Annotated in this window: 59 protein-coding genes, 4 pseudogenes and 4 riboswitches (2 of these 67 running past the window's edge); of the genes and pseudogenes, 52 read left to right on the top strand and 11 right to left on the bottom strand. The window is 39.8% G+C overall.

Annotated elements, in window-relative coordinates; translation table 11 throughout:
• The 6 genes from MUO14_RS04910 to hpaB form a co-directional block, all read left to right on the top strand.
• Window positions 1-62: the final stretch of an IucA/IucC family protein gene (locus MUO14_RS04910; protein ID WP_244753962.1), read on the top strand. 1,738 nt of this gene lie to the left of the window's left edge; only the last 62 of its 1,800 coding nucleotides appear in the window; its start codon lies off the left edge, out of view; it ends in the stop codon at window positions 60-62.
• Window positions 63-139: 77 nt separating this feature from the next.
• Window positions 140-1,072, top strand: coding sequence for an aldo/keto reductase (locus MUO14_RS04905; RefSeq protein WP_244753961.1), 933 nt, complete (start codon window positions 140-142; stop codon window positions 1,070-1,072).
• A 307-nt stretch (window positions 1,073-1,379) separates the two neighbouring features.
• Complete coding sequence (locus MUO14_RS04900) at window positions 1,380-1,610, top strand: hypothetical protein (RefSeq protein WP_244753959.1); 231 nt, start codon at window positions 1,380-1,382, stop codon at window positions 1,608-1,610.
• A gap of 1,228 nt (window positions 1,611-2,838) precedes the next feature.
• Window positions 2,839-2,967, top strand: a complete 129-nt coding sequence (locus MUO14_RS24250) for a hypothetical protein (RefSeq protein ID WP_255822161.1) — start codon at window positions 2,839-2,841, stop codon at window positions 2,965-2,967.
• 149 nt (window positions 2,968-3,116) lie between these two features.
• Complete coding sequence (gene aceA / locus MUO14_RS04895; protein WP_244753958.1) at window positions 3,117-4,412, top strand: isocitrate lyase; 1,296 nt, start codon at window positions 3,117-3,119, stop codon at window positions 4,410-4,412.
• 127 nt (window positions 4,413-4,539) lie between these two features.
• Window positions 4,540-5,985 carry a 4-hydroxyphenylacetate 3-monooxygenase, oxygenase component gene (gene hpaB, locus MUO14_RS04890; protein WP_244753957.1) on the top strand — a complete coding sequence of 482 codons (1,446 nt, stop codon included), beginning with the start codon at window positions 4,540-4,542 and terminating at the stop codon, window positions 5,983-5,985.
• 15 nt (window positions 5,986-6,000) lie between these two features.
• On the opposite strand, the gene MUO14_RS24245 is transcribed toward hpaB, so the two are convergent.
• Complete coding sequence (locus tag MUO14_RS24245) at window positions 6,001-6,135, bottom strand: hypothetical protein (protein WP_255822160.1); 135 nt, start codon at window positions 6,133-6,135, stop codon at window positions 6,001-6,003.
• Between the two features lie 61 nt (window positions 6,136-6,196).
• Window positions 6,197-7,332, bottom strand: a pseudogene (locus MUO14_RS04885) (zinc-dependent alcohol dehydrogenase).
• A 105-nt stretch (window positions 7,333-7,437) separates the two neighbouring features.
• Between MUO14_RS04885 and MUO14_RS04880 the strand changes: the two are divergent.
• On the top strand, window positions 7,438-7,662 hold the full coding sequence (locus MUO14_RS04880) for a YozQ family protein (protein ID WP_244753956.1): 225 nt from the start codon (window positions 7,438-7,440) through the stop codon (window positions 7,660-7,662).
• 43 nt (window positions 7,663-7,705) lie between these two features.
• On the opposite strand, the gene MUO14_RS04875 is transcribed toward MUO14_RS04880, so the two are convergent.
• On the bottom strand, window positions 7,706-8,104 hold the full coding sequence (locus MUO14_RS04875) for a hypothetical protein (RefSeq protein WP_244753955.1): 399 nt from the start codon (window positions 8,102-8,104) through the stop codon (window positions 7,706-7,708).
• 121 nt (window positions 8,105-8,225) lie between these two features.
• Here MUO14_RS04875 and MUO14_RS04870 point away from each other — a divergent pair, with 121 nt between their 5' ends.
• The 5 genes from MUO14_RS04870 (at window position 8,226) to MUO14_RS04850 (ending at window position 12,547) form a co-directional block, all read left to right on the top strand.
• On the top strand, window positions 8,226-8,921 hold the full coding sequence (locus MUO14_RS04870) for a response regulator transcription factor (RefSeq protein WP_244753953.1): 696 nt from the start codon (window positions 8,226-8,228) through the stop codon (window positions 8,919-8,921).
• The gene (locus MUO14_RS04865) at window positions 8,918-10,264 is read left to right on the top strand and encodes a sensor histidine kinase (protein ID WP_244753951.1); all 1,347 of its coding nucleotides are present in this window, start codon (window positions 8,918-8,920) and stop codon (window positions 10,262-10,264) included. Before MUO14_RS04870 ends, MUO14_RS04865 begins: the two co-directional genes overlap by 4 nt.
• A 46-nt stretch (window positions 10,265-10,310) precedes the next feature.
• The gene (locus MUO14_RS04860; RefSeq protein WP_244753950.1) at window positions 10,311-11,015 is read left to right on the top strand and encodes a PepSY domain-containing protein; all 705 of its coding nucleotides are present in this window, start codon (window positions 10,311-10,313) and stop codon (window positions 11,013-11,015) included.
• A 247-nt stretch (window positions 11,016-11,262) separates the two neighbouring features.
• The gene (locus MUO14_RS04855; RefSeq protein ID WP_244753946.1) at window positions 11,263-11,796 is read left to right on the top strand and encodes a PepSY domain-containing protein; all 534 of its coding nucleotides are present in this window, start codon (window positions 11,263-11,265) and stop codon (window positions 11,794-11,796) included.
• A gap of 148 nt (window positions 11,797-11,944) precedes the next feature.
• Entirely contained in the window at window positions 11,945-12,547 is a 603-nt protein-coding gene (locus tag MUO14_RS04850; RefSeq protein WP_244753943.1) for a serine/threonine-protein kinase, read from the top strand.
• Between the two features lie 103 nt (window positions 12,548-12,650).
• On the opposite strand, the gene MUO14_RS04845 is transcribed toward MUO14_RS04850, so the two are convergent.
• Window positions 12,651-13,409: a TrmB family transcriptional regulator gene (locus MUO14_RS04845; protein ID WP_244753941.1), complete on the bottom strand. Its 759-nt coding sequence runs from the start codon at window positions 13,407-13,409 to the stop codon at window positions 12,651-12,653.
• A 141-nt stretch (window positions 13,410-13,550) separates the two neighbouring features.
• Here MUO14_RS04845 and MUO14_RS04840 point away from each other — a divergent pair, with 141 nt between their 5' ends.
• Window positions 13,551-14,720, top strand: coding sequence for an MFS transporter (locus MUO14_RS04840; RefSeq protein ID WP_244753940.1), 1,170 nt, complete (start codon window positions 13,551-13,553; stop codon window positions 14,718-14,720).
• Between the two features lie 142 nt (window positions 14,721-14,862).
• Window positions 14,863-15,477, top strand: coding sequence for a PH domain-containing protein (locus MUO14_RS04835; protein WP_244753939.1), 615 nt, complete (start codon window positions 14,863-14,865; stop codon window positions 15,475-15,477).
• A gap of 40 nt (window positions 15,478-15,517) precedes the next feature.
• On the opposite strand, the gene MUO14_RS04830 is transcribed toward MUO14_RS04835, so the two are convergent.
• A complete protein-coding gene (locus tag MUO14_RS04830; RefSeq protein WP_244753938.1) occupies window positions 15,518-15,832 on the bottom strand; it encodes a DMT family transporter in 315 nt (104 codons plus the stop codon).
• Window positions 15,829-16,173, bottom strand: a complete 345-nt coding sequence (locus MUO14_RS04825; RefSeq protein ID WP_244753937.1) for a DMT family transporter — start codon at window positions 16,171-16,173, stop codon at window positions 15,829-15,831. Before MUO14_RS04825 ends, MUO14_RS04830 begins: the two co-directional genes overlap by 4 nt.
• Before the next feature lie 50 nt (window positions 16,174-16,223).
• A riboswitch (guanidine-I (ykkC/yxkD leader) is annotated at window positions 16,224-16,325 on the bottom strand.
• A 76-nt stretch (window positions 16,326-16,401) separates the two neighbouring features.
• On the opposite strand from MUO14_RS04825, the gene MUO14_RS04820 reads away from it, so the two are divergent.
• The 8 genes from MUO14_RS04820 to MUO14_RS04785 all read left to right on the top strand — a co-directional run bounded on the left by MUO14_RS04820 (window position 16,402) and on the right by MUO14_RS04785 (window position 22,760).
• Entirely contained in the window at window positions 16,402-16,593 is a 192-nt protein-coding gene (locus tag MUO14_RS04820; protein ID WP_244753936.1) for a YfhD family protein, read from the top strand.
• A 196-nt stretch (window positions 16,594-16,789) separates the two neighbouring features.
• Complete coding sequence (locus tag MUO14_RS04815; protein WP_244753935.1) at window positions 16,790-17,689, top strand: glycine betaine ABC transporter substrate-binding protein; 900 nt, start codon at window positions 16,790-16,792, stop codon at window positions 17,687-17,689.
• A 579-nt stretch (window positions 17,690-18,268) separates the two neighbouring features.
• Window positions 18,269-19,213, top strand: coding sequence for an AAA family ATPase (locus MUO14_RS04810; RefSeq protein ID WP_244753934.1), 945 nt, complete (start codon window positions 18,269-18,271; stop codon window positions 19,211-19,213).
• Window positions 19,210-19,404, top strand: a complete 195-nt coding sequence (locus MUO14_RS04805; RefSeq protein ID WP_244753933.1) for a hypothetical protein — start codon at window positions 19,210-19,212, stop codon at window positions 19,402-19,404. Before MUO14_RS04810 ends, MUO14_RS04805 begins: the two co-directional genes overlap by 4 nt.
• Window positions 19,401-20,426, top strand: coding sequence for a DUF58 domain-containing protein (locus tag MUO14_RS04800; RefSeq protein WP_244753932.1), 1,026 nt, complete (start codon window positions 19,401-19,403; stop codon window positions 20,424-20,426). Before MUO14_RS04805 ends, MUO14_RS04800 begins: the two co-directional genes overlap by 4 nt.
• The gene (locus MUO14_RS04795) at window positions 20,419-21,642 is read left to right on the top strand and encodes a hypothetical protein (RefSeq protein ID WP_244753931.1); all 1,224 of its coding nucleotides are present in this window, start codon (window positions 20,419-20,421) and stop codon (window positions 21,640-21,642) included. The genes MUO14_RS04800 and MUO14_RS04795 overlap by 8 nt, the downstream gene beginning before the upstream one ends.
• Window positions 21,643-21,721: 79 nt before the next feature.
• Entirely contained in the window at window positions 21,722-22,528 is an 807-nt protein-coding gene (locus MUO14_RS04790; RefSeq protein WP_244753930.1) for a VLRF1 family aeRF1-type release factor, read from the top strand.
• Window positions 22,529-22,553: 25 nt separating this feature from the next.
• The gene (locus tag MUO14_RS04785; protein ID WP_244753929.1) at window positions 22,554-22,760 is read left to right on the top strand and encodes a cation transporter; all 207 of its coding nucleotides are present in this window, start codon (window positions 22,554-22,556) and stop codon (window positions 22,758-22,760) included.
• Between the two features lie 51 nt (window positions 22,761-22,811).
• Here the strand turns inward: MUO14_RS04785 and MUO14_RS04780 are convergent, their stop codons facing one another.
• Both MUO14_RS04780 and MUO14_RS04775 read right to left on the bottom strand, forming a co-directional pair.
• Window positions 22,812-23,150 carry a spore coat protein gene (locus MUO14_RS04780; RefSeq protein WP_244753928.1) on the bottom strand — a complete coding sequence of 113 codons (339 nt, stop codon included), beginning with the start codon at window positions 23,148-23,150 and terminating at the stop codon, window positions 22,812-22,814.
• Between the two features lie 12 nt (window positions 23,151-23,162).
• Window positions 23,163-23,420, bottom strand: a complete 258-nt coding sequence (locus MUO14_RS04775) for a hypothetical protein (protein WP_244753927.1) — start codon at window positions 23,418-23,420, stop codon at window positions 23,163-23,165.
• Between the two features lie 236 nt (window positions 23,421-23,656).
• Between MUO14_RS04775 and MUO14_RS04770 the strand changes: the two genes are divergently transcribed.
• From MUO14_RS04770 to MUO14_RS04730, 9 genes are all read left to right on the top strand, one after another.
• Window positions 23,657-24,574 (top strand): proline dehydrogenase family protein, encoded by a 918-nt coding sequence (locus MUO14_RS04770; RefSeq protein ID WP_244753926.1) that lies wholly within the window; start codon window positions 23,657-23,659, stop codon window positions 24,572-24,574.
• Between the two features lie 190 nt (window positions 24,575-24,764).
• Window positions 24,765-27,164, top strand: coding sequence for a 3-hydroxyacyl-CoA dehydrogenase/enoyl-CoA hydratase family protein (locus MUO14_RS04765; RefSeq protein ID WP_244753925.1), 2,400 nt, complete (start codon window positions 24,765-24,767; stop codon window positions 27,162-27,164).
• Between the two features lie 21 nt (window positions 27,165-27,185).
• Window positions 27,186-28,361 (top strand): acetyl-CoA C-acetyltransferase, encoded by a 1,176-nt coding sequence (locus MUO14_RS04760; protein ID WP_244753924.1) that lies wholly within the window; start codon window positions 27,186-27,188, stop codon window positions 28,359-28,361.
• A 14-nt stretch (window positions 28,362-28,375) separates the two neighbouring features.
• Entirely contained in the window at window positions 28,376-30,157 is a 1,782-nt protein-coding gene (locus tag MUO14_RS04755; protein WP_244753923.1) for an acyl-CoA dehydrogenase family protein, read from the top strand.
• A gap of 154 nt (window positions 30,158-30,311) precedes the next feature.
• A complete protein-coding gene (locus MUO14_RS04750) occupies window positions 30,312-30,671 on the top strand; it encodes an arsenate reductase family protein (RefSeq protein ID WP_244753922.1) in 360 nt (119 codons plus the stop codon).
• Between the two features lie 78 nt (window positions 30,672-30,749).
• On the top strand, window positions 30,750-31,133 hold the full coding sequence (gene gcvH, locus MUO14_RS04745) for a glycine cleavage system protein GcvH (protein ID WP_244753921.1): 384 nt from the start codon (window positions 30,750-30,752) through the stop codon (window positions 31,131-31,133).
• Between the two features lie 132 nt (window positions 31,134-31,265).
• Entirely contained in the window at window positions 31,266-31,613 is a 348-nt protein-coding gene (locus tag MUO14_RS04740) for a toprim domain-containing protein (RefSeq protein WP_244753920.1), read from the top strand.
• A 10-nt stretch (window positions 31,614-31,623) separates the two neighbouring features.
• A complete protein-coding gene (locus tag MUO14_RS04735; RefSeq protein ID WP_244753919.1) occupies window positions 31,624-31,938 on the top strand; it encodes a thioredoxin family protein in 315 nt (104 codons plus the stop codon).
• 100 nt (window positions 31,939-32,038) lie between these two features.
• Window positions 32,039-32,362, top strand: a complete 324-nt coding sequence (locus MUO14_RS04730) for a hypothetical protein (protein ID WP_244753918.1) — start codon at window positions 32,039-32,041, stop codon at window positions 32,360-32,362.
• Here the strand turns inward: MUO14_RS04730 and MUO14_RS04725 are convergent.
• Window positions 32,359-32,775, bottom strand: coding sequence for a TlpA family protein disulfide reductase (locus MUO14_RS04725; protein ID WP_244753917.1), 417 nt, complete (start codon window positions 32,773-32,775; stop codon window positions 32,359-32,361). The genes MUO14_RS04730 and MUO14_RS04725 overlap by 4 nt on opposite strands.
• Before the next feature lie 238 nt (window positions 32,776-33,013).
• A riboswitch (SAM riboswitch) is annotated at window positions 33,014-33,118 on the top strand.
• A 139-nt stretch (window positions 33,119-33,257) separates the two neighbouring features.
• Window positions 33,258-33,368, top strand: a riboswitch (SAM riboswitch).
• Between the two features lie 77 nt (window positions 33,369-33,445).
• On the opposite strand from MUO14_RS04725, the gene MUO14_RS04720 reads away from it, so the two are divergent.
• The 11 genes and pseudogenes from MUO14_RS04720 to MUO14_RS04670 all read left to right on the top strand — a co-directional run bounded on the left by MUO14_RS04720 (window position 33,446) and on the right by MUO14_RS04670 (window position 44,353).
• Complete coding sequence (locus tag MUO14_RS04720; protein ID WP_244753916.1) at window positions 33,446-34,471, top strand: methionine ABC transporter ATP-binding protein; 1,026 nt, start codon at window positions 33,446-33,448, stop codon at window positions 34,469-34,471.
• Window positions 34,464-35,131: pseudogene (locus tag MUO14_RS04715) on the top strand (methionine ABC transporter permease). The gene MUO14_RS04720 and the pseudogene MUO14_RS04715 overlap by 8 nt, the downstream one beginning before the upstream one ends.
• Window positions 35,132-35,156: 25 nt before the next feature.
• Window positions 35,157-36,014: a MetQ/NlpA family ABC transporter substrate-binding protein gene (locus MUO14_RS04710; RefSeq protein ID WP_244753915.1), complete on the top strand. Its 858-nt coding sequence runs from the start codon at window positions 35,157-35,159 to the stop codon at window positions 36,012-36,014.
• A gap of 72 nt (window positions 36,015-36,086) precedes the next feature.
• Complete coding sequence (locus tag MUO14_RS04705; RefSeq protein ID WP_244753914.1) at window positions 36,087-36,449, top strand: carboxymuconolactone decarboxylase family protein; 363 nt, start codon at window positions 36,087-36,089, stop codon at window positions 36,447-36,449.
• Between the two features lie 613 nt (window positions 36,450-37,062).
• Window positions 37,063-37,848, top strand: a complete 786-nt coding sequence (gene sufC, locus MUO14_RS04700; RefSeq protein ID WP_244753913.1) for a Fe-S cluster assembly ATPase SufC — start codon at window positions 37,063-37,065, stop codon at window positions 37,846-37,848.
• Between the two features lie 18 nt (window positions 37,849-37,866).
• Window positions 37,867-39,174 carry a Fe-S cluster assembly protein SufD gene (gene sufD / locus MUO14_RS04695; protein WP_244753912.1) on the top strand — a complete coding sequence of 436 codons (1,308 nt, stop codon included), beginning with the start codon at window positions 37,867-37,869 and terminating at the stop codon, window positions 39,172-39,174.
• Window positions 39,174-40,394, top strand: coding sequence for a cysteine desulfurase (locus MUO14_RS04690; protein WP_244753911.1), 1,221 nt, complete (start codon window positions 39,174-39,176; stop codon window positions 40,392-40,394). The genes sufD and MUO14_RS04690 overlap by 1 nt, the downstream gene beginning before the upstream one ends.
• Window positions 40,384-40,827 carry a Fe-S cluster assembly sulfur transfer protein SufU gene (sufU, locus tag MUO14_RS04685; RefSeq protein WP_244753910.1) on the top strand — a complete coding sequence of 148 codons (444 nt, stop codon included), beginning with the start codon at window positions 40,384-40,386 and terminating at the stop codon, window positions 40,825-40,827. The genes MUO14_RS04690 and sufU overlap by 11 nt, the downstream gene beginning before the upstream one ends.
• Window positions 40,828-40,860: 33 nt before the next feature.
• Window positions 40,861-42,258 carry a Fe-S cluster assembly protein SufB gene (sufB, locus tag MUO14_RS04680; RefSeq protein ID WP_244753909.1) on the top strand — a complete coding sequence of 466 codons (1,398 nt, stop codon included), beginning with the start codon at window positions 40,861-40,863 and terminating at the stop codon, window positions 42,256-42,258.
• A gap of 1,063 nt (window positions 42,259-43,321) precedes the next feature.
• Window positions 43,322-43,663 (top strand): hypothetical protein, encoded by a 342-nt coding sequence (locus MUO14_RS04675; protein ID WP_244753908.1) that lies wholly within the window; start codon window positions 43,322-43,324, stop codon window positions 43,661-43,663.
• 231 nt (window positions 43,664-43,894) lie between these two features.
• Window positions 43,895-44,353 (top strand): DUF4367 domain-containing protein, encoded by a 459-nt coding sequence (locus MUO14_RS04670; RefSeq protein ID WP_244753907.1) that lies wholly within the window; start codon window positions 43,895-43,897, stop codon window positions 44,351-44,353.
• A 201-nt stretch (window positions 44,354-44,554) separates the two neighbouring features.
• Here MUO14_RS04670 and MUO14_RS04665 read toward each other — a convergent pair.
• A pseudogene (locus tag MUO14_RS04665) lies at window positions 44,555-45,600 on the bottom strand (NADH:flavin oxidoreductase/NADH oxidase).
• Between the two features lie 97 nt (window positions 45,601-45,697).
• Here MUO14_RS04665 and MUO14_RS04660 point away from each other — a divergent pair.
• Window positions 45,698-46,108 carry a MarR family winged helix-turn-helix transcriptional regulator gene (locus MUO14_RS04660; protein WP_244753906.1) on the top strand — a complete coding sequence of 137 codons (411 nt, stop codon included), beginning with the start codon at window positions 45,698-45,700 and terminating at the stop codon, window positions 46,106-46,108.
• Window positions 46,109-46,381: 273 nt separating this feature from the next.
• Here the strand turns inward: MUO14_RS04660 and MUO14_RS04655 are convergent, their stop codons facing one another.
• Window positions 46,382-47,485 (bottom strand): metallophosphoesterase family protein, encoded by a 1,104-nt coding sequence (locus MUO14_RS04655; RefSeq protein WP_244753905.1) that lies wholly within the window; start codon window positions 47,483-47,485, stop codon window positions 46,382-46,384.
• A gap of 401 nt (window positions 47,486-47,886) precedes the next feature.
• On the opposite strand from MUO14_RS04655, the pseudogene MUO14_RS04650 reads away from it, so the two are divergent.
• The 9 genes and pseudogenes from MUO14_RS04650 to MUO14_RS04610 all read left to right on the top strand — a co-directional run.
• Window positions 47,887-48,221, top strand: a pseudogene (locus MUO14_RS04650) (VOC family protein); the annotation flags it as partial.
• A 794-nt stretch (window positions 48,222-49,015) separates the two neighbouring features.
• Window positions 49,016-49,681, top strand: coding sequence for a helix-turn-helix transcriptional regulator (locus tag MUO14_RS04645; protein ID WP_244753904.1), 666 nt, complete (start codon window positions 49,016-49,018; stop codon window positions 49,679-49,681).
• 51 nt (window positions 49,682-49,732) lie between these two features.
• On the top strand, window positions 49,733-50,770 hold the full coding sequence (locus tag MUO14_RS04640) for a PTS sugar transporter subunit IIC (protein ID WP_244753903.1): 1,038 nt from the start codon (window positions 49,733-49,735) through the stop codon (window positions 50,768-50,770).
• A gap of 75 nt (window positions 50,771-50,845) precedes the next feature.
• Window positions 50,846-51,508 carry an L-serine ammonia-lyase, iron-sulfur-dependent subunit beta gene (sdaAB, locus tag MUO14_RS04635; protein WP_244753902.1) on the top strand — a complete coding sequence of 221 codons (663 nt, stop codon included), beginning with the start codon at window positions 50,846-50,848 and terminating at the stop codon, window positions 51,506-51,508.
• Window positions 51,509-51,660: 152 nt separating this feature from the next.
• Window positions 51,661-52,542, top strand: a complete 882-nt coding sequence (gene sdaAA, locus MUO14_RS04630) for an L-serine ammonia-lyase, iron-sulfur-dependent, subunit alpha (RefSeq protein WP_244753901.1) — start codon at window positions 51,661-51,663, stop codon at window positions 52,540-52,542.
• A 1,232-nt stretch (window positions 52,543-53,774) separates the two neighbouring features.
• On the top strand, window positions 53,775-54,593 hold the full coding sequence (locus tag MUO14_RS04625; RefSeq protein WP_244753900.1) for a sulfite exporter TauE/SafE family protein: 819 nt from the start codon (window positions 53,775-53,777) through the stop codon (window positions 54,591-54,593).
• Between the two features lie 11 nt (window positions 54,594-54,604).
• The gene (locus MUO14_RS04620; RefSeq protein WP_244753899.1) at window positions 54,605-55,990 is read left to right on the top strand and encodes a bifunctional metallophosphatase/5'-nucleotidase; all 1,386 of its coding nucleotides are present in this window, start codon (window positions 54,605-54,607) and stop codon (window positions 55,988-55,990) included.
• A 148-nt stretch (window positions 55,991-56,138) separates the two neighbouring features.
• Complete coding sequence (gene yunB / locus MUO14_RS04615; RefSeq protein WP_244753898.1) at window positions 56,139-56,897, top strand: sporulation protein YunB; 759 nt, start codon at window positions 56,139-56,141, stop codon at window positions 56,895-56,897.
• A 54-nt stretch (window positions 56,898-56,951) separates the two neighbouring features.
• Window positions 56,952-57,139: riboswitch (Lysine riboswitch) on the top strand.
• 162 nt (window positions 57,140-57,301) lie between these two features.
• Window positions 57,302-57,671 carry the start of a Na+/H+ antiporter NhaC family protein gene (locus MUO14_RS04610; protein ID WP_244753897.1) on the top strand. The gene runs 1,193 nt beyond the window's last position, so 370 of the gene's 1,563 nt are visible here — the first part of the coding sequence; it begins with the start codon at window positions 57,302-57,304; the stop codon falls past the right edge of the window.

Genomic DNA, 57,671 nt, shown 5'->3' with positions numbered 1-57,671 from the left:
GACCCCATGCCTCCGAGTTTGGAAAAGTGACAAACGCTTTGGCTCATTTATCGGTAAAATAATATCAAAAGGTTTCACTTTTGTAAAAAGGTGGTAGACCGTATTATGTGTCCTATTATTTCAGAAAGGAATGAAAACAATGGTACAACATATACGTTTAGGTAAATCTGATCTAAAAGTGAATCCTATTGGCCTTGGCACAAATGCGGTGGGCGGACATAATTTATATCCTGATTTAGATGAAGAAGCAGGCAAGAATGTTGTTCGTACAGCAATTGATCATGGCATAAATTTTCTGGACACAGCGTTTATTTATGGCCCAGAACGTTCAGAAGAGCTGACAGGACAAGTAGTGAAGGAACACGGGAAACGTGATGAGATTGTCCTTGCAACAAAAGGAGCTCATCAATTTAAGGGCGATGACGTTGTGTTTAATAACTCGCCTGCCTTTTTAAAAGAAGCGGTGGACTCTAGCCTGAAACGGCTGCAGACGGATTATATTGATTTGTTCTATATTCATTTTCCCGATGAAGAAACGCCTAAGGATGAAGCTGTAGGTGCGTTGAAGGAATTGAAGGATGCCGGTAAAATACGCTCGATTGGGGTGTCCAACTTTTCTGTGGATCAGTTGAAAGAAGCGAACAAAGACGGTTACGTTGATGTAATTCAGTCAGAATACAATTTGTTCAAGCGTGGGGCAGAACAAGAATTGCTTCCCTATACAGCGGCGAATGATATTACTTTCGTTCCCTATTTTCCGCTGGCATCAGGTTTGTTAGCAGGTAAGTATGATAAAAACTCAACATTTGATGACATTCGTGTGGAAAACCCTCTTTTCCAAGGTGAAGAGTTTGTACGGAATCTGGAAAAAGTAGAGAAAGTCCGTGATATTGCAGAATCTAAAGGTGTGAAGGTTCCCCATGTTGTGCTTGCCTGGTATTTAACCCGTGATTCCGTTGACGCAATCATTCCTGGGGCGAAGCGGAAAGACCAGGTTGTTGATAATTTGCGGACATTGGATGTTAAGCTTACGGATGATGAAGTGAACCAGATTGATAAGATATTCTCATAAGTGATGAAAGCCTGCCCTAGTTGGGTGGGCTTTTTTAAATTAGAACCGGATTTTGATGCAGGAAAAAAGTCGTTTAGGAATAATAATATTAATCTTATAAAGGGGAATCAATTTCATAATTGCTTTTTTAAAACGTCAAAGATTGGCAGAATATAAGGCTCTTTTCTAAAAAGGTTCAAACTGAATTCTTATCCAGCAGATTTTAGTTTCCGATTTATAAAGAAATTGGATCAGTTTCTATCCATGTTGCTTCACATCGCCCCCCTTATCCTGGAGACTTAGCTCCGTTATGGTATGAGAGCTCGGGGTGGCTGGGAAACGACTCGCTTTCCTGCGGCCCCACACGACGTGGGGTCGTTCGACGTTGGCACAGGACGTGCCGAACTTAGTCGAACTTCCTCTATTAGGTTTTAGCCGAACATTATCTAAACAGCAAGCCTCCTCAGGCGAAGCCTTCCGGGATCTCGCCGTTTCCTCAAACGGAGCCATTCGTATTCCGAATGAGTCTCCGATGTTCAGAGGATTTTACCCACCATGATGTAGCATAATAACCGCGTCACAGAGATTTTCAGCTCTCTGATAAGAAGTTTTTCTGTCGTTTTGGGTGACGTGAACCTGGAGTGTTTCCGTTCTTCTCACAAACACAAGGAGGTCCGGGAAATTGCGAGACTCCTGTGGGATGAACATGACAGGTGAGACCCCGGAGGACGGAGTCCGAGGAGACTCAGCGCATGCCTACGGAAAGCGAGTGATTTCCCCGGACCTCCTTCTCCACCCAAGGAAACGGAAACCTATCTCGAGATGGAGTCTTCCAGATTACTGTCTTTAACCTAATAAAAATGATTTCAAATTTCCTACTTGACTAGATTTGGGGAGGTACTTCCTTTTTTGCGTTTTGAATCCCTTGGGGCAGAAGGGGCTTAAATTATGAAATTGATTCAGGGAGTTGAATTAATGATTAAAAAAGAAAGGAATTAGCCGCAGAAGCTGTTGAAACTAGAAGCTATATTAAGGAGAAACCCCGATTATCGCACTAAGTGCCCTCTCATTGAAAATTATTCCCCACGAAATCCTCCTGACATTAACGCCTTGTCGCGATTAATAAAAATTCTACGCTCATTGATACTTTGAATGATTCAGTCCTGCATGTGTTTACCTTCCAAGTAAGTACAGTAAAAAAATAATGACTTTATCTGTAATAGAACAGATATGCATGAAGATAATCGATTGTCATGAACCAGCTGAAGTAGATATTCTCGGGTATTATGATATCAATTTTGACAGGTGTGCATTGTCCAGGATGTATGAGGCTTGCAATGGAATGGAAATATGCATGCTGGTGGGTGTCCGGTATGTGGGTGTGAATCGAGTGATGCACATATCCCCAGACTATAACAAATATAGATTTGCGTGATTTCCTCAGATTGCTTTCCAGGAATCAGGCTACAACTATTCTAAAATCAATGAACTTGCCACATGAAGGGATCAATAAGGGGAGGGTAGATAGATTGGAAAATACACATATATAGCTTTAAATCGTGCATAAAACGAGTTAGTTACGCAAATACCCCACTAAGTCGTGCATATAAATTTGTTGTTTATAAAAAATGTCCGCTCCACTACCAGGAGGCGGCCATTTTTAATAGTATAGATAACCTAATTTTTTAAAAATTCAAATTAACGGTTGCATTTCCGTCCTATCCATCGTAAACTGTTTTATAACAGATAAACAAACTGAATTCTGTTATAAAAAAGGAGGAAGTAAAATGAAAACGAATCAAACGCGACAAACAGTTGGAATACCTTGCCCGCAGTGTGGTGCGGAGATAGAGGGGGGCAACTACACATATATGATGGAGTGTAACCATTGTCTTGCTAAGAAAGAGGAAGAATAATTTTTTTGCCCTTATTGTTATATAACATTCATTGAAAATAACTTATGGTATATAACAATAAGGGTGGGGAGTGCAGATGAAGTCAGCCAGGGGTATCGTGCATGAACTTAAATTAGGAATCTAGTGCAAAACTACAAGGAGGAATTACTATGGGGAATGAGCGCGTTGAAAACTTACATCAACAATGGGAACAATCAGACAGATGGGAAGGGGTAACAAGGCCGTATGAAGCGGAAGATGTTATTCGCCTTAGGGGATCTATAGATATACAACACACATTAGCTGAAAAAGGGTCAGAAAAACTGTGGAAACTGCTTCACGAAGAAGAGTATGTTCATGCACTTGGGGCACTGACCGGAAATCAAGCTATGCAGCAAGTTAAAGCAGGATTAAAGGCAATTTACTTAAGCGGCTGGCAGGTAGCGGCAGATGCCAATTTGTCTGGACACATGTATCCAGACCAAAGTTTATATCCAGCTAACAGCGTTCCACAGGTGGTCAAACGTATTAACCAGGCTCTGCAGCGCGCGGATCAAATTCATCACATGGAAGGAAACAATGAGACAGATTGGTTTGCTCCGATCGTTGCTGATGCGGAAGCAGGGTTTGGCGGGCAGCTGAACGTTTTTGAACTAATGAAGGGGATGATTGAAGCTGGGGCAGCTGCTGTCCATTTCGAGGACCAACTTTCCTCAGAAAAAAAATGTGGACACCTTGGGGGAAAGGTACTTCTGCCAACACAGACAGCTGTACGGAACTTAATTTCAGCTAGGTTTGCCGCTGATACCATGGGTGTCCCAACCATTATCATTGCCCGTACGGATGCAAATGCCGCCGACTTAATTACGAGTGACGTTGACCCAATTGATGGGGAATTTATGACAGGTGAACGGACACCAGAAGGATTTTTCAAAACAAAAGCGGGCATTGATCAAGCAATTGCTCGTGGATTGGCCTATGCCCCTTATGCCGATTTGGTATGGTGCGAGACATCGGAGCCGAATTTAGATGAAGCTAAACGGTTCGCCGAAGCGATTCATGAAAAGTTTCCAGGAAAGCTCTTAGCCTATAACTGTTCGCCATCCTTTAATTGGAAGCATAAACTTGATGATGCGACAATTGCTCATTTTCAGCAAAAGTTAGGTGAAATGGGCTATAAATTCCAGTTCGTCACATTGGCTGGCTTCCATGCCCTTAATCACGGGATGTTTGAGCTTGCCCGCCAGTATAAAGATCGCGGAATGGAGGCCTATTCTGAGCTGCAGCAAGCAGAGTTTGCCAGTGAGCGTTACGGTTATTCCGCGACTCGTCATCAGCGTGAGGTAGGCACAGGTTATTTTGATGAAGTGGCCCAAGTCGTGACAGGGGGGACATCTTCTACAACAGCATTAAAAGGATCAACCGAATCTGAACAATTTAAAAATGAGACAGTAACGCAATCCTAAGTAGTAAGGCTCACCGACTTGAGGTGAGCCTTACTTGCTGTTTCACCCTGCTAGGCACACTCTATCCACCTAATCATAAAATGAAACAGATAACGAACTTCATGGGATCGAACGAAGGGGTGATGATATGGGAGTGCGAACAGGGGATCAGTACAAAAAAAGCATAAATCAGTTGAAAACAGATGTATGGATTAAAGGAGAACGGATAAAGGGGGAGATTTCCGAGCACCCAGCTTTTCGGGGAATCATAAAAAGTCAGGCCGAATTATATGATTTACAACACGTAACGAGATTACAGGACAAGATGACGTATGCTCTTACTTCTGATGAGGAACGTATAGGAATGTCCTATTTAATTCCTAAAACACGAGCTGATCTTGAGCGGCGAAGGGAAATGGTTCAAGTTTGGGCCCGACATTCAGCAGGGTTAATGGGTAGAAGCCCGGATTATATGAATACAGTTTTGGCTGCCTTTGCGAGTTCAGTGCATGTCCTGGAAGGTGAACAGAATTGTTTCCCGGAGCGTCTAAAAAGGTTTTATGAGTATGCCTGCTCACACGATTTATCCTTTACACATACATTCGTAAACCCTCAAAATAATCGTTCAAAATTGGCATTCATAGAAGAAGATGTAACCAATGCTCGAGTAGTTAAACGAATCGAAGAGGGGCTCGTTATCAGAGGAGCAAAACTACTGGCCACTCAAGGGGGCATTACAGATGAGATTATTGTATTTTCATCCCCGGGCATACAGGATAAAGCTCATGCGTTTGCTTTTTCTATTCCAAGTGATACAGAAGGCCTGAAGTTTATCTGTAGGAAATCGTTTGTAGGTGATGATTCAAGCTATAATTCACCACTTAGCTCACGTTTTGAAGAGATGGATTCAATCGTTGTATTTGATGAGGTACTGGTACCTTGGGAACGCGTGTTTTTTTATGACAATATTAAAGCAGCGAACGATTTTTATACAAAAGGAAACTTTGTTCCGTTTACCCTTCACCAAATTGTTTCAAGACAGGTCATTAAGACTGAGTTTATTCTCGGTTTAGCACAAATGATTGTGGACACGATCAATATAAGTGAGTATCAGCACGTCCAAAGCAAAGTGGCGGAGATTATTAAAGGGCTTGAGTCTTCAAAAGCGTTACTACTTACCTCAGAAAAAAACGCTACACGTAACGCTCAAGGGGTCATGATTCCACAGCGGATGCCTCTTTACGTAGCTGTTAATCAGTTTCAAGAAAGTTACCCGAGATTTACTGAGATCATACAATTGCTTGGAGCAAGCGGGATGGTCACGATCCCAGAAGAGGTACAATTTCAATCATCGATCGGAAGTAAACTAGATCATTATTTGCAAGGGTTTGAGATCAAAGGGCGTGAACGTGTTGAACTATTTACTTTAGCTTTCGATCTTTGTATGAGCGGGTTTGGTTCAAGACAATCGTTGTATGAAAGGTTCTTTTTTGGTGATCCGATCAGGTTATCACAAATCATTTATCAAACCTATCAAACAGATACACATACCGCTTTTGTAAAAAAGATGCTGGAAAAAGAACAGGCTGACTAAGAAAGTCAGCTTGTTCTACTTTGTATTTCGTCTTTTAGCACGTTGTTCTAACTGTGAATCAGGCTGTTGATCAGCGACATCTTCTGTTAATCCTTGCTTGTTAACAGTAGGATTAACTTTCCTCTTATCTGAATTGCTTTTCTTACTCATTACCGACACCTCCATGGATTAGTGTGGCTTACTACACTACGTTTATCCACGATTTCTTTTCTTACGGCTGCAAGATAACTTTTATACAATCGTCATGCTTTTCATCAAAAATATCGTAGCCATGCTCTGCTTTATCAAGTGGCAAACGGTGTGTAATAATATCAGTCGGATCAAATTCCTCATTTTTAATCTTTTTATATAATTCGGGCATAAAGTGGATCACTGGTGCTTGCCCCATTTTTAAAGTGATGTTTCTTGCAAAAAAGTCGCCGAGCGGGAACTGGTTATAACGCGTTCCATATACCCCAACAAGACTTACCGTTCCACCTTTTCGTACGACTTTACTTGCCAATTGAATAGCGCCCATTGCTCCACCTTGAAGTTTCAAAGCACTCTCAACCATCTCAGCAACATTTTTCTTTCCGTCCATTCCCACGCAATCAATAACGGCATCAGCGCCGCCGCCCGTAATCTCTTTGATGTGGGAGCCAAGGTCTTTTGTTTTTGAGAAATCAAATACTTCTACCTTGTTTGTGCGCTTAGCGTGTTCCAAACGATATTTTACATAATAAATGGCAATAACCCTTTTTGCGCCTTTCATCCAGGCGAATTTTTGTGCTAACAGACCAACAGGACCGCAGCCGAGGATTACGACCGTATCATCTTTTTTGACTTCTGCTTGTTCAATCCCCCAGTAGGCGGTGGGGATGATATCAGATAAGAACAGTAATTTCTCATCTTCTAGCTCAGCATCCTCTGGTACAACAAATGGGGTGAAGTTCCCATAGGGCACACGTAAGAGTTCAGCCTGCCCGCCTGGAAAACCTCCAAACGTATTGGAATAACCTAAAAACCCGCCAGCTTCGCCGTATTCGTTCGAGTTATCACATTGACTTTCGAGGTCCATCTTACAATACATACATTCTCCACAGGCAACGTTAAATGGTACGATCACCCGATCTCCTTTTTTTACCCTAGTGACTTCTGGGCCGACTTCTTCAACAATGCCCATTGGTTCATGTCCAATGATATAATCTTCAGGGAAGTGGGGGATCATGCCGTGGACTAGATGCAGGTCTGATCCACAGATGGCAGTATTTGTGATTCTTACTAAAATATATCCCTTTTTTTAATGGTTGCATTAGGTACTTCTTTCACTTTGACATCCTTAATTCCTTGGTAAGTAACAGCCTTCATATTGACTTCTCCTTTTCTTATATCAGCAATAGTCGGTAAGTAACAGGTGTGGTTATTCTTTGTCATTTAGCAAAAGCTATGAGGAAATAAAGGAGGTTTTTATTTTTGAGTAAACATAAGAAAAAACAAGAAGCAATTAGTGATCGTGATTATGAACCGGCAGATTATGATCGAAATGACAGCACGTCTCAAGGGTTAGCAACTACCCACGAGCAAGTGTCTGACACATTGACGGAAGGAACCTATGATGCAAAAATTGATCAGGTTGATAAGGATGGCGGGCTAATAAGTCATAAAGGGGAATCAATTAATAGAAAACGCAAGAAATAAAAAAAGCTCACCTTCATTTAGACGGAGGTGAGCTTTACAAGTCTTAGAAGGAGGGAACTTCAGGTCCAACAGCATCTTCTGCTTTGGCTATGAGCTTCTCTAATTCATATAAATGTGTGGTATGGCGGTCAAACTGATCTTTATCTTTTTCATCGAGGGCCCAGTTTATTTTAAAAAGGTTATAATTTCTTGCCAGTAAAAGATCATCCATAGTAGTTATATATCCCTGTTTATAATAGTTTTCAAGCATACTTGCTGACATATAGAAGTTATGATCACCAACTGATAATGGCAAATACCACCCCATTGGATCCACGTAATGAGGGGGAGCTGTCATTACAATCATGTCGTGTTTCTCAAATGAATCCGTTTGTCGGAGTTCTAGATAGGCGGATTCATTAGTATGATCAAAAGCTTGCGTGACGATAAAATAAAAGTTCATAGAAGATCACCTCTTAAGCATAGTTTAGTTGAAAATGATTATCATTGTCAAAGGAATGAATCGTAAACGGATAAACTGTGCTAAAATAACGATAATCATTGATGTAACGAGGAGGAACAATATGAATAAACCTAGGATTCTGATCATTGAGGACGAAGAGAAAATCGCACGTGTATTAGAGCTTGAACTGAGTTATGAAGGGTATGAAGTGGTCAAAGCCTTCGATGGGGTTGAAGGCTTGCAAAAATATCGGGAAGGTCGTTGGGATTTACTTTTGCTTGATGTAATGCTCCCAGGTTTTAGCGGGATTGAAATACTACGAAGGATTCGATCCGATGATCCACAAACAGCCGTAATCATGCTAACGGCGAAAGATTCGATCGAGGATAAAGTATCTGGACTCGATTTAGGGGCCAATGATTATATAACAAAACCCTTTCAAATTGAAGAGTTGCTGGCGAGAGTCCGGGCTGCTTTAAGAAATTATGTCAACTCTGATTCTGAAGAACAGCAAGGGTGGATGGAAGTAGCAGATTTACGGCTGAATGAGCAAACATATGAAGTCTTCAGAAATGAAAACGCCATTGAACTCACCCCAAGAGAATTTAACTTACTTGCTTATTTAATGAAAAATAAACGCCAAGTCCTGAACAGGGAACAAATTTTGGATGCGGTATGGGGCTATGATTATTATGGTGATACAAACGTTGTTGACGTGTACATTCGCTACATACGAAATAAGGTCGATAAACCGTATGATCTTACATTAATTTATACGGTTCGCGGGGTCGGTTACGTGCTGAAGGATCCAAGATGAGATTAACAAATAAGATTCACCTTTATACAACGGTATTATTTGTTTTGCTGCTCGTTTTAATTAATGTAGCTGTTTATTTATCTTTTAGCAGGATGATGTATTCAAGCGAACTGGAACAGACACAAGCTGAGGCTGAACAGATCGTTTCAGGAGTGAATCAAAGTAATCAGAAGAATAAAGATCTTTTACTTGCCTATGTACCGATTAATGGAGTGGTACAAATCGTTTCAAGAAGTGGTGATCTAACTTCTGCTGTTACCTCCCCAGGTTATGGTTATCTTTATGATGATACTGTGCAATTCTACTCTGAAGAGGTTACAAACTTGATTGAGATTCGCGGCACAAAGAACGCTATGGTTTCCTTGCCCGTTATATGGAAAAATGGTGAGGTGGCAAGTTTACAGGTTACGGAAAGTCTAGCGGCAATAGAAAGAAATTTAAACGTGTTGCGAATTGTCTTGATCGTTGTAACGTTACTTGCGATTATCCCCCTTTTTATATCAGCAAGAGTCCTGAGTAAACTGATCACGCGTCCAATCACATCGATGACAACGACGATGCAGGATATTCGTGAGAGTGGACGTTTTAAACGGCTGGATCTTCCTAAAAAGTCTAAGGATGAGTTGTATTTAATGGGGGAGACGTTTAACGAAATGATTGATCTATTGCGAACAAATTATGAGAGACAGGAACAATTTGTCTCCAATGCTTCCCACGAATTAAAGACTCCATTGACTGTGATTGAATCGTATTCAAGTTTATTGAAACGCCGTGGCAAAAATGATGGGCAGATTTTTGATGAGTCGGTTGAAGCTATACACTCGGAAGCGGTTCGCATGAAAGATTTAACTGAGCAACTTTTATTGCTAGCAAAAAGCGATGAACAATGGAACGTAGACATAACGAAGACAAATCTGGAGCGTTTTTTACATGAGACTATCCGTTCCTATGAGAAGGCTTATAAACGAAACGTGGAACTCCACATTGATGAGGATCTGACTACGTTGACTGATGCCCAGAAGCTTAAGCAGCTCTTGTATATTTTCATGGATAATGCAAGGAAGTATAGTGAGGACGGCATTCATGTAAGAGTTTTTAAAGAAAAGGACTATGCTTGTATTCAAATTATAGATCATGGCATTGGGATTGCCGAAGCAGATATAGAAAGAGTGTTTGACCGTTTCTATCGAATAGACAAAGCTCGGTCAAGAAAGTCTGGGGGGGTTGGATTAGGATTAGCTCTCGCTAAAGATTTGGCGAAAGCGGTGGGGGCTGAATTATTTTTGCAAAGTGAGGAAGAAGTCGGAACAAAAGCGACGATAAAACTGCCTCTTTCTCAGTGATTTCTCATTTTTAATTTGTATGATAAGGGTAAAGGGGGATGAGATGATGAGTACAAAGAAGATAATGAGGATTGTGGCCTCACTTGGTGTACTTGTTCTCCTGATTGTTCTTATTTGGCAAGTTGTTCAGAGTGTAACAGCTGCAGAGCCTTTGTCTAAGAATGAGGCGGCGAAACAAGTGGAGGACCAGTACAATGGCACTATAGTACAAGTGGATGAATCTAAAAAAAGTTTTGTCATTACGATTGAATTGGATACGGGGAAATACAAAGTGGTGGTAGGGAAACAAACAGGTGAGATTAGTAACATGGAACGCCTGACTGCTAATCATCCAGAGCAGAATAAGCAGGAAATTAAAAAAAAGGTAAATCAAAAATATAAAGGAGAAGTGATCTCAATCACGGAAAGATCTGAAGGGGAGCAAACCTTTTTTGATGTTATTGTACGGGGGGAGAATGGACAAACGACGCTCACATTATCTGAAACAGGTGAAGTGACAGAAGAACAGACTGTTCCAATGGAGGAGCCTGCTAACGACAAAAAGGAAGACGCAAACACTCGGATAACTAAAGAGCAAGCTAGAGAAATTGCAAAAAATCAAGTAGAGGGGACAATTGAGGATGTTGAATATGAAGAGGAAGATGGACAGTTTTTCTACCTTGTCGATATTGAGCGTGATGATGACCTTGAGGCCACAGTAAGTATAAACGCGATTACAGGCGAGGTTATAGGTACAGGATGGGAAGATTAGAAGGTTGATGGACTTCTGATAACCCAGCTGTTCAGCATAACTGGGGAATCGAAATAGCACATTTCCCCCGGAGTTAACGAAAACTTTTAGGATGTTTATCAAAAAGAACGGTGCCCTGGTTGAGGCCAGGGTTTTATTGTGTAGAAAAATTTATCTTTCTCATGAAATTCTCATTTTGTTATAGGGAAGCTCTCATTTTGCGTGGTTATAGTTAGATTAGAATCAAAAACAAAGGAGGAAGTTTAAAATGAAAAGAAAATTGTTGATAGGTGGTATTGTAGGAGTTGTTGTATTAGGGGGAGCGATTGGAGCGGCTGCTGCAACGGGGCCAAATACGAACGACTCATCAAATCAAACGGCTTCACTTACGGAAGATAAAGTGACTAAGATTGTTACAGACAAGGTCGATGGTACGGTTGAAAAAATTGAAAAAGAAACAGATGACGGCCGACTCATTTTTGAAGTAGATGTAAAAGATAAAAATGGTGTAAAAACGGATGTTGGCGTCGATGCGAAAACAGGAGAGGTTCTTGAAGTTGACCAAAATGATGATCGTGATGACGATTCAGAAAAAGAGGATTCCAATGAGAACGTGAAATTGTCAATGGATGAAGCAACAGCTGTTGCTAAGGAAAAAGCAAAAGGTGAAGTGGTTGAATCTGAATTAGATGATGGTCATTACGATTTTGAGTTTAAAGATGGAAATGATGAATACGAAGTGAAAGTACACGGGGCGAGCGGAGAAGTTATTGAGTTTGAACACGATCAGGATAACGAGTGATCTCTTGGAGCTGCTATCATGGCAGCTCTTTTTTTTTGAATGTTTACATAGTGACGAGTGTTCAAACATATTGTAATCATAATTTCTAGCGGTTTGATATAATGGTAGAGAGACAAAATTAAAGAGGGTTGCTAATGAGGGAATGGATATGAAACCGATTAAGGAATTGATCCTTGCTATAAAGTTTGACAAAGATCAAGTCATTGAAATACCTAGTGAGCTCCAGTTAATTGGACAGGGTAGAAGTGCGGCTGTGTTTAGAGTTGTTGGGTCAATGCAAGCAGTAAAGGTTTTCTATTCCGAACATCACAATTTGGCTGAAAAGGAAGGAAAGATTTATCAGCAGCTTTCCAATTATGTATACTATCCTGAGCTGATTGAAGTGGGCGACGGGTACTTGGTTATAGAGTATTTAGAGGGTATGACTCTTTACGATTGTTTAGTAAGCGGGATTCCAATCACTCCCAGTATGGTAGATATGGTCGATGAAGCATTGAATTATGCTCGTGCGAAGGGATTGAATCCTTCTGACATTCATCTTAGAAATATTATATTGACAAATGATCATAAGATAAAATTGATTGATGTGGTAAGGTTTACTCAGAAAAAAGAGTGTCCTCACTGGCCTGATTTAAAAAGGGCGTATTATTCCTACTATCAAAGACGTTTCTTTCCCAAGAGATTCCCACCATTTTTTATTGAAATGGTCATAAGATTATATAGAAGACGGCTTTTGCCGATAAGGTCATGATGATTGTTTTCATCATGGCTTTTTTTGCATTGAAAAAGTAAAAAACTTCCACCTCAGGTCATCCAGAATCTGGATGACCTGAGGTGGAAGGAAATGGTTATGGTTAGTAACGTAGTTTCATGAGGATATTTTTGATTTCTTCGTCTTGCATGAGGGTGGTTTGATACTTTTTAGTGATCTCGGTTAGAGCTATATCATGATAGAAGAATTCAGTGAAAAATTTAACGAGCGGGTTTGACATAGTTTTTATGCCGTGCCATGTTTGATTCTCCACTCCAGCGAAAAGCATTTCTTTCTCATCAATGATGATGAGTTTATGCCTCTCTAATGCTTCATGTTTTTCGTCGGGCAGAAGCACATGGATATCGCCTAACAAAGTCTGAACCTCTCCAACAGACAAGACTTCAACCTTAATGCCTTGCTTATTATGTGATTCCAATTCGGAAAGCATTGGCTGGATATCGTCACTCCAACCTGATAGGTAAATGGAATGCTCTGCTTGCTCTATAAGATCTTTAACTAATGAGGCGATAGCTGGTCGACCTTGCAATGTCCATACGCGGTCATCGTTAGGTGTCAAAGTATATTTACGATGTTTAAGCTCTTTCACGTTTTCTTCAAACTCATGTGTTAATTTTTTTATAGTCGTTTCTAAAGGTAGTGCATTATAAAGCTTTTTACGTTCATGAAATGAAGTGAGTAGTAAGCCCTTTTCCACTAACCTGTTAAGAACTTCATAAACTTTCGATTTAGGAACATGTGAATACTTTACGATTGAACTAGCATCAAGCGGTTCGTCACTTGCGGTTAATACTTCAAATACTTGACTTTCATATTGAGTGAATCCAAATTTTTGCAGCATAGTTACACCCTCATCTAAAACATTTAGTGCTTAAAGAATACACATATTTATTCATTTCGTAAAATCAATCATTTCCTCTTGTTTTTATGTGGCTATTTGGTTACTATTGTAGTGGTAACCAAATAGAAAGGGACGTTTTATATGAATAAAAAAGTGTATATGTTAGCGGTTGTTTCCTTCGTTGTTGGAACCGTTGAATTAATAATAGGGGGGACGCTGGATTTAGTTGCAGCAGATTTAGACGTGACGCTGGGCCAAGCCGGCCTGCTGATTACCGTCTTTTCACTTGTCTTTGCTATCGCTTCACCGATCTTGCTAACAGTAACTGCTAAGTATGAGCGTAAGAGTTTAACCCTCGTATTCTTATCGATTTTTTTTCTAGGGAATCTGCTTGCATTTTGGAGTCCGAACTATACGGTGATCATGCTTGCTCGAGTCATCTCGGCTGCTAGTGGGTCGTTGCTCGTTGTACTTGGTGTTACGCTTGCGTCTGCAATTGTGAAAAAAGAGTATCGTGCACGTGCGATTGGTATAATCTTTATGGGGATTAGTGGGTCGCTGGTGCTTGGTGTACCGATTGGTTTAACGATTGGTAATGCATTTGGCTGGCGAGCACCGTTTCTATTTATCGCGATCCTAACCTTACTTTCAATGGCAGCTGTGGCTATTTTCTTAGAAAGAATTGAACCTAAACCCGTGATTACTCTTAGGGAACAGATACGTACGTTAAAGGATAATAAAATTTTCACCGCCCAGTTAACGTCGTTTTTATTTTTGACGGGCCACTTAACACTTTATGCTTATTTGACCCCCTTTCTTAAGTCAACGATGGATTTGAATTCGGCTTGGGTGAGCATTGTGTACTTGATCTTTGGAATTGCGGCAGTACTTGGAGGCGGTATCGGCGGTGTTATTTCTGATAAATGGGGAGCTGAGCGGAGCATTATTGCCATAATTGCTTTCTTTGCAGTGGCCATTTTTATGATTCCATTTGTTACATTCTCACTGCCATTATTCTTAGTGGTTATGGTTGTGTGGAGTATGTTGAGTTGGGCGATTACTCCTGCGCAGCAAAGTTATTTGATTCATTCAGCTCCGGAAACTTCCGAGATTCAACAGAGTTTAAATAACTCTGCTTTGCATTTTGGTATTGCTTTGGGATCCACTGTAGGGGCCTTTGTTATTGAACAGGCATCCGTGTCGCACAATGCCTCCGTTGGCGGACTATTTGTTTTACTGGCTCTTGGGACAGCCTATTTCTCCATTACGAGAAACAATAAGGTACGAATATCACACAAGTACATTTCTTGAACAATTAACATTTTCCTCCACCTCAGGTCATCCAAATTCTGGATGACCTGAGGTGGATTTATAGAGTGCTTTTACACAATTTGGTTATTATTCATGATAGAATGGTAGTGTGTTTGGACATTAATATAGGAGGATGATGAACATGTTTAAGAAAATGGCTACAGATGCTCTAGGCTTAAGTGATATCGGTAGTGTTATCAAACCTGAGGATTACGATAAAGTAGACGCGGACGATTATGTCATGCATGAAGACGATGAGAAAATTTACTTCTTAATAAAATCAAAAGCAGATGAATATTGCTTCACAAATAAAGCACTTATCCATGTAGACGGTACGAGTGCAGCGAGTAAGCAGCGTACACTCCGCAGATATACCTACAGCACCAATCAATTCGCAAATGTTGAGCTTGAAACAGCGGGTACCATTGATTTAGATGTTGAAGTCAAGTTTCAATTGGGGAATACTCAATTTGATATTGATGTGCACAAGAAATTTATTGAAGAGCTTAAAGACCTCTATAAATCATTACTGAAAATATCTGAAATAAATCATGAAAATGACATCCTAACTGGTTATGCAAAGCAAAGTTTGCAGACGGCTTCTTCAACTTTGCAGAATAGCCGGAGTCAAGAAACCCGTGTGTCAGAAGAATTTAAGGATATCAATGAAACGGCATTTAACTGGCTGTTAGAAACGAAAGAGAAGTATCATGTGAAAGACTTCGGTCATGTTTTTGAGTTGTTCATCCAGAACTAGTTAAAAACAGCATCCTCTAATGACAGAGGATGCTGTTTCTTTAGCTTATTAATTTTAAACCGACAGCTGCAGCTATGATAATTCCGATACAAACGAGCCGTCTCCATTCGGCTGGTTCATCGAAATAGATCATCCCTAGAATAGCGCCTCCAGCGGCACCAGTGCCAGTCCAAACAGCATAGGCTGTCCCCATAGGTAATTCTTTCATCGCGATTGAAAGGCAAACGAAGCTGAGCGCAAATCCGGCTAACATAGCTATGATAGCTGTAACGGAACGAGACTTATGGTATTGATTAATCATCGCTACCCCAAACATTTCAAATAACCCAGCGGCTATTAGGACAATCCAGCTCATGCTGTCTCACCTTCCTTGCTGTCATGGGAATCAGTTAATACCTTCAATCCAATAATTCCACTTAACAATAATAAGATGAGCAGGATTTTTGACCACTGAAATGGCACTCCAAATAGGAGGATTTCGGCAAGGACAGTTCCTGCAGTTCCTAAACCAGTAAAAACAGCGTAGGCTGTTCCAACCGGGAGCTTCTTACCAGATGCGATAAGTAGGTAAAAGCTGATATAAATAGCTAGTAACGTTCCGGACCAATCCAGCCAACTATCCGCATGTTTCAGTCCAATTACCCAGCCGACTTCGAAGAGTGCGGCTACGATTAACTTCCCCCATTCCTTATTCATGGCGTACGCCTCCTTTTTGATAAAAAAAAGAGATATCTGCTAATTGAGATATCTCCCGGGCTTTTTTCCCTCCGTGGCACAGCGTGATTTGCTGTGTGTCTTCTCTCGGACCAGTCCGCTCATATGAACGCGGAACCCTAGAAAACAGCTTATAAAGTTACTATTAGTATAGAATAGAAACTTTATTCAGGCAAATAATAGGGGAACAATGAAGAAGGAGGGAAAATGATGGGTAGAGATGAGCATAACAGCGGTAAAGGGAAGAAGAAACACAAACTTCCACAGACGCCAGATCAGCAGAAACATCCTGGCAGGGATATAGAATTTTCTGAGGAAATGGCAGACCACGAAGATTTTGAAGCATTAGAAAGAAGTCGCGAAGCAGATCAACGTGTCCACAACAGAAACCAAGATAAATAAAAGTAAAAAAAAACCACCTCAGGTCATCCATAATCTGGATGACCTGAGGTGGGATTATTTGTTTTTCGGACTAATATTTATTTTTTGTACAGTATAAAATGTTTGAACTTAATTTATTTTATGGTAAAATATAAAATTGTGTTGAAATTTATTTAGCTTTATATACTTACTTATAGAAAATGGAGGGGGAATTGATATGGGGAAAATACACAAATGGTTACCTGCTGTTTTCTTGAGTATTCTTCTTGTACTTGCTGCTTGCGGGAAATCCGAATCTGGTTCTACAAGTAGTGATAGTGAAGGAGAAACGTCAGGAGATAAAGGTACGATTAGTATCGGTATGAATAACTGGGCAGAGAATGTCGCTGTGTCAAATATGTGGAAAATTATTCTGGAAGAAAAAGGATACAATGTGGAGCTTAAACAAGTACAAAAAGGCTTTCTTTATGAAGCGCTCTCAAGCGGTGACTTAGATATTGGGATGGAAATATGGTTGCCAAACACAGATAAGGCTTTTTATGATAAATACAAAGAAGAAATTGACTGGCGTGATACGTGGTATGAGGGTACAAAACTAGGAATTGCTGTACCATCTTATATGGAAGATGTTAATACCATTGAAGATCTTAAGAAACAACCCGATAAGTTTCCAGATCAAAGGATCGTAGGAATTGATGCGGGATCCAGCATTATGTCTTTTACAGAAACCGTACTCAAAGAGTATAATCTGGACAACTATACACTTGCTTCATCCTCTGGCCCGACAATGATGGCAGAACTTAAAAGTTCCATGAAGGAAGAAGAGCCGATCGCCGTTACACTTTGGAAGCCTCACTATGCGTTTGCCCAACTGGATCTTAAGTTCTTAGAAGATCCCAAAAACGTTTATGGTGAATCAGAAAACATTTCTTATGCGGCGCGATTAGGTTTAGAAGAAGATCAGCCTGAAGTTGTTAAATGGTTCGATAACTTCATGATGAATGATCAACAATTAGGAAGTTTAATGGCAGCCTTGAATGAAGCCGAAAGTCCTGAAGAGGGAGCACAGCAATGGATCGATAATAATCAAGACGTTATTGATAAGTGGACTAAATAAGAATGTAAAACAATCTGCTTTGTGTAAAGCAGGTTGTTTTTTTAAAATTTTATAATCTTATTCAGGTCTCTTCCGTGAAAACACTTTAACTGTGACAGACTATAGGGAATTTTCTAATAACAAATGTTACAATAGAAGAGTATGTTCAAAAAGTCATTATAAAGTGAAGCTTTCATCAGTGGGGTTTTCACTGATGGTTCGTTGAGGCCCACACGACGGTGGGTCACACAGACGTTGCCACAGGACGTGACGGTCTTAAGTCTGTTCCTTAAAGTCGGACATTTACGGACAGTTACCCCAAGCCCCTCCCCCGCTTAGTTTCTTATTTTCACGACGATATCTTTGGGGTTTTACTAACCGTTCGTGCGCGATAAACGGCGCATTTTTTGTTGCTCGGTTTTTCCAGTCCTCACGTAGGAAAGGCATACGCTATGGTCCTCGAAACCTTCGCACCTCGAACTTCTTGTGACGCACAGAGGATGTGCTCGTGTCGGTTTTGTCACAGGAGATGATGATCTCCTCATTCGTCATCTTTTTGAACACACACTAGAAAGGATAAAGAGAAAAAGGGGAGATCTAGTGCTACATTCTATAGATCAAGCAAAAAAAACAATTGGGCAAGTTATTATCGGAAAAGATGAGATTATTGAATTACTTTTTACCGCACTATTGTCAGATGGGCATGTTTTATTAGAAAGTGTCCCTGGTTCGGGTAAAACAAAACTTGCCAAGAGTTTTGCAAAAATCATGAATGGTCAGTTCAGCCGGGTCCAATTTACGCCTGACGTCCTGCCGAGTGATGTAACAGGGATTCAGTTTTTCAATCCGAAGACGCAGGAGTTTGAATTAAGAGAAGGCCCCGTTATGACGAATGTGCTTTTAGCGGATGAAGTCAATCGAGCAACACCAAAGACTCAATCAAGCCTGCTCGAAGTGATGGAAGAGAAGCAAACAACGGTTGATGGAGAGACTTTACATATGACACCACCTTTCTTCGTTATTGCAACACAAAATCCTGTAGAAGGAAATCACGGAACCTTCCCTTTGCCTGAGGCTCAGCTTGACCGTTTTCTTTTTAAATTAAATATGGGTTATCCATCAATGAAGGAAGAAAAAGATATTCTCAATGCCTATCGTCTAGAGGAACCGCTTCAAGCGCTGCGAGCATCACTTGAGATGGAAGAGGTGCTTCAGTTACGTGAAGAAGTGAAGAAAATTACAGTTGCTGAGGACACTGTAAATTACCTGCTTGATTTAGTTAGACTAACGAGAAATCATCCAGATATTGAATTAGGTGTCAGTACAAGAGGAGCGCTTGTATTTATGAGAGCAGTGCAAGCAAGAGCTTTATTGAAAGAGCGATCGTATGTTACTCCAAACGATGTAAAAGTGCTTGTCCCTTATGTATTTGGACATCGTATCGTGCTTTCTATGGAGGGTTCCCTCAGGAAAACGACGGAACAGGTGGTCGCTGAAATTATTGAACAAGTTCCTGTTCCAGTGGAGGCAGGGGAAAACTCTTGAAGCAATGGCACAAAGAAATAGATAGTGATTCACATAAAAAATCTGATCTCCTAATTGCCTTTTTTATTTTGACGTTTGTAGCAGCGGTGTATTTAGATAGACCCATCCTTCTAATTCCATCTGGATTAATGTTGACGTTATTTATTGCAGGTAAAGCCTATGACAGGTGGAGCGGGGGAAGCTTCATTTGATTAATCGGAGACAGTCAGTTCGCATGTTTCCTAATGATCGAGAGAACATCCTTTTTCGCCTGCAAAACTATTCAAAGGCACCTGTAATTAACGGAAAGCTTCAGTTCGTGACAGGAACGCCAATGGTGTCAGAGGCTATCCCTTATCTAGAAACACCCGCTGGATATAAGTATTCTTTGCCCCTTTCATTAATGAGAAAAGGTGAGACTACCGTGCAACTGCCTATAGTTGCGAAACATAGAGGCGTGGCTAGAATGAATAATATTAAATTCCTGTTTCCACATTTAGTAAAATTCAAGCCCAATATGATGGAGTTTTTGCCCCGTTTTCAGACAGAAGTGATCGTTTACCCTGAGCTTAAATCTGTTAAAGGGATCGAAGCTATTTTTGAAATAGCACAAGGCAATCAAGCAGCACTTCTTTCCCCATATGAAGATGTATTAACCCCTCTTGGGACGAGGGAGTATGTCTCGAGTGATCCTTTTCACCGAATTCATTGGAAGGCGTACGCTAAAACACAGCAGTTAAGGACAAAGGTTCTGGAGAAACAGGTAGACATCAGCTGGTCTATTGTTGTTAACATTTCAGAAGAAACGAAGCTTGGAAATGTCCACATTTCAAAACATTTGGAAAATCTGCTCTCTTATGCAGCTTTTTTAAACCAATATGCAGTCAAGAAGGACTACCAGACAGATATGTATATTAATGGACGTAAACAGCAAAGCCCGCCTTACTATTACCAGGAAGAAGGGGCAGGGAATCAACATTTACGTGAATCACTTGAAATGTTGGCAAGGATAAGGAAGGATCAACTCATCTTGCCATTAGATGAGTTAATACATAGGATGGAATCCCAATTATATAAAAGGAAAACAATCATTATTATTGGTGAGGTCCCTAATGGAGCCCGAAAACAGCTGGGAATTTGGCAGGCACGAGGAATACGTTTGTTTCAAATCTTAGAAGAAGAAGGTCAAGCTGTTGCTGTCCCTTTAGAAAAAAGGAGGATGGTTCATGCTTGAGAGTCAGAGGTCGATCACTCAATTTTACCAGTATGTAAGTGAAGGGATCCTGTTTTATTTTTTGTTGTTTCCTTTTATTCATATCAGTGAGCTTGAAGTAAATTTTTGGTTTTATACATTGTTGATTCTTGTTTCTTTTCCTTGTTTTAAGGTTGCGAGCCTAAGAAATGTGACAATTGCTCCTTTCGCTCTTGCAGTATCTGTAGTAATAGCTGCAGCTATCTTTTTCCTTGGTTTTCCGATTTCTATAGCAATTCTTGCGACATCTGTTCTTGTCTGGCGATTTTTAGCACATGAACAAGAACCAAATCAAGGAAATGAACTGATTATTTTACTATCAAGTATTCTATTCGTGTTTGTAGAAGTGATGATTACTTATGAACATAGTCTTGTTTTTGCTTTGATGTTACAGTTTATTATCGTTCTTTTTGGTCATCTAATCGCCCACTTTTATCAAGTTCCACAAAACGAACGAAAAAAGGGGAAAAAGAGTCTTTACAGAGGGCTTTTGCTATTTATCTTTGGGGCCATTGTAATGATCTTGGCTTTACGTCCTGTAAGGTGGATGGTTGAATCCGTTTGGCTCTCTATTACAGGTCTTTTTTTGCAGGGAGTAAAAGGTTTTCTTTTTACATTAGAATCAATGGGGTTAGATGTTTCGAATATTCAACCGATTGATGAAAAACCAATGATTGAAATAAACAGACAGGTGGAAGAAGGAACGAAAGAAAATCACGAAAAGCTAATAGCTGATGATAATCAGATTAGCGAGGTTAGCCAGGTTATTGAATGGGGATCGATCATAGCGATTGTGATCATTGCAATGACCGTTATTTTTGTCATGAACCGGAAAAGAAAACAGTCAGTGGAAATGGAAAGCGGGGCTCTACCCGTTCACTATTCTTTAATTTCAGAGAAAGAACTTCAGGAAGACAAGGGAAAACGTTCAATGTTTTGGAGGAGCAAAGGAGAAGGAGACATTCGAATACAATTCTATAAGTTTGAGAAATTCGCTCATAAAAAAGGCTATGGAAGAAAAATGAGTGAATCGGTTGAGGAATGGTTCAACCGTGTACAGTTTAATTTTGTACAAACTGATTTATATCAAAAAGTCCGATATGGTGAGACGCAGTTGAATGATCGGGAAAAAGAACGTTTCTTTGAAGAAATTAAACAACTGCGAACAGAAATATACAATAGAACAGAAAGAAGATAGTTTTCCCTTATGCATGTTTAATCGATTTCATTACCGGAAATAGTCATTAATAGACAACCTAAAGGAGTCGATGAACTATATGGATTTGACAAATGAAATTAAAAAGTTAGAACAAGTACACTTGGAGAAACCTCAACGAGTCTTCACAATGTATTTAAATACGGACCCTTCTGACCCTGATCAGCAAGGCGGTGAATGGAGAATTCATCTTAAAAATGGATTAAATAACTTTGAATCATATCTTCAACAGGAGGATGACTCTGAGGAAAAGCGAAATTTTGCGGCTGTTAAAGAGAAAGTGCAAGCGTATATTGAAGAAAATGAACAGCATTTTGCTAAAAGTGTCGTGCTTTTTGCTACAGCAGATGAATCCATCTGGTTTGCTGAGCGATTGCAAATGCCAGTGAGGAGCGAGTTTTATTGGGAAGAGTCCCCTGTCCTTGATCAATTAAAAGAGATGCAGGAAGCTTTTCCAAAAACAGGTGTCATTTTAACACAAAAAAATCAAATTAAGTTAATTGATGCAGAGCTTGGTCGGTTAAATGATACTCAGATGTTTGAGCTTGATTTAGATACAGAAGATTGGAGGCAACACCAAGGACCGCATCATGCGGATGCATCTATGGGGTCTGGTGGAGCTAAGAGTTCCAAGCAGGATGAATTCCAGGAACGTTTTGAAGCGAATCGTTATCGTTGGTATAAAAGTGTCGCACCAAAGCTTGATAAATTAGCGAAAGTTTACGATTGGAAGCGTATTTATTTAGTTGGCGATAAAGAAGAAACAAAAGACCTTAAAGAGCATATGAACAAGGACATTCATGAGATGGTCAATAAGAATCTGTTAGATCATGAAGAAATGCATGTGCTAAACGAAGTGGTGAGTTAAACTAAAATGAGAAAGGGTGGAAGACATGCAATTAACATTAGAAGTTAATGGAATGACGGGCGCTCATTGTGAGAAGGCTGTAAAAGATGTGCTAAATGCACTTGAAGGGATTCATGGTGTCGATGTTGATGTAAGCAGCGGAAAAGTTGATGTGACTTACGATGAATCTTATGTAGGCAAAGACTTAATGAAAGAAGCAATTGAAGCTCAAGGATATAAGCCGGTAGGTTAATGAAGCAGCCTGACACTTCTAATAGGGAGTGCCAGGCTTTTTTTAATCTTATTATTGTACCGAGTACGGTAATTGGGTTTTATAACCGTTAAATTGTTGATAAGATTGTTGGATCTTCTGCTGTTCAGCTTGTTCAACTGCATACCAGCCATTTTTGAACATGAGATTGTATAAATTGCGTTGACAGTCCTGTGTTTCTTTAAAAATGGTAGACAGATCCTGATATAATGTTTCATTGCTTGCTTCGTTAAGAGCCACAGAGTATGCACCAGTCATATATTTTTCTGTTGTGAGCTGATCATTAATAAAATCACGCTCGTTCATCTGGGGAGTCTTAGGAACGGATGTTTCAGGGTTCTGAATTTTATTAGAAGGTTGATTTTGATTCATGTGAATCACTCCTTAGTTAGGCTTGTTCTGCATGTTCAAATGATTAAGAATTCGGTCATAATGTCGTTGGTGCATCTGTCCAGCTTGTTCCAAAGCTTGCTGTAACTCTGGTGTTTGGCAATTTTGTGCAAAAAAGTGAGCTTTTTTGCATGCATTTAAATTCCAAGACAGCATATCTGAAATATAAAGCTGATCCTTCGTGCTTACGATAGCAGGAACTTGAGCCATCGGTTGTGATTCCTTAAATTGACCAAATTGATTTTGCTGCATATTCGTTCACTCTCCTTATTCTCATTCATTTTAGTATGATCCATATTGGAATTTATATGAGATGAATTGAATAAGTTCCTGTCGAATTTTTGTGCGAAAGAATACCCATTCTCATGAAAAGATGATAAAATATTAATATGTTATCGGTTACAAAATAAATTTTCATCAATATTCTACTCTTGAGGTTTAAAAAGATAAGCTTCTATAGTCGGACATTAGTGGCAGGGGGTTTTTGTATGGAACAACTTCTCCGTAATTTCTTTTTATTTTTATCAAAAAATCGTTTTTTCACTAAGCTGGCTAAACGTTATGGCTTGAGGTTTGGAGCGGGACGTTTCGTTGCAGGTGAAACTATACCTAACGCTGTAGCTACGATTCAACAACTGAATGAGAAGGGTTTGTCTGTAACTATTGATCATTTGGGTGAATTTATCGAGACAGAAAAGGAAGCCAAAGAAGCTGCAGATGGGTGTATTGGAGCTGTAAAAGCGATCGCCGACAATGGGCTTGATTCCCAGCTATCTCTAAAACTGACTTCGATGGGGCTTGATATATCAGAGGATGTCGTTATTGAAAACATGAGACGAATTCTCAAAGTTGCAGAAGAGAAGAATGTATTTATAACGATTGATATGGAAGATCATGAACGTTGTCAAAGAACGCTTGATATCTTCAAGCAGCTGCGTTCAGAGTTTGAACATATTGGTACAGTTCTACAAGCATATTTATATCGTACAGCAGAAGATATTGAAGATTTAGATCAATATAATCCAAATCTTCGTCTTGTAAAAGGTGCCTATAAGGAATCACCCAAAGTTGCTTTTCCAGATAAGAAAGATGTGGATGAGAACTACAAGAAAATTATTAAAATGCACTTGTTAAATGGCAATTATACAGCCATAGCCACACATGACGATGCAATGATTGAATACACAAAGCAAATCGTTGAGGAAAGTAATATACCTAAAGATCAATTTGAATTCCAAATGCTTTACGGGATTAGGGTGGAACGCCAACAGGAATTAGAACAGGAAGGATATAAAATGCGTGTTTATGTTCCTTTTGGAAACGACTGGTATGGATATTTTATGCGTCGTTTAGCTGAGCGTCCAGCCAATGTAGCCTTCGTTCTTAAAGGTGTTCTCGGAAAATAGCTCCTCGAAGAAAAGCATAAGCTGCAATTAGGTTTGTGCTTTTCTTACAAAATAATCTACAAAAAGATTGCGAAATGTCAGAATATATCTTATAGTAAAATTAGATACTTGGAACTGCCAAGATATTTTTTTAACCATAAAATGAATGAGTATTCATTCAAAAGATAAAATTGAATGGGAGGATATCCATATGACGCGAAAAATAAAACGCGCAGCTGTTTTAGGTTCAGGTGTAATGGGAGCTGGAATCGCTGCTCATCTGGCTAATGTGGGGATTCCAACATTAATGTTAGATGTTGTACCTCATGAACTAAATGAGGCTGAAAAAAAGAAAGGGTTGTCACTAGAAGATCGTGCTGTCCGTAATCGTATTGCCTCAATGAATAAAGCGGGATTAAAGAAGCAGAAACCATCACCAATAACCAGTAAGGAAAGCTTGGATTTAATCGAGGTTGGTAATTTGACGGATGATATGAAAAAGCTTCAAGAGGTTGATTGGGTGGTCGAGGTTGTTGTAGAGAACCTTGACATTAAGAAAAAGGTTTTTGCAGACGTTGATCGTTATCGTAAACAAGGCGGTATTATCAGTTCGAACACCTCCGGAATATCCATAGAGGCGATGGCTTCAGGTTGTAGCGAGGATTTTCAAAAGCATTTCCTTGGCACACACTTTTTCAATCCACCGCGTTATTTGAAATTATTAGAAATTATTCCTACGAAAAACACCGATCCTGATGTATTAGCTTTTATGAAAACATTTGGTGAAGATGTCCTTGGTAAAGGAGTCGTAGAGGCAAAGGATACGCCTAACTTTATTGCTAATCGCATTGGAACGTATGGCTTACTCGTAACTGTACAGGAAATGCTTAAAGGTAAATATAGTGTTGGTGAAGTCGATTCTGTCACAGGGCCTTTAATTGGTAGACCTAAAAGTGCCACGTTTAGAACACTTGATGTTGTAGGATTAGATACATTTATTCATGTGGCGAACAATATTCGTGATCAGGTCGAAGGAAAAGAAAAACAAATGTTCGAAGTTCCTGATTTCATGAAATCCATGTTAGAAAAAGGTTGGCTGGGCGCAAAAAGCGGTCAAGGATTTTTTCTGAAAAAGCGAGGAGAAAAAGGAAGCGAAATTCTCCAGTTAAGCACCGACACACTTGACTATGAACCAAGACAGAAACTGAAAACGAAAGCTACAGAGACCGCTAAACAGGAAAAAGGGACAAAGCGGAAATTAAAAGCTATTGTATCTGCTAAGGGTGACCGTGCTGGCGATCTCATATGGTCAATCATGAAACCTGTTCTTGTGTATTCGGCTGAATTGTATGGGGAGATAGCTGATGACGTTCCTTCTATCGATGATGCAATGCGCTGGGGATTTGGCTGGGAAATGGGTCCTTTTGAAATATGGGATGCGATTGGAGTCAAAGATTCTGTGGAGCGGATGAAGTCAGAGGGAGAAACATTGCCCTCATGGATTGAAGAAATGTTAAATGAAGGAAACGAGCATTTTTATAAACAAAAAAATGGAACCGTTTACTATTATGACCGGGGTTCTTATGAACAACTCCATTTTAATCCGAAAAAAATAAACTTAACACGATTAAAAGAAACAAAAGAGGTTGTGAAGAAAAATTCTGGTTCAAGCTTGGTTGATCTTGGTGATGGAGTGCTTGGGTTGGAATTCCATTCCCAGAGTAACGCCATTGGGCTTGATATTATTCAGATGATTAATTATGCCATTGATGAAGTGGATCGTAACTACCAGGGGCTGGTGATCGGTAATCAGGGCAAAAACTTCTGTGTTGGTGCAAATCTTGGAATGATGTTAATGGAAGCACAGGATTTCAACTTCTTTGAAATCGAAATGGTTGTGAAGCAATTCCAGGATGCCATGATGAAGATGAAATATTCAGATAAGCCAGTTGTGTCTGCTCCATTTGGTATGACACTAGGTGGGGGTGCAGAAGTTTGCTTGCCGGCCTCGGCGATTCAGGCTTCTAGTGAAACATATATGGGGTTAGTGGAACCTGGAGTCGGTCTCATTCCTGGCGGAGGCGGAAATAAAGAACTCTATATGAAACATTTGCGAAATGTTCCACAGGGAGTGGATGTTGATTTACAGAAGATAACGAACAGCGTTTTTGAAAAAATTGCAATGGCCCAAGTATCAACTTCTGGAGAGGAAGCGAAAGAGAATGGGTTCTTGGATCAGCAGGATGCCATCAGTGTCAATGGGGATCATTTACTATACGATGCGAAACAAAAAGTACTTGGTCTAGCTAAATCCGGTTACAAGGGGCCGAAACGAACGAAGGTACCTGTTGTAGGAGAACAGGGGTATGCAACGATGCTGCTTGGTGCGAAATCTTTAGTGCTCAGCGGATACGCCAGTGAGCATGATCTTAAGATAGCTGAAAAGCTTGCTTACGTATTAGCAGGGGGGCGCGTAAAAGAAGGAACCCTAGTTGATGAACAATACTTACTTGATTTAGAAAAAGAAGCATTTTTAAGTTTAATTGGTGAAGCCAAGACCCAAGCGAGGATGCAACACATGTTAGTGAAAGGGAAACCACTTCGCAATTAAAGCATAAAAGGGGGAAGGAATGTGAAGGATGCAGTAATTGTAGCAGGAGCAAGAACGCCTGTGGGTCGTGCAAATAAAGGAACACTTGCTCACACACGCCCGGATGATCTGGCGGCGTTAACGATTAGAGAAACATTAAATAGAGCAGGAAATTATGATGGACCAATCGATGATCTCATTATTGGTTGTGCCATGCCAGAAGCTGAGCAAGGAATGAATATGGCACGTAATATTGCCGGTCTTGCGGGATTGCCGCATCAAGTACCGGCCATTACAATTAACCGTTATTGTTCGTCAGGCTTGCAAAGTATTGCCTATGCAGCAGAGAAGATCATGCTTGGACATACGGAAACAGCTATAGCAGGCGGGGCTGAGTCGATGAGCTTAATCCCGATGGGCGGTCATGTCATTAAACCAAATATACAGCTTGTTGAGAATGCACCTGAGTATTATATGTCAATGGGTCACACTGCTGAGGAAGTTGCGAATCGTTTTCATATTTCTCGCGAAGATCAAGATGCCTTTGCTGTTCAAAGTCATCAACGTGCAGCTAAAGCTTTGAAAGAAGGAAAGTTTGAGGATGAAATTGTTCCAGTCGAAGTAAGGAACAGAGTTTTAGATGACGACAATAAGCTAGCAGAACATACGACCACTTTTTCTATGGATGAAGGGGTGCGAGAGGGAACGACAGCAGAAGTTTTAGCTAAGTTAAAGCCAGCCTTCTCTGTAACGGGTTCTGTGACAGCAGGGAATTCGTCACAAATGAGTGATGGGGCAGCATCTGTCCTCGTGATGGACCGTGAAAAGGCTCAAGCTGAAGGTTTGACACCATTGGTAAAGTTCCGTTCTTTCGCCGTAGCAGGAGTGGAGCCCGAAATCATGGGTGTAGGTCCCATTAAGGCTGTTCCTAAGGCTCTGAAATTAGCTGGACTTGAGCTTTCTGACATTGGCTTGTTTGAACTAAATGAAGCTTTTGCTTCTCAATCTTTACAAGTGATCCGCGAGCTTGGTATAGACATGAATAAAGTCAATGTAAATGGTGGAGCGATTGCGTTAGGTCATCCACTTGGCTGTACAGGGACAAAGCTTACATTAAGCTTAATTCATGAAATGAAGAGAAGAAACGAGCAATTTGGTGTTGTCACCATGTGTATTGGCGGTGGAATGGGAGCTGCAGGAGTATTTGAGCTATTATAAGAGGAGGAACTAGAATGAGTGAAACGAAGGAAATAATCAAAGGCGGCGGTTTTCTAGTAGAGGATTTAACAGCGGATGATGTAATTACACCTGAGGATTTTACTGATGAGCATCATATGATTGCGAAGACGACAGAGGATTTCGTTTTAGGTGAAGTAGTTCCAAAGATTGAAAAGCTAGAAAATCATGAATTTGAACACTCCGTAGCATTGCTGAAAAAAGCTGGCGAGCTTGGATTACTAGGTGCTGATGTGCCAGAAGAATATGGTGGACTGCAATTAGATAAGATCAGCTCATCTCTTATTACAGAAAAGTTCTCGCGTGCTGGCGGCTTCTCTGTTACTCATGGAGCTCATGTCGGAATCGGGTCACTTCCTATTGTGTTCTTTGGGAATGAAGACCAGAAGCAGAAATATTTGCCGCTGCTAGCTACAGGGGAAAAATTAGCCGCCTATGCACTTACAGAACCAGGCTCAGGATCTGACGCATTAGGTGCACAGACAAAAGCAACGCTTAATGAAGCTGGTACACATTATGTCTTAAATGGTGAGAAACAGTGGATTACGAATTCTGCATTTGCTGATGTGTTCGTTGTTTACGCAAAAGTCGATGGGGAAAAGTTCACTGCATTTATCCTTGAACGGAACTATAAAGGGGTTTCCACAGGTCCTGAAGAGAAGAAAATGGGGATCAAAAGTTCATCAACCCGTACATTAATACTTGAAGATGTTGAAGTCCCTGTTGAAAATGTACTTGGTGAAATCGGAAAAGGTCATGTGATCGCATTTAATATTCTTAACGTGGGGCGCTATAAGTTAGCAATTGGTGGTGTTGGCGGGGCGAAACAGGCGATCGAAGTAGCCGTGAAATATGCTAATGAACGAAAACAGTTCAAAACACCGATCTCAAGCTTCCCGTTAATTCAAGAAAAGCTTGCATCTGTAGCCGTGAACACATACGCTAACGAAAGTTCCGTTTACCGTACGGTAGGATTATTCGAACAAAGCATGGGCAAATTAAGTGAGGAAGAATTAAAAGATGGAGCGGCTGTGGCAAAAGTGATCGCGGAATATGCTATTGAATGTTCTCTAAATAAGGTGTTTGCTACTGAATTGTTGGATTTTGCTGCTGATGAGGCTGTCCAAATTCATGGTGGATATGGTTTTATGCAAGAGTACGCAGTCGAGCGCATGTATCGTGATTCAAGGATTAATCGTATTTTTGAAGGAACAAATGAAATTAACCGGATGATCGTACCAGGCACATTGCTTAAGAAAGCAATGAAAGGTGAACTGCCGCTGCTACAAAAAGCACAAGCGTTACAAGAGGAAATCATGACAATGATGCCTGAGGAGCCAGGCGATGAAGCACTTGAAAAAGAAAAGTATGTGTTAAAGAATGCGAAGAAGATTGCCTTGTTAGCTGCTGGTCTTGCCGCACAAAAATACGGGGAGAAATTAGAGAATGAACAAGAGCTACTTGTAAATATCGCGGATATTACTGGTGAAATTTATAACATCGAGTCTGCTATCCTACGAACAGAGAAAGCCATTCAGAAGCAAGGAGAAGATAAAAACAAGCAAAAGCTTCTTTACACCCAAGTGTATGTACAGGAGGCATTCAACCGAATAGAAGGTCACGCAAAAGAAACATTAATCGCCGCAGAATCTGGTGATTCGTTACGGATGATGCTTGGTGCTTTACGTAAGCTGACACGCCATACGCCTACAAATGTAATTGCTAAAAAACGTGAAATTGCCAGTGCACTTATTAATGAACAAAAGTATATTGTTTAAATAACGAAAGCCCTGGCTGTGAAGTTATTCATTGTCAGGGCTTTACTTTTTCGCTTTTCTTGAAAGGAATTGCTTTCATTATGAACTATCGAATGATATTTTTAGTATTAGTGTGGTAGAATAAGAATCAACCATGAATGAAGGAGGGGAAAAGGTGTCATTAACCTTCTATTGGTATCCTAATTGTGGGACATGTAAAAAGGCTGAAAAATGGTTGGACGATCAAGGGTTGGATTATGAAGCAGTACATATCGTTGATCACACACCTAATGAAGACAAGCTTCAAGAACTTATTAATCATAGTGAAATCCCCGCCCGCAAATTTTTCAATACAAGCGGGAAGAAATATCGTGAACTAAATATGAAAGATAAGTTAAAGGATGCTTCAGAAAAAGAAATGATTCAGTATCTTGCTTCTGATGGTATGTTAATTAAACGGCCGATTGTAACAGATGGAAAAAAAGTGACCGTCGGCTTTAAGGAAGATCAGTTCATTGAAGCGTGGGTTCAGTGAGCAAATAGCTGGAAATAAAAGCACAAAGCTTTTATGTTTATAATTTCTGTTTATTATTTTAAATTTGGAGGGATAGGTATGAGTTTACCTAAGGACTTACGTTATTCTGAAGAACATGAATGGGTGAAAGAGGAAGACAGCAAAGTTCGTATTGGAATTACTGACTTCGCACAATCTGAACTTGGGGATATTGTTTTCGTAGAACTTCCAGAAGTAGGCGATGACATTGAAGCAGATGAGCCATTCGGCAGTGTTGAATCTGTTAAGACAGTATCAGAATTATATGCGCCGCTAAGTGGAAAAGTGGTAGAAATTAATGAGGAGCTTGAAGACAGCCCGGAATTCGTTAACGAATCTCCTTACGATAAAGCATGGATGATTGTTGTTGAACCAGGCGATTCCTCTGAGATGGACGAACTAATGTCTCCTGAACAATATGAAGAAATGATCAACGAGGACTAGGTGAACTTTTTTTAGAAAAAGGTACAGGCAAGGTAACCTGTGGTTTTGCCTGCATGATCATAGACTGATATTTAATCATGTGCAGACCATGCTAACACAGCATGGTCTGCTTCTGTATAGTGGGTGATAGGGTTGAATGAAGAGAAAATTGTAATCGTTGAAGGAATTACTGATAAAAAGAAGCTCAACAAAGTATTGAAGGACCCTGTTGAGATCATATGTACACACGGTACATTAGGTGTTGAGAGAATGGAGGAATTAATCCTTGATAACAACCTTGATCACCGTCCTGTATTTATCCTGGTAGATGAAGACGATTCTGGCTATAAACTTCGGAAGCAGTTGAGAGAGGAACTTCCACATGCGATCCACATTTATATTGATAAGGCTTTTAGAGAAGTTGCAGCCACTCCTGAGCCTGAATTGGCTCGTGCCTTGCTTAGCCGTCATTTCAACGTTAAGCCGATTTACTTAATTTAGGAGGAAGAACTTGCTTTCTTTAGAACGATTAAATATAGTAAAACAACTCCACGAAAAGAAAGAAGCACTCATATTTATTCACAGTCCTTTTTGTGGAACCTGCCACGTTGCCAGAAAAATGTTAAATACGATTGAAGACTTGTATCAAACAGAACTGTTTTATGAATTAAACGCCTCTCTCAATCCAGGTCTGATGCAGGACTATAAGATCGAAAGTGTTCCTTGTCTGCTTATAATGGAGAGTGGGCATGTGATAGAAAAGGTATATGCCTTTCACTCGGTACCACATATGCTTGGCAAAGTATCAGAATATGTAAAAAGATAGCCCGATTTCCCGGGAAATGACGAACGATTCTATTCAATAAAGGAAGGTTTCAGCCCCCTTTACCTCGAAAACTTTAATAAAGTTATTAAGGGGGCTTGTTTTGGTTGAAATGGTAGAGGAATGGATCAAACGGGTGAACAGCAGAAGAGATTTACTCCCAAAATGGAAGAAGAGAAAAGTGTTTTTAAAGATTCAAGACAATAGATCCGAGTTTATTAATGTTTCTATCACAAGGGAGGGGATGAAACTCGTGCACGAAAACAACCTCAAGGGTGCACTTACGATTTCCTCCTCTAATAAAGTTTTTCAGCAGCTTTTTGGCGGTAATTTGAAGTTAACTTCACTGCCACGCTCCATCGTTAGGTTCGAAGGGGAATATAGGGACGTCCTGTTAGTTGAATCATTACTGATGCTTTCACACTAAATTAAGGTGCCAATCGCTTCTACGATAGTTAAAAAGGAAGCTTTGTCACCAAATTGGTGTGTAACGTAACCATCTCGATTAATAATAATAGTAGTTGGTACTCCTTCACAGTTGTACTCATCATACACTTTACGATGATGATCTTCTAGGGTTGGCTGAGTGAGGAATTTGTCAGTGAAAATTTTACCATCTTGATCATTTCTCTCGCGCCCTTGCACATTAATTGTTAGCATATTCACTTTTTCACGATCTATTGATTGAAAGAGTTGTTCTTTTTTTGGTAAATCAACCCCACAGTCGGGACACCAGGAGGTCCAAAATGTTAGGATGACTACTTTACCAAGGTCATTATTTAATTGGTACGTTTTATTAGAGTTTATATATGGTATTTGAAAGTCTATAGCTTTTTTCATGCCTATTCACCTCTTGTTCTATTGACTAGAATGCAGTACCATGCTAACATAAATCTTAAAGAGGATGTTCAAAAAGTCACCAAATGATAAACGGCGAATTTCTTCGTTGCTCGGTTTTTCCGGTCCTCACGTATGAAAAGCATACGGCTTGCGGTCCTCAAAACTTTTCGCGCCTCGAACTTCTTGTTTCTCATTCGTCAACTTTTTGAACACACACTTAAATGAATAGCGACATCTTCACTTATCCAGAGTGGCTAAGGGACTGGCCCTATGATGCCCAGCAACCGGTTTGAAAGAACACGGTGCTAATTCCAGCAAAGCATTTAGCTTTGAAAGATGAGAAGAGAATCAATTAAAACATCTCTTCTTTTACGAAGGGATTTTTTAATGACTTTTTTTGTTGACAGTAGATATGCATGGTGCTAAAATCCTGTTTATGATGCTTGACTAACTTAAAGTGGTAATGAATTAAAATGATATATCTCTTATCCAGAGAGGCGGAGGGACTGGCCCGTTGATGCCCGGCAACCGTCAAGTTTTGATAACTTGAAAAGGTGCCAATTCCTGCAAAGTTAAACTTTGGCAGATAAGAGAACAGACAACCAAGACGTGTAAACGCCTTTCTGTTCTCGTACAGAAAGGCGTTTTTTTGTATAGAGGGGGAATAATATTGATTTCGATTAAGGATTTGTCTAAGGTCTTTCATACGAAGGATCAAGACGTTCGCGCGGTAGATAAAATGGATCTTTCTATTGAAAAAGGGGAGATTTTTGGAGTCATTGGTTATAGTGGCGCAGGGAAAAGTACATTTATTAGACTTTTGAATCGTTTAGAAGAGCCGAGTGGTGGAAATGTCACTATTGAAAACCAGGATGTGACGAAGTTGAGCAAGAGCAAGCTTCGTTTGGCCAGGCAAGAGATGGGCATGATCTTTCAACATTTTAATTTACTATGGTCAAGAACTGTTTTTGATAACATTGCCTTTCCATTAGAAATAGCGGGTATGAAAAAAGAGGAGCGTAAAAGTCGGGTCAACGAATTGATTGATCTTGTTGGTTTATCTGGAAGGGGAGGTTCTTACCCTTCCCAGTTAAGTGGAGGCCAAAAGCAACGTGTAGGGATTGCTCGTGCTTTAGCCAACAACCCTAAAGTGCTGCTATGTGACGAGGCAACTTCAGCGCTTGACCCGGAAACAACTGATTCCATTTTAGATTTGCTTGTGGATATTAATAATAAACTTGGATTAACGATTGTACTGATTACTCATGAAATGCACGTAATCCGTAAAATATGTCACCGCGTTGCTGTAATGGAACAAGGACATGTCGTCGAGTCGGGTGATGTATTAGATGTATTTTTATATCCAAAACAACAAGTAACCAAGCGTTTCGTTGATCAAGTAATGGGTGATCCTGACCGGAAAGATTCACTCGAACTTATTAATGAAACGTATAAAACTGGTGAAATTATCAAACTTCATTTTGTTGGTGAAAGTACAAATCAGGCGTTAATCAGTGAATTGTCTAGAGAATTTGATGTGGATATCAATATCCTTCACGGGAAAATAACTCAGACACAAAAAGGAGCATATGGAACACTCTTTGTCCAATTTAATGGGGAAAAAGAGGAAATCGCCCGGGCTATTGCCTACATTGGAACTACCTCAGTACAATTGGAGGTGAATCCGAATGTTTAATAACCTATTTCCTAACGTGAAGATAGAAGAAATGATCACGGCAACGAACGAAACATTATATATGACGATTATTTCTGTTGCAGGAACTTTTATTCTCGGGCTGATCCTCGGTCTACTTTTATACTTGTCAGGGCCCGGGGAATTTGGAGAAATAGGGCTTTAAATTGGGTCACTGCCTCAGTAGTAAATGTGTTTCGAGCCATACCGTTTATTATTTTAATACTGCTATTATTTCCTTTTACCGACTTCCTTATGGGAACGATCCGCGGTCCAAAAGCGGCATTGCCTGCTCTAATTATAGGTGGAGCGCCTTTCTATGCAAGACTGGTAGAGATTGCATTGAAAGAAGTGGATAAAGGTGTACTTGAGGCTGCTAAATCGATGGGGGCGAAATATTCGACGGTCATCTTTAAAGTTTTGCTTCCAGAGTCAATGCCAGCGCTTGTTTCAGGTATTACTGTCACAGCCATCGCTTTAATTGGCTATACAGCCGTAGCTGGTGTGATCGGGGCCGGCGGGCTCGGTGACTTTGCTTATTTCTATGGTTTTCAGCGTAGTGACTTTGATGTGGTGTTATTTTGTACAATCTTAATTGTTATTATTGTTTTCATCTTCCAATTTATCGGTGACTTTATATCCCGTAGATTGGATAAAAGATAATTTATATATAAAGGGGATGGAGAAAGTGAAAAAGATATGGTCTAGTATTTTAGCCGTTTTGTTTATTTTAGTTCTTGCTGCATGTGGTTCTTCTGAAGAAGAGAGCTCATCCGGTAATAACAGTGAAGGTGGAGAAGGTCAAACAGAAATTATTGTAGGGGCTACAAGTGTGCCACACTCTGAAATTCTTGAGCAGGCAAAGCCGATGCTTGAAGAAAAAGGAATTACCCTGAAGATTGAAGAATATCAAGACTATATTTTGCCTAACCGTGATTTATCAGAAGGGATTATAGATGCCAACTATTTCCAACACATTCCTTATCTTCAAACACAGGAGGAGGAAAATGGTTACGATTTTGCGAACTTAGGTGGTATTCACATTGAACCAATGGGTATTTATTCTAAAAATATTACTAGCATAGATGAAGTTAAAGACGGTACAACGGTCATTATGAGCCGGTCAGTTGCCGATCATGGACGTATTCTTTCTCTTCTTGAAAAAGAGGGCTTAATCAAATTAGATGAAAGTGTCGATAAAGTAGAAGCAACTATTGATGACATCGTAGAAAATCCGAAAAATCTAAAGTTTGATTCTGGAATAGAAGCAGCATTTCTTCCTGAAACGTATAAGCGTGAAGAAGATGCACTGGTCGCTATTAACACGAACTATGCGATCGAGGCTGGATTAAATCCAAGTGAAGATGCACTACTTCTTGAAGGCTCCGACTCACCTTATGTAAACGTGGTAGCAGCAAAGAGTGAAGATAAAGATTCTGAAGCATTAAATACTCTTGTAGAAGTGCTCCATTCTGAAAAAATTCAGACTTTTATTAAAGAGGAGTATGAGGGTGCAGTTGTTCCAGTAGATGGATCTGCTGAATAATGTAAAGGATAAAATGCGTGACTCGGTTCATACTAATCGAAGTCACGCATTTCATTTAGGGAGGCATTATACATGGAACAAGAAGTGAATTGGACGTCAACCTTTTTAGAGGAATATAAGCATGGGATAGGGATATTTTCAAAGAAAATGCCCGAAGTTGCTCACCATTTTAATGAGTTTTCGGAAAGCTGCTTTAAAGAAGGAGAACTTTCAAAAAAGCAAAAACAGCTTATGGCATTGGGGATAAGCATTGTGGCACAAGATGAATATTGCATGGTTTACCATACGAAGGGCTGTGTAGATCAGGGAGCAAGTGAACAGGAAGTGATGGAAGCATGCGGTGTAGCAGCAGCGTTTGGGGGCGGTGCGGCGTTGAGTCAAGCAGTGACACTAGTACAAGACGCTTTTACAGATTTATCAAAAGCTAAACACTAGCCATATCTTGAAAAATAGAGAAAATTTAATGTACGGTAAAGATATCCTTGTATAAGTGTGTATTTTTATTCATAATCAGGATAGAAACGAAATTTTGGGTTTAAACCGACTTTGGCTGTGTTAAAGTACTGTGGTATGCTAAATTGTGTAAAAAATCTGAAAGGGTTGATTTATTATTAGTGACTATCTGAGTTTGAATTACACTGCTGAAATGGAAAAAGCGATGCATCAAGCACACAACATAAGCTACGCAGAGTACAGCAGCAGGTTGGATCAAAGATTAAAGGTCGAGGAAAAACGCCAACGGGAATTCGAACAAAGTCAGAAAATGGTCGCGCAAGTAGATCGTCAACTTCATAAATAGACGAGTAAAAAATCAGGTGGTCTTAGGCCACCTGATTTTTTGTTAGGCAAATTTATGTTAATATAATAAGGAAAGAATTAGTGATAAACCATGTACTTATCTTATGTTGAAGTAGTGTCGGATCAATGGAAATGAGTTGATATCAGATTCTAAATGATATAAGATTGTAATGAGAATAAATTGAGAATGGTTTTTGATCCACAACAACCAGCACATTCAATAATAATAGATATACTGGAGGTATTATTTATGGCAGGATCAACGCTTGAAATCAAAGATCTTCACGTAGAAATTGAAGGTCAGCAAATCTTAAAAGGTGTAAATCTTACAATTACAGGTGGAGAGTTCCACGCTGTTATGGGACCTAACGGAACAGGTAAATCGACACTTGCTTCCGCAGTTATGGGGCACCCTAAATATGAAGTTACGCAAGGTGAAATTCTCCTTGATGGAGAGAACGTTCTTGAAATGGAAGTGGACGAGCGTGCTCAAGCAGGTTTATTCTTGGCCATGCAATACCCAAGTGAAATCAGCGGTGTGACGAACTCAGACTTTCTTCGTTCAGCAATTAACGCTCAACGTGAAGAAGGCGATGAGATTTCTTTAATGAAATTTATTAAGGAAATGGATGGTACGATGGACACCCTTGATATGGATAAGAATATGGCGCAGCGTTATCTTAACGAAGGATTCTCCGGCGGTGAGAAAAAACGGAATGAAATCCTTCAGCTGATGATGGTTAAGCCGGCTATTGCTATTTTGGATGAAATTGATTCTGGTTTGGATATTGACGCACTAAAGGTTGTAGCAAAAGGGATCAACCAAATGCGTAATGATACATTCGGATGCTTAATGATTACACACTATCAACGTCTTCTTAATTACATCACACCAGACAAAGTGCATGTGATGATGCAAGGACGTGTTGTGAAGTCAGGTGGACCTGAATTGGCACAGCGCCTTGAAGAAGAGGGTTATGATTGGATCAAGCAAGAGCTTGGCATCGAAGACGAAACCATCGGTCAACAAGCGTAATAGATAGGAGGGATCATTATGACTGTAGAAGTCTCACTACCATACGATAAAGAATATGTAACAAAATTCTCTCAAGGCTTAAACGAACCAGAGTGGATGAAAACCCTTCGTCTGCGTGCCCTGGATAAATCGGAATCACTAGAGATGCCGAAGCCTGATAAAACTAATGTAAGTAAATGGAACTTCTCGGACTTTAAACATGATGTCAGCGGGGAAAAGATTGAGTCACTAGGGGAACTTCCTGAAGAGATTCAAAACTTCCTGGATCAAGAAAAAGAGCAGCAAAACTTAGTGATCCAGCGTAATCATACGGTCGCTTATGGCAGTTTGGATCAAAAGTTGAAAGATCTAGGGGTTGTTTTCACTGATATGAAAACAGCTATACTTGAGCATAGTGATTTAGTGCAACAATATTATATGACAGATGCTGTACATGCTGATGAGCATCGTTTGACGGCGTTACACGCTGCTCTTATGAACGGCGGGGTTTTCTTATATGTTCCTAAGAATGTGGAAATTGAAGAACCTCTTCAGGCCATTTTTTGGCAGGAGGATCCGGAAGCTTCTTTAATTAACCACGTGTTAGTTGTAGCAGAGGAAAATAGTTCAGTAACGTATGTAGAGAACTATATCTCTCATAATAAAGAGGAAAGAACGTCTGCTAATATTGTTACAGAAGTTTTTGCCAAGGCCGGATCCAAAGTTGATTTTGGGGCTGTAGATAACTTTGATGTGGGAACAACAGTTTATGCAAATCGTCGCGGAGTTGTTGATCGCGATGCAACAATTGAATGGGCGCTTGGACAAATGAATGAAGGCGATACAGTCTCAGAGAATATCACGCATTTACTTGGTGACAACTCTCATTCAAATGCTAAGACAGTTGCGATTGGACGCGGAGCACAAAAACAAAACTTCACAGCAAACATCACTCATTTTGGAGAAGGTTCAGAAGGATATATCCTACAACATGGTGTAATGAAAGATAAGTCTTCTGGTATCTTTAATGGAATCGGGAAAATTGAGCATGGGGCTACTAAATCAAATGCAGAGCAGGAATCACGTGTTCTTATGTTGAGTAAGGATGCACGTGGTGATGCAAACCCTATTCTGCTTATTGATGAAGATGATGTAACGGCAGGTCATGCCGCTTCTGTCGGTCGTGTAGATCCAATTCAGCTGTATTACTTGATGAGCCGCGGCATCTCTAAGGTAGAGGCTGAGCGTTTAGTTATTCACGGCTTTCTGGCACCTGTTGTGAATCAACTTCCTGTAAAAGCTGTCAAAGAACAGTTAACGAAAGTGATCGAAAGGAAAGTCTATTAATGGATATTAAAGCGGTTCGTGATGCTTTCCCGATTCTGCATCAGGAAGTAAATGGACACCCGCTTGTATATTTAGACTCTTCCGCTACATCTCAAAAGCCAACCAAGGTCATTGAGAAATTGGAAGAATATTATCGCGGCTACAATTCCAATGTACACCGTGGTGTGCATACACTGGGGACGCGGGCAACAGATGAGTATGAAGGTGCTCGTGAAAAAGTTCGCAGATTTATTCATGCAGCAAGTACGCAAGAGATCATTTTCACCAGAGGAACAACAACAGCGATAAATACAGTTGCTGTGAGCTATGGGCATGCTAACCTGAGTGAAGGTGATGAAATTGTGATCACCCCGATGGAACACCATAGTAATATTATTCCGTGGCAGCAATTGGCTAAAGCCACTGGGGCCACGTTGAAATATATGCCACTTCAGCCTGATGGGACCATTCTCATGGATGATGCCGAGAAGACGATCACAGAAAATGCGAAGATTGTAGCTGTTGCACATGTATCCAATGTGCTTGGAACCATAAACCCTATTAAAGAGATTGCTGCTATCGCGCATCGTAAGGGTGCTGTTATGTTGGTTGATGGAGCTCAGGGGGCACCGCATTTGAATGTGGATGTACAAGAGCTCGATTGCGACTTTTATGCTTTCTCAGGTCATAAAATGTGTGGTCCTACAGGGATCGGCGTTCTGTACGGGAAGCGGTCTTTACTCAATGAGATGGAGCCTGTCGAGTTTGGTGGAGAGATGATCGACTTTGTTAATCTTTATGATTCAACGTGGAAGGAGCTTCCTTGGAAATTTGAAGGAGGTACACCAATTATTGCAGGTGCTGTAGGGCTTGGTGCTGCAATTGATTTCCTTAATGAGGTTGGATTAGATGAAATAGCCGAGCATGAGCATAAGCTTGTTGAGTATGCACAGCAGCAAATGAAGACAATCGAAGGATTAACGATCTATGGGCCTGATAAACGAGCAGGCCTAGTGACTTTCAACCTGGCAGATGTACACCCACATGATCTGGCAACAGTACTTGATGCGGAAGGAATAGCTGTTCGTGCTGGCCACCATTGTGCTCAGCCGTTAATGAAGTGGCTTGAGGTTTCTGCTACAGCTCGAGCCAGCTTTTATCTTTACAACACAGAAGAAGATATCGATCGATTCGTTCAGGGATTACAAACAACAAAGGAGTATTTTGGCGATGTCTTTTAATAACCTAGATACACTCTACCGCCAAGTTATTATGGATCATTACAAAAATCCTCGTAATCGTGGTACAGTAGAGGGAGATCACCTTACTGTTGATATGAATAATCCAACGTGTGGTGATCGAATACAACTTCAGTTGCAAGTAAATGAAGGCATAGTTGAAGATGCTAAATTTGATGGCGAAGGCTGTTCAATCAGCATGTCCTCAGCATCGATGATGACACAGGCGATCAAAGGGCAGAAAATTGAAGATGCAGTGAAGATGTCACACATGTTTTCTGAGTTAATGCTTGGAAATGAAGTGGAGGATGACAGCATCGATCTTGGGGACATTGAAGCCTTGCAAGGTGTAGCTAAGTTTCCAGCACGCATTAAGTGTGCTACGCTTGCATGGAAAGCAATGGAAAAAGGTGTGGACGACGAACAAGAAGCTTAATTGTTTTTATATACCAAAAGGAGGTATTTGATCATGGCTAAAAAAGCGCCAGAGGTTGGAGAATATCAATACGGTTTTCATGAAAAAGACGTCTCTATTTTCCGTACTGAAAAAGGTTTGACAGCAGATGTTGTTAAACAAATCTCTGATTATAAAGAAGAACCACAGTGGATGCTTGATTACCGTTTGAAGTCTCTTGAGCAGTTCTACAAAAAGCCAATGCCTCAATGGGGCGGTGACTTGTCCGAACTGGACTTTGATGATATTACCTATTACGTCAAACCATCTGAAGGTTCTGAACGTTCATGGGATGAAGTACCTGAAGAAATCAAGAACACTTTTGATCGTCTTGGAATTCCTGAAGCAGAACAAAAATATCTAGCTGGGGTTTCCGCACAGTACGAATCTGAGGTTGTCTATCACAACATGGAGAAAGACCTTGAAGAACTAGGTGTTGTCTTCAAAGATACAGACTCTGCACTGAAGGAAAACGAAGAGCTCTTTAAAGAGTACTTTGCTAAAGTAATTCCGGCATCTGATAATAAATTCTCAGCATTAAACTCGGCTGTATGGTCTGGTGGTTCTTTCATTTATGTTCCAAAAGGACAAAAAGTAGAAACGCCATTACAGGCTTATTTCAGAATTAATTCTGAGAACATGGGACAGTTCGAGCGTACTCTGATCATTGTTGACGAAGGCGCATCTGTCCATTATGTAGAAGGTTGTACAGCTCCAACTTACTCTTCCAGTTCCCTACACAGTGCGGTCGTTGAAATCTTTGTTAAAAAAGATGCGTATTGCCGTTATACAACGATTCAAAACTGGGCAAATAACGTTTATAACCTTGTTACGAAACGTGCTGTGGCTGAAGAAAATGCAACAATGGAGTGGGTGGATGGAAACTTAGGCTCTAAGCTTACTATGAAATATCCATCTGTTCTTCTAAAAGGTGAAGGTGCCCGAGGAATGACACTTTCTATTGCGCTTGCCGGTAAGGGACAACACCAGGATGCTGGAGCGAAAATGCATCACTTAGCTCCTAATACTTCCTCTACGATCGTTTCGAAGTCAATCTCTAAACACGGTGGTAAAGTAACTTACCGTGGGATTGTACAATTTGGACGTAAAGCAGAAGGCGCTCGCTCAAATGTTGAGTGTGATACGCTGATTATGGATAATAAATCTACGTCAGACACGATTCCTTATAACGAAATTATGAATGAGAACATCTCTCTAGAACACGAAGCGAAGGTTTCTAAAGTGTCTGAAGAGCAACTGTTCTATCTAATGAGTCGCGGTATTTCCGAAGAGGAAGCAACTGAAATGATTGTAATGGGCTTTATTGAGCCATTTACGAAAGAACTTCCGATGGAATACGCTGTAGAGATGAACCGTCTTATTAAATTCGAAATGGAAGGTTCAATCGGCTAATAACTATAAACCCTTATCACAACAACCGTGTGTGATAAGGGTTTATTTTTGTGATTTGTGTTCGTGCCCCATTTGTGCCTCTTCTGATGCTATAAATGCTTTTTCTAAACACATCATAGCCGTTGCAAATAATCTCAATATTGATGTGACAAGCTTACAATTTCAGAAGACTACGTTTTTCATGTGGGTTTAAAATAAAGTCGTACCGTTTTGCCCCTTTGGATATGCTTTATCTGAAGGGGTTTCCTGTGTTAAAAGTAATATAAAGTTATACAGCAATCGGGCCATTTAATGGAATAAACAACTTGGAACTATTTGTTCGTAAAAACGTATATATTAGTACATATTTAGGGGTACATCTTGTTTGGGGGATTAACAATGCATACTATAATTAGAACTTTTAAAAATATGTTTTTTGATTTATTTTCAATGGTAAGAGGCTTCACATATGGATTTTTTATGGTTGGAATATTGATTTTAATTTGTGGTGGTTTATTATATGGAATTTTCTATCTTAGAAATTTACTTTTTTAAACTAACGGAACTGAAGAGCTGAATACGAATTGTTATTTGCAGTTATCAGTTGAATAAAGGGGTGTTGTTTTATCTTTGATCTAATGCTAATACTTTTCATAGGCTTTTCTGGAGGTTTAATAGCATTGATTAGTTTTATAGTAATTGCTGGGAAAAGGATTACGCAACCAAAAAAAGCTTTAGAAAGAAAAGTTGAGAATTTGGAAGAAGAAGTTAGAACTCTGAAAGATAATAGAGATTAAACTAGTAAGTGGCTATCCTCCCCAAATGGGGCGCGTTTATCGAATAACGTGTCCTTTTTACATTTAAGGGTAATATTAAGGAATAACGTATTGTACAAATGATGGGAATTTGAAATAATTGCTATTAAACTAAAAATCAGAATCATTGAATTAAGGACTTCGTAGTCTTAAGTAATAATGTTTGCAAAGAGAAGAGTGGTATTATTTATAGAAGACTTTTACATTATGGATTGACGTTTGTTGGAATGCTCATTCTACTTTATTTGATGGAGGTAACGAACGAGGAATTGCAACTAGCTAATCAAAGGCACGTTAACATCTTTGTAGTTCTAACAAAAATGACAACTTGGGGAGTTTTGTTTGGTATTCTGGTGGAACCTAAGAAAGTAATTTCACTATTTAAAGGCCACTTAAATATAAACTGGTTACTTCTACCGTGTTCAATACTTCTTGTAGCAATTATATACATTCCTAGAACATATGTTGTGTCCTGGTTTAGCTTGGATATACCCTTTTACATACAGATGTTTAATGTAACAGAGGCTCGTACGGCGCTGGCTATCCTGTCAGGCGTTTTACTCATTAGTTCATTAACTAAAGATGAAGATCGGAAAGCAATTCCAGAATAAGAATTATTATTAAGTATTCATTCACAAGGGAGTGGAAGGTGGGAAGTAATATGAGCTTTGAAACATTATTACTAGGAGTAGGCGTGGTATTTTTTATATTTTTTATAATTGCTGTTGCTTCATCGAAGAGATAACTTGCTTAGCTTGGCAAATCACTCTGCTTATTGTAGAAACGGGCAGATTGTTGAACAAGGAAAGATTCTAGGATTTGAAACAGATAGGGGTGAATTCTTGAAGAAGATCTTATATCTGATAATCTTAATTACGTTTACTTTGGCTGGATGTGAAGATGGCTTTGTTAGTTACGAAAAAGAAAATGTTATTGAATCTTTAGAAGTGCTTTCTTTCGAACCTGAAATTCCAGATAAAATCCCTTTTACTCCCACTGATATTAAAGTAATGGTGGGGGACTTGGGAGGAAAACAAAAGAGCTATATGGCAGTAAAATTCATTAATAAAAAAGGGCGGGAGATAACTTTTAGAGCTATTAGACACCCAAATGGTCTAGATTTCACGGATGAGACTGTGAAGATAGAAGAAAACCTTGAAGGTAGGTATGGCGACCAAAATGACACAAAATTGCTAAAATGGGATAAGGATGGTGTCTACTATGAAGTGTTTGCAGATAGTGACTTCACCTCGAAAAAAGAGCTAATTAAAATCGCTGAAATCTCTTATAAAGTGAATTAAATTTTTAAACAAACGGGGAAAAAGCGTAAGATCGTTATTAATATTATCTTGAATTATCAAGTCTTCATGAAAAGGGGCGCATATCCGGAATAAGGATCTGCGCTCTTTTGTATTAGAGGTACAGATCGTTTAAGAAGAGAAAGTATAGAAATAGAACGAGTACAGGTTAAGAAGGCTCCTAATAAGGAACCTTCTTATTTCTTATCTTATTCCTCTTGAATATTGAAAAGGTGGACTTACTTTATGAGTTAATCTCTTCTCTGCGTGTAAACTCCAATAAGGATCATTAAGCATACCTCTTGCAATGGCCACAAGTTCTGCATCTCCATTTGAAATGGTTGCTTCTGCCAATTCTGGGCTACTTAATTTACCAACAGCGATAACTGGAAGGCCTAATTGTTTTTTAAATTCGCGTGCAAAGGACACCTGATAACCCGGTGTGTTTTGCGGTTTACGTTCTCCGGGAGGTCCTTCCCCACCACTTGAAACGTGAAAAACATCTACACCAGCTTTTTTAAAACGTTTTGCCATATCAATAGAGTGTGGTAAGTCATAGCCCCCATCTATATACTCAATGGCAGACATTCGCATGATTAGTGGCATATCTGCTGGCATTACACTTTTGACCGCCTTTATAACTTCTTCTCCAAAGAGCGCTAGGTCTTCTCCATACTCATCTGTACGATTGTTGATATTTGGTGACATAAACTGATGCAAGAGATAACCATGAGCGCCGTGTAATTCGATTGTATCAAAACCTGCTTTTATTGCTCTCTCAGCAGCCTGTTTAAATTGCTGAACGGTTTCTTTCACTTCTTGGTTTGTTAAAGCTCTTGGGGTTTAAGTTCACCATTCATTGTTTCCTCTGGTAATACTTCTACAGATATATCGGAAGCTCCTACAGGTTGATCGGCATCTTCTGCTTTTCTGCCTGCATGAGCAATTTGAATTCCAACCTTGGTGTCGTACTTTTTTATTTCATTAACAAGTCGTTGGTAATGTGGTACTTGTTTATCTGACCAAAGACCAAGGTCGCCATTTGTAATACGCCCCTCGGGGGTAACACTAGTCATTTCCATAATAATTAGACCTGTTCCTCCGATCGCTCTTGAGACATAGTGAACAAAGTGCCAATCGTTTGGGGCACCATCTTCTTTAGTGACTGAATACTGACACATTGGTGACATAACAATACGATTTTTCAACGTTAGATTTTGAATTGTATATGGACTGAATAAACGACTCATAACGGGAAACTCCTCCCTTTTTATTTGTTTGCGCATGCATATAATATAACTTGTGATATAATGATGTCAATAAAAAGGGCTGGAAAGGATTATTATCATGAATAATGAGTTGTTTAATGCTTGGATTAATCTGACGAAATATCACGACCGTATACTGAAAGCAATGGATTATACACTTCAAGATCAATTCCATTTAGGAATTAAAGAATTTTACCTTATGTATATCTTGGCAAAATCAGAGCAAAAGAAGATGAGGTTATCAGATTTAGTTCCAAAAGTGGGCCTTAGTCATAGTGCTCTATCACGCTTAGTTACAAGACTGGAACAACATCGAGGCGAGTCGTTAGTTGAACGCCAAACGGATGCAAGTGATAAACGATCTGTTGATATCTTTCTCATGAAAAAAGGAGAACAAGTCATTCATGAGATGCAAATGCTGATTAATGATAGCTTACAGTCTCAAATGAGCGAGAAGGATATACAAAATATTAAAAGGCTTGTTGAATAAGACGGCTAATACTGATTGCTTTAACATAATCTTATTCCATTAAAGGGGCGCGCTTATCGAATAACGCGTCCTTTTTAGGGCCATTTAATAAAATAAGGGAAGGACTTTTAGAAAGTAAATAGAATAGCATTTAAGTATATGAATACTGCTCTGCTGTAAATGAGATGGATAGAACCAGATACAAAAAAGCCACCCGTTACTTTTGACAGGGTGGCTTATCCTATAATATTCTTTTGCTAATCTATTAACAGTATAACTGCAGTTAATCCTTTTTTACTGTATTCCATAGTCCTTCGCAAAAACCATTTCGGTGTCAACAATTCCATCCTTCGTATTTTCATCTAAGTTAAACACCCGGGCACCACGTAATCTGTGATTTTCCTCCTCGCCAAGGCCATAGGCTCCAAATCCTACGCTTCCTGCATAGCCTAATTTGATTCCATAATAGTCACCAACATATGTATTGATGTGATCATGGCCAGAAAACACACCTTTTACGTCGCCTCTCTCCAGCATAGCTGCAAACATTCCGCTGTTAAATGGACCGGTACAAACACACTCATTCTTTTCGCCTCTGATATTATGTTTTTCCACAGCTTTTGCATGGCTTTCTTCTGTTCTTTCAGATGGGCTAGCATACCACATATATTCAAATTCCGGGAGAGGAATATGCATGAACGCTAACGAAGGAACCTTATGTCCGATTGTTTTCTCCAGTTTTTTAGAAGTTTCAGTATACCACTGAACCTGATCGTGGCGGAGCCAATCCCAGGTTTGATAACCTTCGAAATCCTGCCCTGCAATTTCCTCGGGTGCGTATCTTCCGCTGTCAAACAGCCAAATATTAAATGCCGGTTTTGTATTTTTGGAATTATTGATAACAAGGTTTGTATTTCCTGTTCCGGTAATATCTTTTGGTCCGGGCTTATTGACGTTATGTTCATAAGACATATAGATTTCTAGCATTTCTTCTTCATCTAACCCGGTCTTCGGTGTATGGTCCTCATCATGGTTGCCGAAGGTTACCGCCCATTGTACCCCTCTATCTTCCATCGGTTGGGCAATAGTTTTTATGGCTTGCTTCACCTCCTCCGGTGTTTCCAGATCAGCGTTAAGCATATCGCCATTTAAAATGGCCAAATCAGGCTTCTGCTCATCAAGCACTGTATTCATTAATTCTATCGTCCGGGGATCGATATCCTCATCATCTTGAATGTCATTAAACTGTACGATTCGATACTTCCCATCAGCGTTGAATTGCAGCTTTTCATTTTCATTTGTTTTCCCTTGAACGGGAGAACTGAAAGAATTTGTTGTGATTAAGATAGCGGTAATAGCGATGGTAACAATACTAATACCAAGAGATTTTAATTTCATAAAATAGCCTCCTTCTTACATAAGTAGTCTTTATACATTCAAATTAAGTTTAATAAAATAGTATTAATCCTATATAAATTTACTTCCAATATTACGTAAAATATTCTTTAAATGGGCGCATAGGCGTACTAATGTAATAAGAGTGCGCTTTTTCTGAATCGGTCCATATTATGCAGGAGTTTTCATTCTCGAGTGTAGGGATCTTTTTTGATGGTTTTCTTGTTCCTTTGTAACTTTAAAGCAAAGTGGAGGGACAAATCCTCAATAGAAGTTTGGTAATTACTTTGAGCAAGATTATCTTGAATCCGAGTCTTCATGATAAGGGCGCAAGAACGGAATAAAAGTCAGCGCCTATTTTGCGTGTAAGGGTCATTTAATCGAATAAACCAAAAGGAGGATAAATGAAGGTTAAGCGAATTGTTGCCAATGTTGAGACGCAGGACATTTCCAAAGCAAAGTACTTCTACGAGGAAATACTTGAACTTGATCAATTGATGGACATGGGATTTATTGCGACTTACGGCTCGCATGAGAAAATGGATACTCAAATCAGTTTTCTCTCGCAGGGGGTTCCGGGAGGCCTGTGCCTAATTTGTCTATTGAAGTTGAAGATTTTGACGATGCTTTAACTCGTATAAAAAAAGCAGGGATTCCAATTGAGTATGGACCAGTTGAGGAACCATGGGAGGTTCGGCGGTTTTTTGTAAGGGATCCATTCGGGAAGCTTGTCAATATTCAAGGCGTCTCTTTAACCCTCTTCAGGATCACGTTGCAATTTTATTTTTTCGGTGTTTTATTTATTGAAAAAAGAATGGCCGAAGATAGATAAAAGTACAGTGGAAAATGAACGGAGTTAATGGAATGAGCTTTAAATCCAATATATTCTCCTACAGGCAGGCTTAGCAAGAAAGCCAAATATAAAAAGTGTGCTTTTTTGAAAATTGCACCTATAATTCCAAGGGAAGCGGGGACAAAAAATAATAGTAAGTACGCCATTCCAAATTGTCTATAAGCAGTCTATCTGTAAAGGTGTTTAAGAAGATTTTCTCTTGTGTTCGGCATCCACAAGTCTGGAATATGAAAATTTCACCAGTAGTAGGCACCAATAAATGAACCGATTATACCTAGAAGAATTGCAAGTCTAAGAAGTATTTTAGTGTTCATTTTAATTTGCATTTTTTAATCCTCCCCTTTGAAAATAGATTATTCATAGAAAGGGGAGTTCTACTCCATAAACGGGGCGTATTTCCGGAATTAAGGATTTGCGCCTTTTTTGCATGAATAGGACATTTTAGTTGAAGATTTTAGTTGAAGATTACAGCACAAAAATGATCAAACTTAACCAAAACTTTATGCAGTCAAATGGGATGGAAAAATATCTTTAATCAAACCTTATTTCAAAACAACAACAAAATTTTTTTAACCTTTAAAAAAATGTTTTAACAATAATCAAATCATGATAGAATACAAATTGGTCTTATTGAAAACGATTACATAAGAGGGGTGATTAAAATAGGAGAAAAAAATAGATTGATTTTTGATCATGCGATTAGAACAGCAGATATGATGGTCAACATGTTTGGACCAAGGTGTGAAGTAGTTGTTCATGATTTTTCAGATTTACAACGATCATTAATCCATATTGCAGGGAATGTCACTTCAAGAGAAATCGGTTCCCCCATTACAGATTTAGTGTTAAACGAATTAAGAAAAAACCATGAAGATATTAAAGATATCCCTGGTTATCGGACACAGTCGTCTAAAGGGCAGATTATGAAATCGACTACTGTTTTTTTGAGAGATGAAGACAACAAAATTATTGGTGCTCTTTGTACGAATTACGATATTAGTCTTCTGATGGAAATGGGTGGTGAAATCGAACATTTTATTGACTTTCAGGAAGATAAACAGACGAAACACATATCAGAAACGTTTTTCAAGTCTGTTCATGATGTTATTCAAGATATGGTTGATCAAGTGATTAGTCGTTACAATAAAGCACCTATACAGATGACGATGGAAGAAAAAGTGCATTGTGTCGGTGAGTTAGATGAAAAGGGGACATTTTTGATTAAAGGAGCAACAGAATATGTTGCCCATGTCCTAGGGGTTTCTAAATTCACCGTTTACAATTACTTGAACAAGGTTCGCTCAATGAATGAATACAAAGTTAACGAAAATGAAAATGTACGCTAAAAAAGTTCATCAACATGACAACGTACACAAACCATCGAGGGAGAGAACATCATGGAAATTATCAAAGGAACAGTCCTATTACTCATTGTACTAGCTTTTTTTACCCTTTTTAGCTACAAAGCACCTAGAGGGATGAAAGCAATGGGGGCACTAGCAAGTGCAGCCATTGCCACTTTTTTAGTTGAGGCATTTCAACGTTATGTGGGGGGAGATTTATTAAATATTGAGTTTTTAGGTCAAGTTGGGGATGCGGCTGGTAGTATGGGCGGAGTTGCTGCGGCTGCCCTTGTTGCACTAGCTATGGGTGTTTCACCTGTTTATGCTTTAATGCTTGGTGTCTCCTGTGCAGGTTTAGGACTTTTACCAGGATTTTTAGCAGGTTATTTAATGTCATTTGTCGTCAAGAAAATCGAGGCAAAGGTGCCTAATGGACTTGATTTAATTGTTACAATTATTGTGGCAGCTCCACTTGTCCGTTTATTAGCGGTTTACGCTGATCCAATTGTCGACGCTACACTACTTAATATCGGTGGAATTATTACACAAATAACCGATGCGAGTCCTATTGTTATGGGAATTATTTTAGGTGGTGTTATCACTGTTGTAGCTACAGCTCCTTTAAGTTCCATGGCTTTGACTGCTATGTTAGGTTTAACAGGTGAGCCGATGGCGATTGGTGCGTTAGCTGTATTTGGTTCATCCTTTTTGAATTTTGTCTTTTTCCATCGCATGAAGTTTGGAGATCGGAAAACGACCATTTCAGTTGCAATTGAACCATTGTCACAAGTAGATATTATTTCTGCCAACCCAATTCCTGTTTATGTTACTAATTTTCTTGGTGGTGCAACGTCAGGAATTTTTATTGCATTATCAGGATTAGTGAATGGAGCGACTGGAACGGCCACACCAATTGCAGGATTTGCAGTTATGTATGGGTTTAATGATCCGATCAAGGTAACTATTGTCGCAGCTTTATGTGCAGTCTTCAGTGCACTATGGGGCTTCATTGGGTCATATATATTTAAAAACTATAAAATCCGTCGAGTAGATCAGCTCATTGAAGTAAATGAGAAAGCAGAGTCAACCTAAGTATCATATACCATGTTGTAAGAAATAAATAATGAAATGTACTTGTTTAATATAAAAATTTAAGAGGTGAGCGTCGTGAAATTTAATTCAGTATTTGACATTATCGGACCGGTCATGGTCGGTCCATCAAGCTCACATACAGCGGGTGCTGCACGAATTGGAAAAGCAGCACGGAATTTATTTGGGAAAGAACCGAAATGGGCGCGTATCTATTTATATGAATCATTTGCAAAAACATATAAGGGTCATGGAACAGACTTTGCTCTAGCAGGTGGTCTGCTTGGGTTCGAAACGGATGATTCAAAGATGAAACAGGCACTGGAGATCGCTCGAGAGCGGGGGCTCGATATTGAATTTATTGAGGACAATGCCGGTGTTGATCACCCGAACACAGCAAGGCTGATTATCGGCAATGACACGGATCAGCTCGAGCTGATCGGTATTTCGATTGGTGGCGGTAAGGTTGAAATTACGGAACTAAACGGATTTGAATTGCGTCTGTCCGGCAATCACCCTGCCATTCTGATCATGCACAACGACCGGTTCGGTGCGATTGCATCTATCACAAAAATTTTAGCCAAACATGAAATCAATATTGGTCATATGGAAGTGAACCGGAAAGATGTAGGCACAGAGGCATTAATGGTCATTGAAGTGGATCAGAATGTGCATGACAGTGTTTTGAAGGAAATGGAAGACGCTGATCATATTGAGCAGATTGCCAAGATTGTCAGTTAAAGTATTTGAATAAGGAATGACACATGTGAAGGTCATCAAATCGTGCGCAAATGGTCTCAAATTATGCAATAGTCAGGCAAGGTTGTGTATCATTAATAACGTCTGAGGCTTTTGCGAAATCGTAAATGTATTTCAGAAGAGGAGTCAATAACATGTTTCGTACAGTTGCTGAATTAGTAGAAGTCGCTGAAAAGGAAAATATATTAATCTCTGAAGTTATGATACGACAGGAGATGGAAGTAAAGGAGAAAACACGGGAAGAAGTGTTTTCCGAGATGGAGAAGAACCTTGATGTGATGGAAAAAGCTATAGAAGACAGTCTTAAAGGTGTTGTGTCTGTTACCGGTCTGACCGGTGGAGATGCGGTCAAAGTCCAGGAATACATGAAAGAAAACACACCGTTATCTGGCAATCTCATGATGGATGCTGTCAGTAAAGCAATGGGCACTAATGAAGTCAACGCTGCCATGGGAACAATTTGTGCAACACCGACAGCAGGTAGTGCAGGCTGTGTACCGGGAACATTATTTGCGGTCAAGAATCAGTTGAATCCTAGCCGTGAACAGATGGTGCGCTACTTGTTTACATCCGGTGCATTCGGATTTGTCGTTGCCAATAACGCGTTTATTTCCGGAGCTGCCGGGGGGTGTCAGGCAGAAGTGGGATCGGCAGGAGCGATGGCATCTGCAGCAATCGTGGAGATGGCGGGTGGCACACCACAACAATCCGCTGACGCCTTTGCCATGACTCTGAAAAATATGCTCGGCCTTGTTTGTGATCCGGTCGCTGGTCTTGTTGAGGTGCCCTGTGTGAAACGGAATGCAGGCGGATCATCACTTGCGATTGTATCGGCGGACATGGCACTCGCCGGTGTAACGAGCACGATCCCGTGTGATGAAGTCATTGGCGCGATGTACCGGATTGGCAAACAAATGCCATCAAGTTTGCGTGAGACGGGTGAGGGCGGTCTGGCAGATACACCAACCGGACGTCTGTTAAAACAGAAGCTATTTGGTATTACATCAGGCTCATGAGTTTACGAATCATAACCAATCGAAATAATTAACACCAGAAGAAATGTTTTATAAAAATTCAGGTGATACGGTAATAAAATGTGTGAGGGGATGGAAAAAGTTATTTCTAAAAAACAAATACGAAGGGCGCAATTCTGGAGCAAAGAATTGCGTTTTCTTAATGTATAGGGCCACCAATTAATTGAATAAGAAAAATCTAGTGAAGAACTTAGAAGCATGAAAAATACAAACCACCGTTCAATGAGTGGTTTGTACTTGGAAGACGTTATCCGAGCCGATAATTATTGCTCTGAGGCTGACCGATACGTCGCAATGATGACACCGGTATCCGTGGTTACAGAGTCGGTCAGATTGAGGTGCGCAACAGTGCTATCTTCAGGAAGCAAGCGGCGCCCTTTACCAAGAACCAGCGGGTGAATGTTTTATGCCCTGTTTGTGCTCCCCTAGATTGAAGAAGTTTGATTTTATTTAAGGCTCTTCATTAAAATCTAAGGCTGACATTAGAAGGTAATTATGGTAATGAACCAAATAAATGAAAAACTGTAACCTGCTATACAGAACAAAAACACGATAACGAGGGTTATATGTGTGTTTTCAGCGCTTATCGCTCACTTTAAGCCTTCTTTCGCTCCTAACTTTCCTGAATCATAGGCTTCTTCATTATTGTGATGGGGCTATGTATAAAAGACAGTCGCTCCCTTAAGCACACAAACAACAGCGGAAAAGCCACCATAGCTAGCTAGATTATCTGCATGGGCCGCTGGATCCAACCATAGGTTTTGGTGATGAGCCTTATTTAAAAGCGTTTTTTTCTAAAATCGCTTGAGGTAGGTATTTAGCAAATAAACAATACAGATTAAAATTCAACATTATTCAAATTCGAGATGGAAGGTTTCATTGGCTAATAAAAGAACCAATACCGCACGGAGGTTTGACATCTGTGAGGTTTTTTAATTTCGGCTATTTTCTAGGAGTTTATTGCTATTTAAAGTAATTTATTTACCTTTATAAAAGGACGGATCAACAGGTAGCAGAGGGAACTATGCAAGCCCCCTGAGGAAAGGCGAGCATATTTCCTTTTGCGGTCTTCATATACAACAACAATCTTCACTAAACGAGCCTTAATTTCTCTTTATGACCACTTGAAGAGTTGGATTCTCTTTCTAATCATGTTTTCGTCATAGAAAACGTGATACTATAATATTATCTCTAATACAGATAGAAGGTTGTCCATGTTTATCGTAATTGCTTTAGTAATCGGATTTTTAGCATCTTTTGTTGGAAGCGTAGCAGGATTAGGCGGAGGGTCTATATTAGTGCCTGCTCTTTTATTCTTAGGTGATCACCATCATATGTTTGATTGGGTCACGCCACAGAAGATTGTAGGGATTTCACTAGTTGTAATGATTTTCACAGGACTTTCATCAACGTTGTCGTATATTAAGCATAAACGAGTAGACTTGAAGGCAGGATTACTCCTGTTGATTGGGAGTATTCCAGGAGGAATCTTCGGGTCATGGCTTAATCAATTTTTTCAAACGGATAATTTTGCATTAATATTTGGAAGTGTAATGATTGTTATATCATTGTTATTTTTTCTGCCCAGAAGTCGGGAAGAGGGTAACAAATTCTCAATCAGTGGTATAAAGAGGGTAGTTGTGCTAAATGGTCAAACCATTTCCTATACGTTTCCATTGGGGATCGGCTTCATTTTATCCTTTAGTGTGGGGGTATTATCAGGATTGCTTGGAATTGGAGGTGGCTCGCTTACTGTACCAGTTTTAATCCTGCTTTTTCGATTTCCTCCACATATTGCAACAGCTACATCGATGTTCATGATATTTTTTGCGAGTATAACAAGTTCAGCAACCCATATTTATTTAGGTCATGTGGAATGGAGCCGTGCTTTGTACTTTATCCCGGGTGCTTACATAGGCGGTATGTGCGGTGCATTTGTTAATCGGAAATTAAATGGACAAGCAGTGGAATGGTTTTTACGTATTCTGCTTATTTTAGTCGGAATACGGTTAATTTGGCAAGGGATTGGATAAGGAGACTGATAATGAAGGAAAAGATCTTTTTATACTATACCAGCGACTTGCATAGCCACTTTGAGAATTGGCCTCAAATTGTCGGCTATTTCAATCAAAGAAAAAAGATACATCATATAAATGAAGAAAGTTACTGGCTGTTAGATAATGGTGACCATGTGGATCGTTTTCACCCGATAACAGAAGGCTTGATGGGCAAAGGAAATGTTGAGCTTTTAAATCAGGCAGGCTACAGCTTTGCAAACTTAGGTAATAATGAAGGAATCACGTTATCCTATGGGGATTTATATTCGCTGTATGAGGAGGCTGATTTTGATGTGGTTTGCGCTAACTTACAGTCACAAACAGCCCCCCAGCCAGATTGGTTAAAACCGTATAAAATTTTTCAAACGAAGTATGGAACGAGAATAGCTGTTCTTGGCTTAACTGCACCATTTGAAACATTTTACAGTATGTTGGGCTGGTCAATTACTTCACCTTTTGATATATTAGACAAACTAATAACAGAGGTACAGAAACAAGCGGACATTGTTGTACTGCTCTCGCACCTCGGTATGTACGATGATGAAGAGATTGCGAGACATTATCCTGGGATTGACGTCATTATCGGTGGGCATACCCATCATCTTTTTCAAAATGGTGAACATACAGGGAATTCCATCTTAACTGCTGTTGGCAAACATGGCACACATTTAGGGGAAATTATATTAGAATGGGATCATGCTGTACAATCTTTAAGCAAAAAAGAAGCCTATGCTGTATCGACTGAAAATATGGAAAAGGATAGTCTTGCAAATGAGCAAGTGGAAAAGATGAGAGAACGCGCTGTGGAGCATCTGCAAACTCCTGTAGCCTATCTGGAGCATCCTTTAAAAATTGCCTGGTTCAAGGAAACGCCGCTTATGAAAAGGTTTACGAAAGGAATGCAGGATTGGACAGGGGCAGACCTCGCAATGTTGAATGCTGGTGTGTTGCTCGACCATCTAGGTGAAGGGCAAGTGACATCTGAAGATATTCATCGAATATGCCCTCATCCAATGAATCCGTGTAAAGTCGAACTTTCTGGGGATGAGTTGCTTGAAGTCATTCGAGTGGCTCATACAAGAAAATTGACTGAAATCCGCTTGAAAGGTTTAGGTTTCCGAGGTGAAGTCATCGGTAAAATGGTTTTCACAGGTGTTGACATCGAGGTCTTTGAAGGTTCTGATGATGAATTACATGTCAAAAGTGTACGTATGAATGGGATGGATATTGATAAACAAAAAACTTACACCCTGGCTACTGCAGATACCTTTACTTTCGGAAGGCTTTTTCCTGAGATTGCCTACGCTGAATATAAAAGGTATTATATGCCAGAACTGCTTCGCGATGTCCTTGCAAAATCTTTGGGTTTTTAAAAATGTGTGGCAAGGACGTAAAATTATTTTTTAGGGAGCAATAATAGCCTGGTCGATGGCACATTTCATAAAATGTGATACAACTTATCTAACATGATGCTTAAACCCCTCCTTCCTGACATATAGATAGGGCAGGAGGGGTTGTTTTATGGGAACTAAAAAGACGAATCCACCCTCAATAGGGAAAAGAATTCTTATCACGTTCATTTGTTTTGCTATCATTACAGGTTCATGTTTATGGTTAATTGATCGAGGGATCACTCCAGCCATACAAGAAATTGCTACAACGAAGGCTCACCAGCTGGCCAGGGTTGCTATAAATGAAGCAGTCAGTAAACAAATTTCTGAGGATATAAATTATGATGATTTGGTGGAAATTGAAAAAGATAATGAAGGGAATATTGTTTCTATGGGCTGGAATTCTGTTGTGGTAAATAGAGCGTTGAGAAACACCACCTTAAGAGTACAACATTTCCTCAGGCGAATGGAACAAAATGATCTTCCAATGGATGTAGCATTGGAGGCAGATCTTGAACAGTCTGAAGAAGACCCGAGTGTAGAACCGGTCACATTGATTAGAGTCCCCATCGGATTGGCAACAAATAATACACTCTTGTCAAACCTTGGACCTGAAGTGCCTGTTCAGTTGCAAGTAATTGGTGATGTCCAGACACAATTTAGAAATGAAATAACAGAGTACGGTATTAACGCTGCACATTTTCAATTATGGATTAATTTTAAAGTAAGCTTACAAGTTGTTATTCCTTTTGCTACTGAGACAACTGTTGTAACTAATGATATTCCGGTTGATTCTCGGACGATTATGGGTGAAGTGCCTGAGTTTTATAATGGCGACGGAGGGGAGGAATCTCCAACCTTTTCACTACCAATGACAGGCTTGCAATAAACGATAGATCTTGGTAAACTATTTAGGAATTAAATATGCGTGACCTTATCAGATCGGTGAGGTAGAGGCGCAGGACTTCATTAGTAATTCAAGTGGGAGGATGACAACGATGACCACGTTTATGAAAGGGAAGACCTGCCGAAGTTTATTGCAGCAGTCAAGCTGCCTTATTCTGGTGTGCACCTGAACAAGGGTTACACTGTCATGCATGCTTTTAAGGTGCATGGTGCGCTACTGATCGAAATGGAGGATAATCAAATTGCTGCTGTATGGCAATGATAGGTTATTTTCTATCATTGTCTTTTTTGTGTGCAATAGCTTTTCAAAATTCCTCAATTTTATCTCCAGTAGACTTCCTAAAAGCACCTCGTTATCATCTTAAGATAAAATGGAGGGGAACCACTTTGGAAGGAACGATTTATTCACTTATTCCACCATTACTCATGCTTATTCTTGTGATTGCAACAAGAAAAGTCATTCTGTCTCTGGCAGCAGGTATTATTGTCGGAGCCTTTATGCTTACACAATTCAATGTGATGGATGGTATACAAATGATTTGGACTGTATTTGCTACCATTTTTTATAGCGAAGGTGCTATCAACACAGGTAATATTTATCTGCTAACTTTCTTATTACTACTTGGTGTTGCAACAGCTTTTATGACAGCTTCCGGTGGCAGCAGAGCTTTTGGTAAATGGGCAGTAACCCGTATTAAAACTCGTAACGGGGCAAAACTTGTTCCGGTTTTATTAGGTATTATCATTTTTATCGATG

This window comes from Halobacillus shinanisalinarum (assembly GCF_022919835.1).
Taxonomy (GTDB): domain Bacteria; phylum Bacillota; class Bacilli; order Bacillales; family Halobacillaceae; genus Halobacillus_A; species Halobacillus_A shinanisalinarum.
The sequence above is the reverse complement of the archived record's forward strand: the minus strand, read 5'-3'. Positions and strand labels throughout refer to the sequence as shown.

What these genes read in the sequence shown, in the direction of transcription:
- gcvH (WP_244753921.1), top strand. Translation starts at nt 30,750, where the DNA reads ATGAGTTTACCTAAGGACTTACGTTATTCTGAAGAACATGAATGGGTG.
- MUO14_RS04840 (WP_244753940.1), top strand. Translation starts at nt 13,551, where the DNA reads ATGAATAAAAAAGTGTATATGTTAGCGGTTGTTTCCTTCGTTGTTGGA.
- MUO14_RS04660 (WP_244753906.1), top strand. Translation starts at nt 45,698, where the DNA reads ATGAATAATGAGTTGTTTAATGCTTGGATTAATCTGACGAAATATCAC.
- MUO14_RS04655 (WP_244753905.1), bottom strand. Translation starts at nt 47,485, where the DNA reads ATGAAATTAAAATCTCTTGGTATTAGTATTGTTACCATCGCTATTACC.
- MUO14_RS04875 (WP_244753955.1), bottom strand. Translation starts at nt 8,104, where the DNA reads ATGAACTTTTATTTTATCGTCACGCAAGCTTTTGATCATACTAATGAA.
- MUO14_RS04725 (WP_244753917.1), bottom strand. Translation starts at nt 32,775, where the DNA reads ATGAAAAAAGCTATAGACTTTCAAATACCATATATAAACTCTAATAAA.
- MUO14_RS04790 (WP_244753930.1), top strand. Translation starts at nt 21,722, where the DNA reads ATGGATTTGACAAATGAAATTAAAAAGTTAGAACAAGTACACTTGGAG.
- MUO14_RS24245 (WP_255822160.1), bottom strand. Translation starts at nt 6,135, where the DNA reads ATGAGTAAGAAAAGCAATTCAGATAAGAGGAAAGTTAATCCTACTGTT.
- MUO14_RS04780 (WP_244753928.1), bottom strand. Translation starts at nt 23,150, where the DNA reads ATGAATCAAAATCAACCTTCTAATAAAATTCAGAACCCTGAAACATCC.
- MUO14_RS04625 (WP_244753900.1), top strand. Translation starts at nt 53,775, where the DNA reads ATGTTTATCGTAATTGCTTTAGTAATCGGATTTTTAGCATCTTTTGTT.
- MUO14_RS04835 (WP_244753939.1), top strand. Translation starts at nt 14,863, where the DNA reads ATGTTTAAGAAAATGGCTACAGATGCTCTAGGCTTAAGTGATATCGGT.
- MUO14_RS04770 (WP_244753926.1), top strand. Translation starts at nt 23,657, where the DNA reads ATGGAACAACTTCTCCGTAATTTCTTTTTATTTTTATCAAAAAATCGT.
- sufU (WP_244753910.1), top strand. Translation starts at nt 40,384, where the DNA reads ATGTCTTTTAATAACCTAGATACACTCTACCGCCAAGTTATTATGGAT.
- MUO14_RS04845 (WP_244753941.1), bottom strand. Translation starts at nt 13,409, where the DNA reads ATGCTGCAAAAATTTGGATTCACTCAATATGAAAGTCAAGTATTTGAA.
- MUO14_RS04815 (WP_244753935.1), top strand. Translation starts at nt 16,790, where the DNA reads ATGGGGAAAATACACAAATGGTTACCTGCTGTTTTCTTGAGTATTCTT.
- MUO14_RS04795 (WP_244753931.1), top strand. Translation starts at nt 20,419, where the DNA reads ATGCTTGAGAGTCAGAGGTCGATCACTCAATTTTACCAGTATGTAAGT.
- MUO14_RS04905 (WP_244753961.1), top strand. Translation starts at nt 140, where the DNA reads ATGGTACAACATATACGTTTAGGTAAATCTGATCTAAAAGTGAATCCT.
- MUO14_RS04755 (WP_244753923.1), top strand. Translation starts at nt 28,376, where the DNA reads ATGAGTGAAACGAAGGAAATAATCAAAGGCGGCGGTTTTCTAGTAGAG.
- MUO14_RS04620 (WP_244753899.1), top strand. Translation starts at nt 54,605, where the DNA reads ATGAAGGAAAAGATCTTTTTATACTATACCAGCGACTTGCATAGCCAC.
- MUO14_RS24250 (WP_255822161.1), top strand. Translation starts at nt 2,839, where the DNA reads ATGAAAACGAATCAAACGCGACAAACAGTTGGAATACCTTGCCCGCAG.
- aceA (WP_244753958.1), top strand. Translation starts at nt 3,117, where the DNA reads ATGGGGAATGAGCGCGTTGAAAACTTACATCAACAATGGGAACAATCA.
- MUO14_RS04820 (WP_244753936.1), top strand. Translation starts at nt 16,402, where the DNA reads ATGGGTAGAGATGAGCATAACAGCGGTAAAGGGAAGAAGAAACACAAA.
- sufD (WP_244753912.1), top strand. Translation starts at nt 37,867, where the DNA reads ATGACTGTAGAAGTCTCACTACCATACGATAAAGAATATGTAACAAAA.
- MUO14_RS04825 (WP_244753937.1), bottom strand. Translation starts at nt 16,173, where the DNA reads ATGAATAAGGAATGGGGGAAGTTAATCGTAGCCGCACTCTTCGAAGTC.
- MUO14_RS04870 (WP_244753953.1), top strand. Translation starts at nt 8,226, where the DNA reads ATGAATAAACCTAGGATTCTGATCATTGAGGACGAAGAGAAAATCGCA.
- MUO14_RS04785 (WP_244753929.1), top strand. Translation starts at nt 22,554, where the DNA reads ATGCAATTAACATTAGAAGTTAATGGAATGACGGGCGCTCATTGTGAG.
- MUO14_RS04690 (WP_244753911.1), top strand. Translation starts at nt 39,174, where the DNA reads ATGGATATTAAAGCGGTTCGTGATGCTTTCCCGATTCTGCATCAGGAA.
- MUO14_RS04775 (WP_244753927.1), bottom strand. Translation starts at nt 23,420, where the DNA reads ATGCAGCAAAATCAATTTGGTCAATTTAAGGAATCACAACCGATGGCT.
- MUO14_RS04640 (WP_244753903.1), top strand. Translation starts at nt 49,733, where the DNA reads ATGGAAATTATCAAAGGAACAGTCCTATTACTCATTGTACTAGCTTTT.
- MUO14_RS04865 (WP_244753951.1), top strand. Translation starts at nt 8,918, where the DNA reads ATGAGATTAACAAATAAGATTCACCTTTATACAACGGTATTATTTGTT.
- MUO14_RS04830 (WP_244753938.1), bottom strand. Translation starts at nt 15,832, where the DNA reads ATGAGCTGGATTGTCCTAATAGCCGCTGGGTTATTTGAAATGTTTGGG.
- yunB (WP_244753898.1), top strand. Translation starts at nt 56,139, where the DNA reads ATGGGAACTAAAAAGACGAATCCACCCTCAATAGGGAAAAGAATTCTT.
- MUO14_RS04850 (WP_244753943.1), top strand. Translation starts at nt 11,945, where the DNA reads ATGAAACCGATTAAGGAATTGATCCTTGCTATAAAGTTTGACAAAGAT.
- sdaAA (WP_244753901.1), top strand. Translation starts at nt 51,661, where the DNA reads ATGTTTCGTACAGTTGCTGAATTAGTAGAAGTCGCTGAAAAGGAAAAT.
- MUO14_RS04765 (WP_244753925.1), top strand. Translation starts at nt 24,765, where the DNA reads ATGACGCGAAAAATAAAACGCGCAGCTGTTTTAGGTTCAGGTGTAATG.
- MUO14_RS04860 (WP_244753950.1), top strand. Translation starts at nt 10,311, where the DNA reads ATGAGTACAAAGAAGATAATGAGGATTGTGGCCTCACTTGGTGTACTT.
- hpaB (WP_244753957.1), top strand. Translation starts at nt 4,540, where the DNA reads ATGGGAGTGCGAACAGGGGATCAGTACAAAAAAAGCATAAATCAGTTG.
- sufC (WP_244753913.1), top strand. Translation starts at nt 37,063, where the DNA reads ATGGCAGGATCAACGCTTGAAATCAAAGATCTTCACGTAGAAATTGAA.
- sufB (WP_244753909.1), top strand. Translation starts at nt 40,861, where the DNA reads ATGGCTAAAAAAGCGCCAGAGGTTGGAGAATATCAATACGGTTTTCAT.
- MUO14_RS04705 (WP_244753914.1), top strand. Translation starts at nt 36,087, where the DNA reads ATGGAACAAGAAGTGAATTGGACGTCAACCTTTTTAGAGGAATATAAG.
- MUO14_RS04855 (WP_244753946.1), top strand. Translation starts at nt 11,263, where the DNA reads ATGAAAAGAAAATTGTTGATAGGTGGTATTGTAGGAGTTGTTGTATTA.